The 57,671-nt window shown below is 33.1% G+C and carries 43 protein-coding genes (2 of these 43 cut by a window edge); 21 read left to right on the forward strand and 22 right to left on the reverse strand.

The annotated features are described in order from the left end of the window. The 8 genes from Q0770_RS05290 to Q0770_RS05325 form a co-directional block, all read right to left on the reverse strand. A protein-coding gene (locus tag Q0770_RS05290; protein ID WP_299114767.1) for a hypothetical protein crosses the window boundary here: on the reverse strand, positions 1–55 show its 5' portion. Its footprint begins 794 nt before the window's first position; the window shows 55 of its 849 coding nt (coding positions 1–55); its start codon is at positions 53–55; the stop codon falls past the left edge of the window. Between the two features lie 245 nt (positions 56–300). Next, entirely contained in the window at positions 301–1,743 is a 1,443-nt protein-coding gene (locus Q0770_RS05295; RefSeq protein ID WP_299114769.1) for a serine hydrolase, read from the reverse strand. Between the two features lie 144 nt (positions 1,744–1,887). Continuing rightward, positions 1,888–2,844, reverse strand: a complete 957-nt coding sequence (locus Q0770_RS05300; RefSeq protein ID WP_299114771.1) for a hypothetical protein — start codon at positions 2,842–2,844, stop codon at positions 1,888–1,890. A gap of 37 nt (positions 2,845–2,881) precedes the next feature. Beyond that, positions 2,882–3,508: a HEAT repeat domain-containing protein gene (locus Q0770_RS05305; protein ID WP_299114773.1), complete on the reverse strand. Its 627-nt coding sequence runs from the start codon at positions 3,506–3,508 to the stop codon at positions 2,882–2,884. Beyond that, positions 3,505–4,041, reverse strand: coding sequence for an RNA polymerase sigma factor (locus Q0770_RS05310; RefSeq protein ID WP_299114775.1), 537 nt, complete (start codon positions 4,039–4,041; stop codon positions 3,505–3,507). The genes Q0770_RS05305 and Q0770_RS05310 overlap by 4 nt, the downstream gene beginning before the upstream one ends. Positions 4,042–4,183: 142 nt before the next feature. Beyond that, positions 4,184–5,125: a nitronate monooxygenase family protein gene (locus Q0770_RS05315; protein WP_299114777.1), complete on the reverse strand. Its 942-nt coding sequence runs from the start codon at positions 5,123–5,125 to the stop codon at positions 4,184–4,186. 52 nt (positions 5,126–5,177) lie between these two features. Beyond that, entirely contained in the window at positions 5,178–6,371 is a 1,194-nt protein-coding gene (mnmA, locus tag Q0770_RS05320) for a tRNA 2-thiouridine(34) synthase MnmA (protein ID WP_299114779.1), read from the reverse strand. A gap of 113 nt (positions 6,372–6,484) precedes the next feature. Next, a complete protein-coding gene (locus Q0770_RS05325) occupies positions 6,485–7,195 on the reverse strand; it encodes a toxin-antitoxin system YwqK family antitoxin (protein WP_299114781.1) in 711 nt (236 codons plus the stop codon). 55 nt (positions 7,196–7,250) lie between these two features. Here Q0770_RS05325 and Q0770_RS05330 point away from each other — a divergent pair, with 55 nt between their 5' ends. Together Q0770_RS05330 and Q0770_RS05335 are read left to right on the forward strand one after the other, a co-directional pair. Then, complete coding sequence (locus tag Q0770_RS05330) at positions 7,251–8,270, forward strand: fasciclin domain-containing protein (protein ID WP_299114783.1); 1,020 nt, start codon at positions 7,251–7,253, stop codon at positions 8,268–8,270. 143 nt (positions 8,271–8,413) lie between these two features. After that, positions 8,414–8,869 carry a GNAT family N-acetyltransferase gene (locus Q0770_RS05335; RefSeq protein WP_299114785.1) on the forward strand — a complete coding sequence of 152 codons (456 nt, stop codon included), beginning with the start codon at positions 8,414–8,416 and terminating at the stop codon, positions 8,867–8,869. A gap of 54 nt (positions 8,870–8,923) precedes the next feature. Here the strand turns inward: Q0770_RS05335 and yidC are convergent, their stop codons facing one another. After that, positions 8,924–10,843: a membrane protein insertase YidC gene (gene yidC / locus Q0770_RS05340; protein ID WP_299114787.1), complete on the reverse strand. Its 1,920-nt coding sequence runs from the start codon at positions 10,841–10,843 to the stop codon at positions 8,924–8,926. A gap of 93 nt (positions 10,844–10,936) precedes the next feature. Continuing rightward, a complete protein-coding gene (locus tag Q0770_RS05345; protein WP_299114789.1) occupies positions 10,937–12,553 on the reverse strand; it encodes a CTP synthase in 1,617 nt (538 codons plus the stop codon). Positions 12,554–12,710: 157 nt separating this feature from the next. Here Q0770_RS05345 and Q0770_RS05350 point away from each other — a divergent pair, with 157 nt between their 5' ends. The 4 genes from Q0770_RS05350 (at position 12,711) to Q0770_RS05365 (ending at position 15,085) form a co-directional block, all read left to right on the forward strand. Further along, positions 12,711–13,769 (forward strand): AraC family transcriptional regulator, encoded by a 1,059-nt coding sequence (locus tag Q0770_RS05350; RefSeq protein WP_299114792.1) that lies wholly within the window; start codon positions 12,711–12,713, stop codon positions 13,767–13,769. Positions 13,770–13,842: 73 nt separating this feature from the next. Next, on the forward strand, positions 13,843–14,196 hold the full coding sequence (locus tag Q0770_RS05355; RefSeq protein WP_299114794.1) for a hypothetical protein: 354 nt from the start codon (positions 13,843–13,845) through the stop codon (positions 14,194–14,196). A 28-nt stretch (positions 14,197–14,224) separates the two neighbouring features. Next, a complete protein-coding gene (locus tag Q0770_RS05360; RefSeq protein WP_299114796.1) occupies positions 14,225–14,695 on the forward strand; it encodes a YHS domain-containing (seleno)protein in 471 nt (156 codons plus the stop codon). A gap of 36 nt (positions 14,696–14,731) precedes the next feature. Next, positions 14,732–15,085 (forward strand): hypothetical protein, encoded by a 354-nt coding sequence (locus Q0770_RS05365; protein ID WP_299114798.1) that lies wholly within the window; start codon positions 14,732–14,734, stop codon positions 15,083–15,085. A 65-nt stretch (positions 15,086–15,150) separates the two neighbouring features. Here the strand turns inward: Q0770_RS05365 and Q0770_RS05370 are convergent, their stop codons facing one another. From Q0770_RS05370 to bshC, 5 genes are all read right to left on the reverse strand, one after another. Then, a complete protein-coding gene (locus tag Q0770_RS05370) occupies positions 15,151–15,375 on the reverse strand; it encodes a DUF3820 family protein (RefSeq protein WP_299114800.1) in 225 nt (74 codons plus the stop codon). Beyond that, positions 15,376–15,921 (reverse strand): DUF922 domain-containing protein, encoded by a 546-nt coding sequence (locus Q0770_RS05375; RefSeq protein ID WP_299114802.1) that lies wholly within the window; start codon positions 15,919–15,921, stop codon positions 15,376–15,378. It abuts the gene before it with no gap. 82 nt (positions 15,922–16,003) lie between these two features. Next, positions 16,004–17,926, reverse strand: a complete 1,923-nt coding sequence (locus Q0770_RS05380) for a LysM peptidoglycan-binding domain-containing protein (protein WP_299114804.1) — start codon at positions 17,924–17,926, stop codon at positions 16,004–16,006. Between the two features lie 39 nt (positions 17,927–17,965). Beyond that, positions 17,966–19,501, reverse strand: a complete 1,536-nt coding sequence (gene guaA, locus Q0770_RS05385) for a glutamine-hydrolyzing GMP synthase (protein ID WP_299114806.1) — start codon at positions 19,499–19,501, stop codon at positions 17,966–17,968. 87 nt (positions 19,502–19,588) lie between these two features. Next, the gene (gene bshC, locus Q0770_RS05390) at positions 19,589–21,184 is read right to left on the reverse strand and encodes a bacillithiol biosynthesis cysteine-adding enzyme BshC (protein WP_299114808.1); all 1,596 of its coding nucleotides are present in this window, start codon (positions 21,182–21,184) and stop codon (positions 19,589–19,591) included. Between the two features lie 140 nt (positions 21,185–21,324). Here bshC and Q0770_RS05395 point away from each other — a divergent pair, with 140 nt between their 5' ends. From Q0770_RS05395 to Q0770_RS05410, 4 genes are all read left to right on the forward strand, one after another. Beyond that, a complete protein-coding gene (locus Q0770_RS05395) occupies positions 21,325–23,814 on the forward strand; it encodes a M14 metallopeptidase family protein (protein WP_299114811.1) in 2,490 nt (829 codons plus the stop codon). 32 nt (positions 23,815–23,846) lie between these two features. After that, positions 23,847–26,690 carry a pitrilysin family protein gene (locus tag Q0770_RS05400; protein WP_299114813.1) on the forward strand — a complete coding sequence of 948 codons (2,844 nt, stop codon included), beginning with the start codon at positions 23,847–23,849 and terminating at the stop codon, positions 26,688–26,690. Positions 26,691–26,753: 63 nt separating this feature from the next. Beyond that, positions 26,754–27,716, forward strand: coding sequence for an MBL fold metallo-hydrolase (locus Q0770_RS05405; RefSeq protein ID WP_299114815.1), 963 nt, complete (start codon positions 26,754–26,756; stop codon positions 27,714–27,716). A gap of 8 nt (positions 27,717–27,724) precedes the next feature. Beyond that, a complete protein-coding gene (locus tag Q0770_RS05410; RefSeq protein WP_299114817.1) occupies positions 27,725–28,192 on the forward strand; it encodes a DUF1572 domain-containing protein in 468 nt (155 codons plus the stop codon). 97 nt (positions 28,193–28,289) lie between these two features. Here the strand turns inward: Q0770_RS05410 and Q0770_RS05415 are convergent, their stop codons facing one another. Continuing rightward, entirely contained in the window at positions 28,290–28,709 is a 420-nt protein-coding gene (locus Q0770_RS05415) for a nucleoside-diphosphate kinase (RefSeq protein ID WP_299114819.1), read from the reverse strand. A 170-nt stretch (positions 28,710–28,879) separates the two neighbouring features. Here Q0770_RS05415 and Q0770_RS05420 point away from each other — a divergent pair, with 170 nt between their 5' ends. Genes Q0770_RS05420 through Q0770_RS05430 form a run of 3 tightly spaced genes read left to right on the forward strand, consistent with a single transcriptional unit; the run spans position 28,880 to position 31,663 of the window. After that, positions 28,880–29,896: a bifunctional oligoribonuclease/PAP phosphatase NrnA gene (locus Q0770_RS05420; RefSeq protein WP_299114821.1), complete on the forward strand. Its 1,017-nt coding sequence runs from the start codon at positions 28,880–28,882 to the stop codon at positions 29,894–29,896. Then, complete coding sequence (gldI, locus tag Q0770_RS05425) at positions 29,896–30,438, forward strand: gliding motility-associated peptidyl-prolyl isomerase GldI (protein ID WP_299114822.1); 543 nt, start codon at positions 29,896–29,898, stop codon at positions 30,436–30,438. Before Q0770_RS05420 ends, gldI begins: the two co-directional genes overlap by 1 nt. Beyond that, entirely contained in the window at positions 30,431–31,663 is a 1,233-nt protein-coding gene (locus Q0770_RS05430) for a peptidylprolyl isomerase (RefSeq protein WP_299114824.1), read from the forward strand. The genes gldI and Q0770_RS05430 overlap by 8 nt, the downstream gene beginning before the upstream one ends. A gap of 70 nt (positions 31,664–31,733) precedes the next feature. Here Q0770_RS05430 and Q0770_RS05435 read toward each other — a convergent pair whose 3' ends face one another. Beyond that, on the reverse strand, positions 31,734–33,200 hold the full coding sequence (locus Q0770_RS05435) for an aminoacyl-histidine dipeptidase (RefSeq protein WP_299114826.1): 1,467 nt from the start codon (positions 33,198–33,200) through the stop codon (positions 31,734–31,736). A 61-nt stretch (positions 33,201–33,261) separates the two neighbouring features. On the opposite strand from Q0770_RS05435, the gene Q0770_RS05440 reads away from it, so the two are divergent. The 3 genes from Q0770_RS05440 to Q0770_RS05450 all read left to right on the forward strand — a co-directional run bounded on the left by Q0770_RS05440 (position 33,262) and on the right by Q0770_RS05450 (position 38,703). Next, complete coding sequence (locus Q0770_RS05440; RefSeq protein ID WP_299114828.1) at positions 33,262–34,329, forward strand: DUF3810 domain-containing protein; 1,068 nt, start codon at positions 33,262–33,264, stop codon at positions 34,327–34,329. 79 nt (positions 34,330–34,408) lie between these two features. Then, positions 34,409–37,378 carry an amidohydrolase family protein gene (locus Q0770_RS05445; protein ID WP_299114830.1) on the forward strand — a complete coding sequence of 990 codons (2,970 nt, stop codon included), beginning with the start codon at positions 34,409–34,411 and terminating at the stop codon, positions 37,376–37,378. 20 nt (positions 37,379–37,398) lie between these two features. Next, positions 37,399–38,703, forward strand: a complete 1,305-nt coding sequence (locus Q0770_RS05450) for an amidohydrolase family protein (RefSeq protein WP_299114832.1) — start codon at positions 37,399–37,401, stop codon at positions 38,701–38,703. A gap of 37 nt (positions 38,704–38,740) precedes the next feature. Here Q0770_RS05450 and Q0770_RS05455 read toward each other — a convergent pair whose 3' ends face one another. Then, positions 38,741–39,541, reverse strand: a complete 801-nt coding sequence (locus Q0770_RS05455) for a M48 family metallopeptidase (RefSeq protein WP_299114834.1) — start codon at positions 39,539–39,541, stop codon at positions 38,741–38,743. Continuing rightward, entirely contained in the window at positions 39,538–40,101 is a 564-nt protein-coding gene (locus Q0770_RS05460; protein WP_299114836.1) for an RNA polymerase sigma factor, read from the reverse strand. Before Q0770_RS05460 ends, Q0770_RS05455 begins: the two co-directional genes overlap by 4 nt. A 90-nt stretch (positions 40,102–40,191) precedes the next feature. On the opposite strand from Q0770_RS05460, the gene Q0770_RS05465 reads away from it, so the two are divergent. Next, the gene (locus tag Q0770_RS05465) at positions 40,192–43,290 is read left to right on the forward strand and encodes a CHAT domain-containing protein (protein WP_299114838.1); all 3,099 of its coding nucleotides are present in this window, start codon (positions 40,192–40,194) and stop codon (positions 43,288–43,290) included. A 72-nt stretch (positions 43,291–43,362) separates the two neighbouring features. Next, entirely contained in the window at positions 43,363–49,998 is a 6,636-nt protein-coding gene (locus Q0770_RS05470; RefSeq protein ID WP_299114840.1) for a BspA family leucine-rich repeat surface protein, read from the forward strand. 91 nt (positions 49,999–50,089) lie between these two features. On the opposite strand, the gene Q0770_RS05475 is transcribed toward Q0770_RS05470, so the two are convergent. After that, the gene (locus Q0770_RS05475; RefSeq protein ID WP_299114842.1) at positions 50,090–50,884 is read right to left on the reverse strand and encodes a DUF6503 family protein; all 795 of its coding nucleotides are present in this window, start codon (positions 50,882–50,884) and stop codon (positions 50,090–50,092) included. Between the two features lie 66 nt (positions 50,885–50,950). On the opposite strand from Q0770_RS05475, the gene Q0770_RS05480 reads away from it, so the two are divergent. Genes Q0770_RS05480 through Q0770_RS05490 form a run of 3 tightly spaced genes read left to right on the forward strand, consistent with a single transcriptional unit; the run spans position 50,951 to position 53,337 of the window. Continuing rightward, positions 50,951–51,748: an RNA methyltransferase gene (locus Q0770_RS05480; protein ID WP_299114844.1), complete on the forward strand. Its 798-nt coding sequence runs from the start codon at positions 50,951–50,953 to the stop codon at positions 51,746–51,748. A 9-nt stretch (positions 51,749–51,757) separates the two neighbouring features. Further along, positions 51,758–52,990 carry a M48 family metallopeptidase gene (locus Q0770_RS05485; protein WP_299114846.1) on the forward strand — a complete coding sequence of 411 codons (1,233 nt, stop codon included), beginning with the start codon at positions 51,758–51,760 and terminating at the stop codon, positions 52,988–52,990. A gap of 23 nt (positions 52,991–53,013) precedes the next feature. Next, on the forward strand, positions 53,014–53,337 hold the full coding sequence (locus Q0770_RS05490; protein WP_299114848.1) for a hypothetical protein: 324 nt from the start codon (positions 53,014–53,016) through the stop codon (positions 53,335–53,337). A 16-nt stretch (positions 53,338–53,353) separates the two neighbouring features. On the opposite strand, the gene Q0770_RS05495 is transcribed toward Q0770_RS05490, so the two are convergent. Next, positions 53,354–54,061 (reverse strand): hypothetical protein, encoded by a 708-nt coding sequence (locus tag Q0770_RS05495; protein ID WP_299114850.1) that lies wholly within the window; start codon positions 54,059–54,061, stop codon positions 53,354–53,356. Next, positions 54,058–57,671 carry the 3' portion of a T9SS type A sorting domain-containing protein gene (locus tag Q0770_RS05500; protein ID WP_299114852.1) on the reverse strand. The gene runs 2,011 nt beyond the window's last position, so only the last 3,614 of its 5,625 coding nucleotides appear in the window; its start codon lies beyond the right edge, outside the window — the gene reads right to left on this strand; its stop codon occupies positions 54,058–54,060. Before Q0770_RS05500 ends, Q0770_RS05495 begins: the two co-directional genes overlap by 4 nt.

Genomic DNA, 57,671 nt, shown 5'->3' on the forward strand with positions numbered 1-57,671 from the left:
TGAATATCTCAAACAGTTTTAAAATGGTATTTAATTCAACTTTTGTTTTACTCATTTTTTTTCAGCTTGCAGGTAACGTGTAAGATATAATTCGTCTTGATGAAGTATATCGTTAGATAAGCGAAGTTAGTTTTTAAAATGCTAATAATCAATACGTAGAAATACGTATTTTTTAAGGGTAAAACAGGGTTTTTGGCAAAATGGACGTCAAATAAAAAAAGTTTCAGCCATTGCCTTGAGCGTTTTGGCAATCACTGAAACTTGGTTTTTCATTGCAATAAGAGCAATTAGATTAGCAATCTATTTCTTAAGTTTTTTACCCTCATAACTTAACACTTTAATGCTTACAACATCAGTTTCTTGAATATCAAAATTAAAGTACAAACCTGTTTCACGACTAAAGAATTTACCATCAGACTCTGGCCATAAGAAGACAGGATTAGAAACTAGACCACCACTTAACTCCAAACCATCATCTTTTATCTTGATTTCACTTTGTCCTTCTTTGCCAAAATCATATTTCCCGATGAATCGTTCTAGTTCTTGTCTTGATTGTTTTTTAAACACTCTTTTTCTGGGAGTATGACCTGGTAAGCTATACTCTTCAGCAATACTCATTACAATTTCTCTAATTATAGTATTCCCGTTTTGAGAATTTACCATAATCACAGCAGCATTAGCGGTATCTTTCCATATAGTGAGGTCTGCACGAAAACCTTCAGCAGCACCACCATGGCCAAAAATGTGGTCAAGCACATATGGTCCAAGTCCTTGATCATCGTCATTAGGCGTCAGCATTTCGTTTACAGTTTTAGCCTTTAATAAGCCATCGTTTTGAGTTAGTAATATGTGTTGAATTTCTTTTGCCCATAATATCAATTCAGATGGTGTTGTCCAAAGTCCTGCTGCTGCCATTTCTGGAAAAACCCACCATTTACCATCTACCTGAGTACCATCAAAATTATATCCTGTTGCCGCTTTACTATGAAAGGCTTCTGGAAGTGGATTTACATAGGTACTGTATTTCATCCCCAAGGTTTTCAATACATTTTGTCGCATGGTTTCAGAAAATTTTATTTGGTCAATATCGCTAACCATCTGTTGCATAATAGTATATCCACCTCCAGAATAGCTCCAGGCTTCTCCAGGTTTCCTAAAGACACGGATTGAGTCTGTATTGCCTTTTCCATCTAAGATTTCAAGTGTGCTAGGAATAGCATCACCTCTTTTATATCCCAAAAAACCACCGATATTAATCCCTGCTGTATGATTCAGTAATCTTCGAGTTGTCACTTTTTCGTTTACTGTAAACTCATTGTCAGGTAATTTCCAGCTAGACAAGTACTTGTTTATATTTTGATCTAAGTCTATTAATCCGTTTTCTGCAAGTTGAAGTGCTCTAGTAGCGGCAATTGGTTTACTAATGGATCCCGCTTGGAATAAGGTTTCGGTTGTCACTTTTCTATTTTCTGTGCTATCTGCGATTCCGTAACCTTTTGCCCATTCAATAGCGCCATTGTGAAGAACTGCTATACTCAAACCTGGAATTTTCAATTCTTGCATCCTTTCTTCAATATTGTAGATACTTCGTATGATACTATCCTTATAATGTATTTGCAAATTAGATTGAAGACCGTTTTCTATTCTCGAAATTCGTTCTTCTAAAGCTTTATTTTTACTCTTTTTTTGACCCTCGCAACTAACAAAGAAGCATAGGGTTATGATAAAACATAACAAACGCATAATTAAATTTTTTAAGTTGGTTTTTGATAAATTATAGGCTACTTCATGACATATTAAAGCCACCTATCTTTTAGTCTGTAAGAACTATATAGGACATAAATGAAATTAAAAGTCTAACTCAGTAAGCTAGACTTTTTTTAGAACTTACTCTTGTTTTCTTAGGTAGATACTTCCTGAACTTGCATCTAATTTTATTTTGGTTTTACCAGAATTTAATTGCAATTCCATACCTTTTGTATCATTAACTATTGTCTCATTTAAGACTTTAAAATCAATATCGCTTAAAATACGATTACCAATGGCATCTACATTGATGCTTGCATTTTGAGGTAATGTCATATCTATATAGCCATCATTACTAATCAATGAATATAAATTGGTTGGCAATACCTTATCAAAAACAACTTTAATGTTTCCTCCTATAGTATTGGCTATTACTGGACCACTAACATCTGTAAATGTTATAGAATTATAGGATGTAGAGACTTCTACTTCACCTTTAAAATTAGATAATTGCCATGGTGAAGATCCAGAAGTGACAAAAAATGTATTAGAATTTTTCTTAGTACAATTCTCAATGTTCCACAATAGTTTAATGGAGTTAGGTATTAATATTTCGTATTTATTATTGAAATAAAGTGAACTTGACGTCACAGTAAGTTTACCTTGACTTGAATTAACATTTTTATGACTAAAATCTCTAAGGATTAATTCTCCTGGCTTTTCGGTAATATCCAAATACAAATTATCTGCAGGATTGGTAGATTTATTTCCCAATGGTTTTAAACCTTTTTCTAATTCTGTATCTTGAAATTGTGATGACAATAAATAGTAACTCTTTGCTAAAGTACCGTCTGATGATTCTTCTAGTGAGTCTATAAACTTGTCATCTTTATCTCCAAAGTCATAAAAATAGGAGAAACGTGACTCATTAAGACTCTTTATGATAACTTCATCACCATCATAACCTTTTATGGTCATGTGTGAGTTTGAACATATTTTAAGTGTACCTTTATTAAATTTAATTCGTTTTTCTTTTTCTTGTGAATTACCAATACCTACAATTAAAAGTAGTGCTATTAGTGTTATTATATTTTTCATTTCTATTCGTTTTTCTTGTGTTGAATTTATTTCAGTATTATTGATTTAACATGGCTAATAATGCAGAAGCGTTACCTTTTACCAACGGTAAAGACTCATTATCTTCTATGATTTCTTGTAAATTAGGTGTTGCACGCTTTTCTCTTAAGACGGCAACAGATTTTATGAGTTTTAGTTGTACTAAAGGTTCTTTTTCATTTCCTAAAGCTTCAATGAGGTTACTCCTAACATTTTGATTATTTGGAAATTTTAAAAGTGCATCAATGACAGCTATTTTAGAATTTGCATCAGAATTTTCTTTTAAAATTTTAAAGAAAGCATTTAGTATTTTTTCATCTTCTTCCTTGTCTTGATACTCATCTTCTATGTCATAAATAGCTACTAGACGCTCACTATTAGTTTCACTTTTATCCAAAGCTAGCATCAGATTATCTCTAATCTCTAATTGTGCTTTTTGGTTTTGATTATATAAATAACCAACTGTTGCAAATACCATAATACTCGCCGCTATAGAAACATATTTGATAACTCTTAAGCGCTTAAGAGGATTAGAATGATGTAACTCTTTTTTTAACCGTGCTTCAAAATCTAAAGTGATATCATCAGGCATGACTTGGTCGTCAAATGCTGTTTTATGTTCCTTAATAAATTTCTCTAAACTCATACTATTAGTTTACTTTGCAATTGCTGTTTTAAAAGACGTTTCCCTCTTACATATTGATTCCGCACTGTACTTTCCTTTAAGCCTAATTGCTCAGCTATTTCTCTATGCGAATAGTCTTCAATTAAATACAATACTATAATTATTCGGTACTTGTCCTTTAATGTATTAATTGCTTTTTTTACTTCTTCGACTTTAAAAGTGATGTCTTCATAAGTATCAATATCTTCTTCAGTCTCTGGAAGCTCATACGATTCTTGTAACCAACCTAACTTCTTTTTTTGTCTTAAAAAATCTAAAGAACAGTTAATTACAATACGTTTTAACCATGGCCCAAGGTTAAGATCACTTTCTAACTTAGAAATATTTTGAAACGCTTTAATAAAGGCATCATGCACAGTATCCTGCGCGTCTTGCGTGTTTTTAATAATCCTATAGCTCACATTATAAAGCATATCCTTGTACATCAGATAGACTTGCATTTGTGCTTTTAGATTATTGTTCTGGCATGCTTTTATTAATTCCGGATGTTCCAAAAATTAGTTTTCGATGTGATTAGTTTATATAATAACTCCACTTTTTAGAAAATGTCTCAAAAAAGTTTTAATAATTATTAAAGCTATCGAATATTTGGAATATGTAGGGAAATGTTTTTGTACGGAGTAGCTCTTTCTCTTTTTAAAGTGAAGTAAGGTCTTGCTTTGCTTTATTGAATTCTGAAATCATATCTTCAACAATTTCTGCTACAGGTTTTATATCATGAATTAATCCTGCAATTTGTCCAATCTCTAATTCACCATCTTCTAAATCGCCTTCAAACATACCACGTTTGGCACGTGCTCGACCTAACAATTCTTTTAGTTCGTCGACCGTTGGTCCTGATTTGTAGAGTTCTTGGACCTCATTATAAAACTTGTTTTTAATCAAACGTACAGGTGCTAACTCTTTTAAAGTCAGTTGCGTATCGCCTTCTTTGGCATCAACGACCACTTGCTTAAAAGCTTGATGTGCTGAAGATTCTTCACTAGCTACAAAGCGACTACCCACTTGTACACCGTCAGCTCCTAAAACCATTGCAGCTAACATGGCTTTTCCTGTGGCAATTCCACCAGCAGCAATTAGTGGAATACTTAACTGCTCTTTTACCATTGGAATTAACGTCAAGGTCGTAGTCTCGTCACGTCCATTATGTCCACCAGCTTCAAAACCTTCGGCAACAATGGCATCAACGCCTGCTGCTTCGGCTTTTAGTGCAAATTTGACACTACTCACCACATGTACCACGGTAATACCGCGCTCTTGTAACCAATTGGTCCATGTTTTAGGATTTCCGGCAGAAGTAAATACAATCTTAACACCTTCTTCAACTATGATGTCCATAATCTCTTCGATGTTTGGATATAACATCGGTACATTAACACCAAATGGCTTGTCTGTTGCAACCTTACATTTTTGGATATGCTCTCGCAATACATCAGGATACATAGATCCGGCGCCGATTAAACCCAAAATTCCTGAATTACTTGCTGCAGAAGCTAAACGCCAACCGCTATTCCAAATCATTCCGGCTTGGATAATTGGATGTTTTATATTGAAAAGTGATGTAATCTTATTCGCCATTAATTCTGTACATTTAATAGCGTAAAGTTAATGAAAAAAGAAGTCTAAATATCTAGGAAATAACACCTGAGCCAATAAGCTCATCATCAGTATACCAAGCTACAAATTGGCCTTCTGTAATTGCAGATTGTTTATTCTCAAATTCAACATAAAGTCCAGAATCAACTTTATGCAATATGGCATTCTCTAAAGGTTGACGGTAACGAATACGAGCTTTGACTTGCATGATTTCGCCATCAGCTAAAGCTAAATCTTCACGTACCCAATGCAATTCTTCATTCTTAACAAATAACACCGAGCGTAATAAGCCTGGATGATTTTTGCCTTGCCCTGTATAAATGACATTTTCGTTAACATCAGTTTCAATGACAAATAATGGGTCTTTTGTACCACCAACGGCTAAACCTTTACGCTGTCCTTTTGTAAAATAGTGTGCGCCTTGATGTTTCCCAACAACTTTTCCTTGAGATACATTATATTCCATTTTATCTGAATGAAATGCTAACTCGCTAGCTTTAGAATCGAAACGAGGAATAGATTTGTGATATGCATCTAAGGTTTCAGGAATCTCTACAATAACACCTTCTTTTGGTTTGAGTTGTTGTTGCAAAAATTCTGGAAGTCTTACTTTTCCAATAAAGCAAAGACCTTGAGAGTCTTTCTTCTCGGCAGTAATCAAGTCTTGAGCTTTTGCTATATCTCGGACTTCAGGTTTTGTCAATTCGCCAATAGGAAATAATGCTTTAGCTAATTGTGCTTGAGATAGTTGACACAGAAAATAAGATTGGTCTTTATTATTATCTACACCAGCTAATAATTGATGAATCTGCTGCCCATTCTTTTCTACAGTCGCTTTACGGCAATAATGACCTGTAGCCACATAATCTGCGCCAAGCTCAAGTGCAATATCCATAAAGACATCGAACTTAATTTCTCGATTACAAAGCACATCTGGGTTTGGTGTACGTCCGTTTTCGTATTCCTTAAACATATAATCTACAATGCGCTCTTTGTACTGCACACTTAAATCTACAGTCTGAAATGGAATCCCCAACTTATCCGCCACCAACATGGCATCATTACTATCCTCTAACCATGGACATTCGTCTGAAATGGTTACAGAATCATCGTGCCAATTTTTCATAAATAGCCCAATAACCTCATAACCCTGTTCTTTTAAAAGGTATGCAGCAACACTGGAGTCAACACCTCCAGAAAGACCTACTATGACACGTTTGTTTTTCATCTTATTTTTTATTCCGAAATCTGTTCGGAAAAACTTGGGCAAAATTACAAAATAAAAAAGGTAATCTTTTGAAGATTACCATTCTTAAAGCCTATTGATATGATAGTTTTAAGCTATTGCTTTTTAAAAATTACTTTATCATTATCATGGTCCACTTTTCTAACTAATTTTCCATTTTTATAATATTCCCAAATTCCTGTTTTTAAGTTTGCTTTAAAACTGCCTTTGGCTTGAAGGTTACCATCAATATCATAATACGTTGTATTGCCATTAAGTTTGTCATCCTTATACATGGATTCTTGAAGCAATTTCCCAGATTCGGAATATATTTTTGTTATGCCATTAAGCAAATCATTTTGGTAATCTGCAACCTCAGCAACTTTACCATTTATAAACATCACAGAACGTTTACCATCTAATTGTCCTTTGTTATTATAATTCTCTTCAATCATAATCTCTTGCGAATTTTTATGAAAGAATACCCATTTGCCAATAAAATTTTTGCCATCCATTTTTCCTTGGCCAATTACTTTTCCGTTAGATGTCATAAAAGTAACTTGGGCTTCATTATTATCTTGATTAAAAACCTTAACAGCACTTAAAACACTTTTCTTTCTTTTAAGCTTGTAATACTTAAATGTGTCTATTTCTTTTCCGTGCAGAAATCTTCCTTTATAACGTAACTGATTGGTTTTTGGGTAGTTTTTTTGCCATATACCGTGCCTTTTCCCACTTTCGTCGAACTTATTGACCTCATTTTGAGCTGCTAAAGGTGTTAAAATTATTGTTAAAACAACACCGTAAGCAATTATATGTTTAATCATTTTATATTTTTGTTAAACAAGATGAACAATTTTATTAACTTTTAAACTCAAAAAAATGAAAATTATTTCAAAGTATTTAAAGTTACTCCCAGTTTTTTTATTGGTTTTAGGATTATCTGGATGTAGCGATGATGATGACAACAACACACCTGTCCCAAATACAGTGGTAGATGTTGCTATAGCAAATGGTTTTTCATCTCTTGTAGATGCCTTAATCAGAGCTGATTTAGTTTTAACCTTAAGAGGAGATGGTCCTTTTACTGTATTTGCGCCAGACAATGCTGCATTTCAAGCATTATTAGATTCTAACCCAGCATGGAACTCAATTGATGATATTGAGATAAATTTATTGACCAATGTGTTATTAAATCATGTTATTATAGATAGTGAAGTCCCTTCTTCCGCAATAACATCAGATGGTGTTTACGCAAATGTTGGTGCTACTGGTCCAGGAAATAGTAATCTAAGCATTTATGCGAGAAATAATTCTGGTACGGTTGAGGTAAATGGTGGATTTGCTTCTACAGCAGGAGCCAATGTTACTGGTGCTGATGTAGCTGCAGATAACGGTGTTATACATGTAATTAATAAAGTATTATTACCTCCAACGGTTGTAGATATGGCTTTAGCAAATCCTGAATTTGCAAGTTTAGTAGCTTCTTTAACAACTGCTGGACAACCAGATTTTGTAGCGACATTATCTACAGCTAACGGAACTGCGCCTGCACCTTTCACGGTATTTGCACCAACAAATGCTGCATTTCAAGCATTATTAGATTCTAACATGATGTGGAATTCTCCAGCAGATATAGATTCTGCTTTATTGACAGAAGTCCTAGAGCATCACGTCATAGCGGGTAACAATGTTCAGTCAGGAGATTTAAACCAAAATGGAGATACGATGCCTACAACTTTACAAGGGCAAACTATTACAATAACTTTACCTGGCACAGGTGGAAACATTGCAGATATAACTGATGGTGCTGGCAATAGTGCTGGTATTATTAGTGTAGATGTACAAACAGCAAACGGTGTTATACATGTTATAAACGCAGTTTTGATACCTGCTACTTAAAAATTAAAAGTCGAGGCTGATTACCTCATTTTTATATTGATTGATTTAGTTTTTAAAGCCTCCTATTAATAGGAGGCTTTTCTTTTATGGTTGCAATTTTATTCTTAGATTATAAACATATCATAATTAAAACTAGATCAAAAATGACCTTTAGAAAAGCAACCGAAAAAGATATAGCAAAAATAGTAGAAATGATTGCCGATGATGAGCTTGGAAAGAAAAGAGAAAATTTCAAGTTGCCTTTACCTAATGAATACATCAAAGCTTTTAAAAATATAAACTCAGATAATAATCAAGAGCTCATAGTTGTAGAATCTAAAGACTCGGAAGTTATAGGTACTCTGCAACTTTCCTTTATTCAGTATTTGACATATCGTGGCGGAGTTAGGGCCCAAATTGAAGCTGTAAGAATTAGAAAAGATAAAAGAGGTTTGGGCATTGGAAAAACTATGTTTCAATGGGCAATAAATAGTGCTAAAGAAAGAAACGCTCACTTATTACAATTAACCACAGACAAAAAAAGACCAGAAGCTATTAAGTTTTACGAAGATTTAGGGTTTATAAAATCCCATGAAGGCATGAAACTTCATTTTAAATAAAAAGAAAAGCCACAGCATAAAACTGTGGCTTTTTAATATTTAAATTATAATAGACTATTTTTTTCTATTACGCTGTTGCACTTGCTTTTGCTTTTCGGCTTGCTCCATCATATCAGCCATTTTTTTCTGAAAACGGTTCTGCTTTTTTGGTTTGCTCTTACTCACCTCAATTTTAGCCAATACTTTTTCTTCATCAATGATGTAGTTTTTAATCACTAACATAATACCAATACTAATTAAGTTAGAAATAAAGTAATACAAACTTAATCCAGATGCATAGTTATTAAAGAACACCAACATTAATAATGGTGAAAAGTAAATCATATACTTCATCATCTTGCTCATATCTGGCATACCTTCTTGTGGTGGCCCTTGCATAGCTGTTTGTTGACCAGTCGTCATCTTCATATAGAAGAAAATAGCTATAGCCGCTAATATTGGAAATAAACTCACATGATCACCATAAAACGGAATACTAAATGGTAATTCTGCAATACTATCATAAGAACTTAAATCATCTGCCCAAAGAAAACTCTTCTGACGTAAATCAAATGCTGTTGGGAAGAACATAAATAAGGCGTAGAATACTGGTATTTGCATTAAACCAGGTAAACAACCACTTAATGGGCTTGCTCCTGCTTTATTTTGCAATGCCATAGTCTCTTGCTGTGCTTTTAATTTATTGTCTTTGTACTTAGCTCTAATAGCATCTAATTCTGGCTTTAAAATCTTCATCTTTGCCTGAGACATAAATTGCTTATACTGTACAAAAGATAATAGTATCTTTACCAATACAGTCATTACAATAATAGCAATACCATAAGGCAAGAAACCACTTAAGAATCCAAATAAAGGAATAAACACAGCTTTATTAATCCATCCAAAAATTCCCCAACCAAACGGAATACTCTCTTCAAGATTTTTGTCATAACCTTTTAAAATCTTAGCATCTGTAGGCCCATAGTACATGCCCATAGACTTATTAAACTCTCCTCCACTTAAAGTCAATGGTATTTTTGAAGCGTATAATTTTGTATAAACACTATCTACTTCTTCATCTTTTACCAAGTCTTTAGAAGACATACTCACCGATTTTAATGGCGAATCGGGCACTAGAATACTACTAAAAAAGTGTTGTCTATAAGATAACCAGTACACGTCAGAAACCACCTCTTCATCATCGTTCATTTGTGCTAGCTTATCTATCTTATCACCATCATGCTGATACGTTAAGCGTGTGTATCTATTCTCGTAAGTTATACTTTGATCATGGCTATAACCTTTAAGTTTCCAATCTAGATTAATTTCCTGAGAACTATTAACAACGTTATCTAAACCTTGTGATTTAATAGCAAAATCTATCATATAATCGTTAGGTTTTAACTCGTATCTGTATTCTAAGTAACGTGTTTCTGAAACTTTAAGCTTCATAGACACCACTGTGTTCTCTCCACTTTTAGTTACTGTAGGCTGAAAGTATAGACTTTCTGTATTTAAAACGCGATTGTCTGTGGTCGAAAAATTAATATTAAAATTGGTATTCCCATCTTTAACCAAATAGATAGGTGCATCATTATGGTCTACAAAGGCTTTTAGTCTAACTTCTGAAAGATGACCACCCTTATTACTAAATTTTAATGCTAATACATCAGTTTCAACTTCTGTTACTGCATCAGTCGCTGATGGTAATGTAGACGCATATGCAAAAGCCCCTAATTTGTTTTGAAGCGCAACTTGTTGTAAAGAGTCTGTAGCTGATGCATTAGAATAATCTTCTGCAGTGGTTACTTTAGTCGTTAATTCTTCCGCTTCTACTTTTGCTTTTTGTTCTGCTGCTACCTTTTCTGTTTCAGCTTGTTTTTGAGCTTCTAATTCTTCGGGAGTTGGTTGACTTTGGTACAAATACCAAATCATAATACCAAAAAGAAGTACAAAGCCTATGATTGAGTTAATGTCTAATTTCTTTTCTTCCATATGTATTTACCGAAAACATCGGTGATCTATTGATTAGTTATTTTGGATAACCCAAAAAGCTATCCAAAGTCTTAATTATGCCAAACTGGCACATTACTTATTGTTCTTATACTTTAAAGCTGCTGCAACAAATGCTACAAAAAGTGGATGCGGATTAGCAACTGTACTCTTATATTCTGGATGGTATTGCACCCCAACAAACCAATTGTGCGAAGGAATTTCTACTATCTCTACCAAACCAGTTTCTGGATTATAACCTGTTGCTTTTAAGCCTGAAGCTTCAATCTGTGCTTTATAATCGTTATTAAATTCAAAACGGTGTCTGTGGCGCTCTTTTATTTCTGTACGCCCATAAGATTTATAAGCAAGTGTATCCGTTTCAACATTACAATCCCAAGAGCCTAAACGCATGGTTCCACCTTTGTTAACGACATCTTTTTGCGATTCCATTAAAGCAATAACTGGATGCGGTGTGCTTTCATCCATCTCCGTAGAATTGGCATTATCTAAGCCTAAAATATTTCTAGAGTATTCTATGACTGCCATTTGCATACCTAAACAAATACCTAAAAATGGTATATTATTCTCTCTAACATATTTAACTGCATCTATCTTACCTTCGATACCACGTTCTCCAAAACCAGGTGCCACAAGTACCCCATCAAGGTGACTTAACTTTTCTTGCACATTGTCTTTAAACAAATATTCTGAATGAATAGACTCAACTTTTACCTTTACTTCGTTCTCAGCACCTGCGTGGATAAAAGCTTCCAAGATGGATTTATAAGAATCTTGAAGCTCTACATATTTACCAATAAGACCAATAGTTACTTCGCCTTTTGGGTTTTTATGTCTATTCAAAAACTCATTCCAACGTCCTAAATCTGGTTGATTACTTTCTAAATCTAGTTGCTTTAAAACCACTTTATCTAAACCTTCTTCAAGCATTAAATTAGGGACATCATAAATAGTTGATGCATCAATAGATTGGATAACGGCTTCCTTCTTAACATTACAAAAACGTGCGAGCTTGGTTTTAATACTATCGCTCAATTCGTGTTCCGTACGGCATACCAAAATATCTGCTTGTACTCCACTTTCCATTAATGTTTTTACACTATGCTGTGTTGGTTTTGTTTTTAATTCACCAGCGGCTGATAAATATGGCACTAGTGTTAAATGAATAACTAAGGCATTATTTTCACCTAAATCCCATTGCAATTGACGTACTGCTTCTATGTATGGTAAAGACTCAATATCACCAACTGTTCCCCCAATTTCAGTAAGAATAATATCATAATCACCAGAATTACCAAGCAACTGTATACGATGTTTAATCTCATCTGTAATGTGCGGAATTACCTGTACGGTTTTACCTAAAAATTCACCACGGCGTTCTTTATCAATAACACTTTGGTAAATACGACCAGTCGTAACATTATTAGCTTGAGAAGTAGGTACATTTAAGAAGCGCTCATAGTGTCCTAAATCCAAATCCGTCTCTGCCCCATCGTCGGTAACATAGCATTCACCGTGTTCATAAGGGTTTAATGTTCCAGGATCTATATTAATATATGGATCAAGTTTTTGAATTGTGGTTCTGTAACCTTGAGCTTGTAGTAATTTGGCTAGAGATGCTGCTATAATGCCTTTTCCGAGAGAAGAAGACACGCCGCCAGTTACAAAAATATACTTAGGGTGAGTTATCATGTTGCGCTTTTAAACGCAGGCAAATTTACAAAATTAAATGACTTATTTGGCAATTGTTTTAGGTTTGTTTGAATGAATTAAAGTCTTGTAGGAACTTGAATTTGATAATCTAAACGACTAACTTCGTTTAGTAGCTAACAAGTTTAATTGTTACTCAATGCAAAAAGTCGAAAAGTTTTCTCCAGAAATTAATAAGGTATACTTTATAGAAAGTCATACGCTTATACATATTCTGTCAGGTAAAGGAAGTATTCAAGTAGACTTTAAAAATTATTACGATTGGCAGGAAAAAGCCATTTTTTTAGAAAAAGGACAATACATTAAATTTCTGTCAGATGATTTTGTTGTTAGAAAGATAGAGTTTTCTAATCAGGAGAAGTTTTTCGATAATGACGTTAGAGTACTCTTTAAGCATCTTATTTCATTAGGTTATATTGATTTATTAGAATGTGAAGATTGTAACACATTTCTATCAGAATCTGCGCTAACAGACAATTCTGCTGATATTATTGATGTGTCTTCAAAGCAATGGTATTGGCAAAATCCTTTTAAAGCCAATAAGGAAGAGTACCAAGTTATTTTTGATGCCAAAGAAATTATAGACCAAGAATATTCAAATCATTTAACAGGAAACGATTTAGTTAATCTTATTAATGACCGTGGTTATAATGCACAAGCTTTAATAAAAAATAAAATTGGCTTGTCTGTTAAGAATTTGATGAGCTCAAAACGTCTCCAAGAAAGTCGAAAACAAGTTGCGTTTACTGATAAAAGTATTCAAGAAGTGTCTTATGAATTAGGTTTTAAAGATGATGCATACTTTAATCGCGTTTTTAAAAATTCTACCGGGCAAACACCAAAACAGTTTAGAGAAAATTTCGATTTTAAAAACCGAGATGTATTTTCTCAGAATATTATAGAGCTACTTCAAAAATACCATACTCAAGAACGTTCTCTTGAGTTTTATGCAAATAAAATGAACCTTTCTATAAAAGCATTATCTAATAAAGTACAGGCTAAAATGAATACATCTTTAGGGCAGTTAATACGTCTAGAAATAATAAATACTGCCAAATTAATGCTGATTGAAGGCCAACCTATAAATGCAATATCTATACAACTAGGTTTCGAAGAACCTAATCACTTTACACGGTTTTTTAAACATTATTCAGGCATAACTCCAACCGACTTCAAATTAAAAAAGTACAATTCTTAGTCCTTTTTTTGTAGCATCAAAACTTTAATTCTCCTTCATCTTTGCAGTGTAAAAATCACTAAAAACAAAAAAGATGACTATTAAAGAACAAGTACAAAAAATGGACGCCATAGTTTCACAAGGCGCTATTGTAGACGCTGTGAAAGAATTTTTCGCAGATAATGCAAACACGTCAGATTATGGAAATGGCGGAACAACGGGAAAATCAGAAATGATTTCAAAAATGGAAGGTTTTGCTGGAGCTATCGCTAAAGTAAATGGCATAACTCATCATCACTCAATAGTTGATGAAAATGTATCAGCATCAGAATTTACATTCGATTTTGATATGAAAGATGGTAGTAAAATCTACTGGCACGAAATCATTCGCAGAATTTGGAATGATGAAGGTAAAGTCACCCAAGAAGAATATTTCAACGCAGAATAATTTTAATAACACTAAACACATAGAAAAAATGAAAACTTTAAAAACAATAGTAGTAGCATTAACCTTAATACTAACAGCATCATTATCAGCACAGGATAAAATGGCAAACAATTTAGACAATAGTAACATAGCACTTCAAGGCTACAGTCCAGTATCATATTTAGATTTAGGACTTGCGCAGATTGGTAACAAGAACTATAAATCAGAGTATAAAAAAGTAACGTATTACTTTACTTCTGAAAAACAAAAAGCAACTTTTGATAAAAACCCAGCTAAATACATGCCTCAATATGGAGGTTTCTGTGCCTTTGGGACTTATGCTGGTGCAAAATTTAGAGTAGACCCAAATAAATTTTTAGTAGAAGACGGAAAGTACTACCTATACTTAAATAATGTAGAGTTAGATGCAAAGCAATTGTGGCTAGCAGAAAACAATCATAGTAAACTAAAGCGTATTGCTGATAAAAATTGGGAAAAGCTTAGTAAAACTCACAATTAAACGATTGATTGTAATTAATATTAAAATTTAAAAATCATGAAATTCGTAACCAAAAGAATACACGCTTTTTTAGATTACCCAGTAGCTATCGCATTGATAATACTGCCTTTTTTACTAGGGTTAGGAGACTCTAATTCACTGGCTTTAAAGCTTTCTGTAGCTACAGGAATAGCAGCCTTTATATTGACGCTCTTAACAGATCATCATTTAGGCATATTTAAAGTGATCTCTTATAAAATGCATTTAATTGTAGATTTTATAGTTGCAATTGTATTTATCGTCGCACCTTTTATCTTTTCATTTGAAGGCATAGATGCCTATTATTATTGGATTAATGGAGTTGCAGTGCTTACTGTTGTAAGTTTACATAAATCGGAAGCTGCATTTTAAGGTCAGGAACAATAATTAAAAGCGATTTGAATTAAACCTCAAATCGCTTTTTTTATATGCAAATACTAAAACTCTCGGCGTATCGTATAAATCAATTCTTCTAATCCGTTGATTTTAATATCGTACATCTGTTGCATCATGTTACCTAATTTTCCTTTTGGGAACCCTTTTTGCTTAAACCATGTGTAATAATATTCAGGGATGTCTACGAGATATTGGTCTTTGTATTTGCCAAAGGGCATTTTGTATTTGGCAAGCTCTATTAAAGCTTCTTTATTTGCTGATAACATTTACTGTGTTTTAAAAGCTTCAAGCTTTTTAAGTTCTTGAGCTATTAAAATATTCCAAGCAGTTTGTTTTTCTCTATTTATAGAGTGATTGGTTTCTTCGTCGTATAAGTTCTGCATTTTTGATGACGCCAAACTTATAGATTTATACAAATCATTAAGCTGGTTTCGCAGGCTTGAAGATGCTTTTAATCTACTTATTTGCTTGCGAAATTTTCTCGCATGTAACTCAGTTATATCAAAATGTAGTTGTTCATGTTTTAATATGTGAGGCGAAGCGTCTTCTGGTTTGTACCAGGATTCTGATGGATAAAACAAACACTCTACAGTTGTTGTAAAATCAGTGATTCTGTCTCCTGTTTTACCAATAGAAAATCCAAATGTTATCCCAGAAGCTGTTAATGCCGCAGCATCTGTACTTTGATTTGGCGCGCCTTTAAAATCTTTCCAAACCAAAGGTTTATTTGCATTCCAAGAGAAGGTTTCTAAATCTTCATTTTGGCTAAAAGCTATTGAAGTGAATAAAAGGAGAGCAAAAAAGGTTTTCATTGATGATAATTTTCAATTAAAACGATGGTAAATAATTCTTATTGTAATTTAGAACTTAATGCTAAATCAAAATGGTAGAAATTTACTTAACCTCTACAATTTTAAGATTGTCGTACCTAACAATATAAGTCGCTTCGTTTACATAACCCCCAAATGTCTTTTTGGCATAACGGAATTTGTTCTCAATATATTCTGTTGCTGATTCATCATCAGAGTTTGGTAAACCATCATCGCTAGATGCCAAACGCAGTAATATATCTAAAGTTAGATCAAACCCACGAGTGGCATATTTACTTGGTGTTAAACCATATCTAGACTTATACATACTTACAAATCCATTAGCAGCATCCGCATCGTATTGCTTATTAATAGTAGCGTAATGAAACTTAAGATTGGATAGATGATAATTATTATCTGGGTCTTTACTTTCAAAAGCTCTGCTCTTATTTGTAGTAGTCAAGACAATTTCAATATCGTCAACTGATAAGCCATTTAAAAGACTAATGATACTTGAACCAAAAGACGTATCATCTGTTTCTAAAAAGACAATATTTTTGCCTTTTTTGAAAAGCCCCTCAAATGTCGTAGGATATATAAAATAAGCATCTTTTCCTTTATCCTTACCTTTTTTAGTTACCTCAGAAAACAATTGTTTTGCCGTAGGAAAATCTTTCTTAAGTCCATTACTTACTACCTTATGTTTTTGATCAGCGATAATGACAACTTGAGTTTTGGTACTATCTTCTTTAATATAGTTAATCATTTTTTGTGCCAATACCTTTTTATCAGGAATAGTTTGATACACATTTCCTGATACTTTAGAAGGCATTGCTAATGGTGCAAAAACAGGTACAGCATCGCTTCTTACTTCAGCTGCAAAACGGTCGAACGTTTTGGACATCATTGGCCCGATTACGGCATCGTAATCAGAAAAATCTTCACGACTTGTTATGCTTACAGTTTCTGTGGTTCTATTTTCAGTATCAAACACCTTCAAATCAGTAGAAATACCTAAATATTTTGCGGAATCTAAAGCCATTAAAACTCCAGAATGAAAGTCTAAAGCTGTGCTTAAAACCCTATCAGATTTCATCATAGCTTTTACCTCAGCAACAGAATCTAAATCAATTCTGTGTAGTTTAAATGGTAATAATACTGCTAATCGTTTTGTTGATGTATTTATAATATTATCTCTTAAATCAGTAACATTATAGTCTTCATCTGATACGGTAGTAGTTACCTCAACTTCAGAAGGCACTTTAAGCACCATACCTGCTTTTAAACCAGATTCAGCAAGTCCAGGATTAAGCGCTTCTAATTCTTCTTGAGTTAAACCCAACTTTACTTTAAGTCTGAAGAACCCTTCTTTAGGTTGAACCTCGTAATAATTATATGCTATATCGGTAGCCTTTTCTTCATTATTAGCAATATTAGGCACATTTAATTCATCGCCTGGCTGAATAACGTCTTTTATATCTGGGTTTAAATCTTCTAACTCTTGTACTGTAATTCCGAATTTGTATGCGATACGCCATTTACCTTCACTTGGCAACACGGTATACTTTCTTATAGTATTAGATAGTGTTTGCTTTGATACTACAGTCTTAAATCTTGGTATTCTAATTCTATCACCTCTCCTTAAATTTTCAGAATATAATCTTGGATTGGCTTTTTTAATGTCATCTTCACTAACATTATATTTCTTTGATAAGCCGTAAAGTGTTTCTTTTCGTTTTACTTTATGCTTTTTATAATCAATAACTTCTTTAGACTCTTCAACTATTGGGTCATTCTTTACTTTAGAGTTTGGAATAATTAAAGTTGTATTTGGTGCAAAACTAGTCTTAGCATCTGGATTTAATGCCAAAATATCGAAAGGTGTTACCAAATATGCTTTGGCGATACTCTCAATAGTTTCACCAGTTTTTACTTTATGAGTCTTATAATTTTGTGCATTAAGACCAATTGTAAAAACTGATAGTAAGATGATTAAAAATTGCTTCATAACTATTTAAAAAAATTAGAACTTAAAATAGTTCATTTTCTATTCCCATTCTATAGTTGCAGGTGGTTTTGAACTGATATCGTACACAACTCTATTAACACCTTTCACTTTATTTATTATCTCATTTGAGGTTTTCTGTAAAAACTCATAAGGTAAATTTACCCAATCTGCAGTCATACCATCTGTGCTTTCTACAGCTCTAAGCGCTACACATTTTTCGTAAGTACGTTCATCTCCCATAACACCTACACTATTAACTGGCAGTAACATTGCGCCTGCTTGCCAAACCTTGTCATACAAATTCCAAGAACGTAGATTATTAATAAAAACCGCATCGACTTCTTGTAATATACGAACTTTCTCTGGCGTTAGATCTCCAAGAATCCTAATGGCCAATCCAGGTCCTGGAAATGGATGACGTCCTAACAATTCTTTGTCCATATTCATAGACGCACCAACACGTCTTACTTCGTCTTTAAACAATGCTTTTAATGGCTCAACTACTTTAAGTTTCATAAAATCTGGCAATCCGCCAACATTATGATGACTCTTAATTGTTGCACTTGGTCCACCAGTTGCCGATACACTTTCTATAACATCTGGATAAATTGTCCCTTGTGCTAACCATTTTACATCTTTAATCAAGTGTGCCTCATCATCAAAAACCTCAATAAACATAGCACCTATGGTCTTACGTTTTTCCTCTGGATCACTCTTTCCTGCTAAGGCTTCCAAAAAGCGTGCCGAAGCATCTACACCTTTAACGTTAAGCCCCATACCTTCGTACTGCTTGAGTACATCGGTAAATTCGTTTTTACGTAACAAACCGTTGTTTACAAATATGCAATACAGATTTTCTCCTATGGCTTTATGTAATAACATTGCTGCTACTGAGGAATCTACACCACCTGACAAACCTAGAACGACTTTATCGTTTCCTAATTGTGCTTTAAGCGCATCAACCGTTTCGCCGACAAAGGCATTTGGTGTCCAATCCTGATTAAGTTTCGCAATTTTTACAAGAAAATTTTCGAGTAACTGCTTTCCATCTATAGTATGGTAAACCTCGGGATGAAACTGAATAGCATAAGTATCCTCACCTTCAATTTTATATGCGGCGTTCTCTACATCTGCTGTGCTTGCCAGTAAAGTTCCTCCACTCGGCAATTTTTTGATGGTATCACTATGACTCATCCAAACTTGACTGCCTTCTGATATGTTTTCAAAAAAAGCTTCGCCTTGTTTTACAAAACCAAGATTTGCACGACCATATTCTCTTGTATTAGATTCTGCGACTTCTCCTCCAGAAAAATGTGCTAAATATTGAGCACCGTAACAAACGGCAAGCATCGGTTTTTTTCCTCGGATATTAGATAAATCTGGGTGAAGCACATCTTCACCTCTCACAGAGTTTGGACTACCGGATAAAACTACAGCTTTAAAACTGTCTGAATCTGATGGAATTTTGTTGAATGGATGTATCTCGCAATAGATGTTTAATTCTCTAACGCGACGCGCAATAAGCTGTGTGTATTGCGACCCGAAATCTAAAATTAGGACTTTGTTGTGTTGCATGCACAAAAATAGAAATAGATTTTAGATTGGAAATTACGATTCGTGATTTTTTGAAGAATTTTTAACCCTTTTTATTAACAGTAAATATTATATGGTTAAAATCGTAAAATCACCTTTTAATGGCTCTAAAGATTTTAATAACTCAGGAATTAAAGCTTCTCCAAATTCTAAATATAATTCTGAAAAATTTGTGTTTCGCTCTTGTAAGCTATTATTAGGAAATAACTGCTCCTGTAATTCTGTAGCTCGAGCTATTTGATCTGCAAGTTTTTTCTTTTGGGCTTTTAGTAATCGCTTTTCAAGATGCTTAAGCCCTTTAAATTGCTTTTTTTCTTGCGCTTCTACAGCACCTAAAAAAGATTTGTCAGTCTCATTTGCGAGCTGATGCAACCCTTGAAATTGATGTTCTAAATGTTTAATCTGTTCAGAAAAGTCAATATTAATATTCGATATTTTCCGAACACGCTTATTAATAAAACTATTGCGCTTCAGGAATAAATCGGTATCCGTAATATCTAAACTTTTTTGTTTTCCAGCTTGTTTTACAGTTTTAATTAATACCGAATTGCGCAATAACAATATTGGGAAGGTGATATTTTGAACTTCAAAATTAGACTTTAATTGAAACCAATATGCCATTTCGCCACCTCCTCCAATGTAGCATAGGTTTGGTAAAATCACTTCCTGATATAGTGGACGCATAATTACATTTGGCGAAAAACACTCAGGTACCTCATCGAGGTGTTTTAGCAACTCATTCTTGCTCCATGATATATCTGTATTATTTACTTTAAATACATCGTCTTCAAAAACAATTCGTTCACGAAGGTTTTTATCTAAATAAAATAGATTTATTTCTCTTGGATTAACCTGAATGTTAAATTCAAGTTCTTTAATTTTTTTGTTAGTTTCTGAAACAGCGCTAAAAGCAGTTTGCTCTAAGAGCTCTTTTTTCATTTGCGGAATAAAGAGTTTTTTTAATTCTTTATCATCAGCATCTAAAACCACTAAACCATATTCTGTAAAAAGAGCATTCGCTAAATAACGTGTTGCATCAGACAGATTATCATGATTGATGTATGCTTCTTTAAACCACATTTTAAGAGTATCTGCATGCTTCCCAGGACCAAATTCAGCAGAAATAATATCTAATACATCATCTAGACCTCTTGTATTAAAACGACCTACTGCTCCGCCATCTGCTCTATTCCACTGGATTTTTTTACCTCTAAAGTTGAAATAATTAATCTCATCAAAATCATGATCTTCAGACGCCATCCAATAAATAGGCACAAAATCAAAATCTGGATAAGTTTCTTTAAGTTGCTTAGTAAGATTTATCGTAGAAATAATTTTATGCAGAAAATATAATGGCCCCGTAAATAAATTTAATTGATGACCAGTAGTTACGGTAAACGAATTCTCTGATTGCAAACTTTCAATATTCTGAAGTGTTAATTCTGAAGCATCCGTATTTTGATATTGCTTTTTTAATACATCAACTAAAACAGTTCTCGACTCTGGTCTAACAAACGAAGTTTTTTCTTCAATTTGTTGCTTAAAATTTTCAAGCTTAGGAAAACGATGATACAATGGTTTCAAATCAGGGTTTTCATCCAAATAATCACATATAAATGAAGAGAAATAATTTGTGTCTCTAAACGAAATACAGTCGGTTGGCATGTAATGGTTGTTATTATGGCATAAATATACTGCAAGAGTAAAAGACAACTGCTAATTTTTAGTTAATATGATTAGGAAAACGATAAATCTCCTTAACAGTCTTTATTTTTACTAGCTTTGAAGCTAAACTAAACAAAACTATGCAAAGACTTCTATTATTAGCATTATTCATTTTTGGAATAAGCTTTGGTTCTTTTTCTCAGAATATTCCATCTCCAGATGAGTTTTTAGGTTACCCAATAGGCACTCAATTTAGTAGACATCATCAAGTACTTGATTATTTTAAAACCGTCGCTAAATCTGCACCAAATCAAGTTAAAATTGAAAAATATGGCGAAACTTATGAGCGTCGTACATTAAGTTTGGCCTTTATTTCTAGTGAAGAAAACATCAAAAACCTAAATGAGATTAGAGAAAACAATCTTAAAAACGCAGGTTTAGTTAATGGTCAAGCTAATAATCCCGAAGTTGCCATTGTATGGCTAAGTTATAATGTTCATGGTAATGAAGCCTCAAGTTCTGAAGCTTCGATGCTAACACTCTACAAATTACTTACCGAAAAACAAGAATGGTTAAAAAATACGGTCGTCATTATCGACCCATGTATCAATCCTGATGGTCGTGATCGTTATGTCAATTGGTTTAATGAAACGGCAAGCCAACCATACGACATAGACCAACAAGCTAGTGAACATAATGAGCCATGGCCAGGTGGAAGACCAAACCACTACTTATTTGATTTAAACAGAGATTGGGCATGGGCAAGCCAAGTAGAATCAGCTTCAAGACTAAAAGCATATAACAAATGGATGCCACATATTCATGTAGATTTTCATGAGCAAGGTATTAACGAGCCTTACTATTTTGCACCAGCTGCAGAACCATTCCATGAAATCATTTCGGATTTTCAACGTGATTTCCAAACCGAAATTGGGAAAAACCACGCCAAATATTTCGATGAAGAAGGTTGGTTATTTTTTACAAGAGAACGTTTTGATTTATTCTATCCTAGTTATGGTGACACCTACCCAACTTATATGGGAGCGATTGGCATGACCTACGAGCAAGGTGGTCATGGACGTGCTGGTTTAGGTATTTTAAACGATGAAGGACATGTTTTAACTTTAGTAGAACGCTTAACACATCATACCACAACAGGTTTATCTACAGTTGAAATAGCCTCAAAAAATGCGAAACGATTAAATGTTGAATTTTCAAAATTCTTTGATAATTCAGGATTGAAATATAAGAGTTATGTGCTAGATGGTAATCAAGATAATATGGGTAGTCTTGCTAACCTTTTATTAAAGCATGACATTATGTATGAAAAATTATCGACAAATAAAGTTAATGGTTACAATTATAAAACCGGTAAACTAGGAAGTTTTAATTTTAGTGATGATGCTATTGTAGTACACTCAGATCAACCAAAAGGAAAAATGGTAAAAGTGTTGTTTGAACCAAATGCAAAACTTACCGACTCATTAACTTATGATATTACTGCATGGAGTATGCCATATGCCTATGGTTTAGATGCCATAGCGAGTACATCAAAAGTTTCCAGTGAAGAAATTAAACTTGTAAAGAATAGGAAACCTTATCAAAATTCACCTAAGGCTTATGGTTACGTTAGTGATTGGAACTCAATGAAAGATGCAAAATTTTTAGCATCGTTATTACAAGCTAATTTTAGAGTGCGTTTTACAGAAAAGCCATTTTCTTCAAACGGAAAAGACTTTGGTAGAGGTTCTTTAATTATTACTAAAGGTGATAATACAAAATTGAAGAATATGCTTGAGACCCTAAATGCAATTGCAAAAAAACATGATAAGCAGCTCTCAACAATTAATACTGGATTCTCTAGAAGAACACCAGATATTGGGTCGCCTGACATTAAGTTAATCAATAAACAGAAGATTGCTATGCTTTCTGGTGATGGTACATCCTCTTTGAGTTATGGTGCTTTATGGCATTTCTTTGAGCAACAATTGCATTATCCTATAACATCAATAAACACCGATAATTTAAGCAGAACAAACCTTGACAAATACAATATCTTGATTATGCCAAGTGGTTATTACAATCGCATCTTAAATGAAGATATGATGAAAACTCTAAAAGATTGGGTGCGTTCTGGTGGTAAAGTTATTGCTATTGATGCTGCATTAAGAAGTTTTGCTGGTAAAGAAGGATTTAGTTTAAAGTACAAGCAAAATGATAACGACGAAGAATCAGATAATCTTATTCCTTATGATGAGCGCGAACGTCAATATGTTAACAATATGATTACTGGCGCCATCTTTAAAAGTAATGTAGATACCTCTCACCCTATGGCTTTTGGTTACGATGATGATTATTTTACTTTAAAAATCGGTAGTTCCGCCTATGATTTATTAGATGGCGGCTACAATGTGAGCCATATTAGTAATACAAATGTATTTTCTGGTTTTGCTGGAAAAAATGCACTAAACAATCTAGAAAACACGTTAGTATTTGGAGAAGAACGCATGGGTAGCGGAAGCTTTATTTATATGGCTGATAATCCTATGTTTCGTAGCTTCTGGGAAAACGGAAAACTGTTTTTAGTTAATTCCATTTTCTTCGTTAATAATAACGCATTCGAATTATAAAAAACTATAATATTCACATAAATTACCAACTTATGAAATTATTCAGATTTGTAAGTATCGCTTTCATTTTAGCGCTTAGCTTAATTAGCTGTAAAAATGAAACGATAGAAAAAACTAATGAATTAAAAGTCGATTACGAAAAATTCACCTTGGATAATGGGCTCGAAGTCTTATTTCATATCGACCGCTCTGACCCAGTAGTGGCAGTTTCATTAACTGCGCATGTAGGATCAGCAAGAGAGATTGAAGGTAGAACTGGTTTTGCGCACTTATTTGAGCACTTATTATTCTTAGAATCTGAAAACCTTGGTAAAGGTGGGCTTGATAAAATGAGTGCACGTATTGGTGGTTCTGGAGCTAATGGTTCTACTAACAGAGACCGTACAAATTATTTACAAACAGTTCCTAAGGATGCTTTAGAAAAAATGATTTGGGCAGAAGCAGATAAGCTGGGTTACTTTATTAATACAGTTACTGATCCCGTTTTAGCAAAAGAAAAGCAAGTCGTAAAGAATGAAAAACGTCAATCTGTAGATAACAGACCTTACGGTCATACACAATATGTTATTGATAAAAATTTATATCCTAAAGGGCATCCTTACAGCTGGCAAGTTATTGGCTCTTTAGAAGATTTACAAAATGCTACTTTACAAGATGTCAAAGACTTTTTTAACCGTTGGTATGTACCTAATAATGTGATACTTACTATTGCTGGTGATTTTGATAAATCCCAAGCAAAAAAATGGATAAAGAAATATTTTGATGAAATTCCCAGAGGTGAAGATATTCCAGCATTAGCCAAGCAATCTGCAGTTTTAGAAGCTTCTAAACATTTGTATTACGAAGATAATTTTGCACGTGCACCTCGATTAACAATGGTTTGGCCTGGGGTTCCTGATTATCATGAAGATTCTTATGCACTAAGTGTATTGACGCAATATTTAACCAACGGAAAAAAAGCACCGCTTGATAAAGTCCTAGTTCAAGATAAACAGTTGACAAGTTTTGTTGGTATGGGCGAATACAATTCTGAAATTTCAGGGCAAATACAATTAAGTGTCACTGCTTTTAATCAAGTAGAATTAGATGATGTAGCAAAAGCTATCAACAAGGGATTTGCAGATTTTGAAACTAATGGCATCTCAGAAGATGATTTAAACCGCATTAAAGCTGGTCAAGAAACTAATTTCTACTCTGGCTTATCTAGCGTTTTAGGAAAAGGTGCTCAATTGACGCAATACGAAATGTTTGCAGGTGATGCCGGTTTTATTACCAAAGATGTTGAAAACATTTTAGCCGTAACACCTGAAGATGTCATGCGTGTTTATAATACCTACATTAAAGATAAAAACTATATCGCTACGAGCTTTGTTCCTAAAGGACAAGCTAGCTTTGCTCTTGAGAATTCTGAATTAGCAGAAGTAGTCGAAGAACAAATTGTTGAAGGTGCTGAAGAATCTTTTGATGCATCCATTGCTGCAACCTATGAAAAAACTGCTTCTAGCTTTGACAGAAGTATTGAACCTCCATATGGCGAAAGCCCTAATGTAAATGTTCCTGAAGTATGGAAAGAAAATCTTAGTTCTGGCATTAAAGTCTCAGGAATTGAAAATGACGAAGTGCCATTAGTACAATTTCAATTAAAAATTAAAGGTGGAATGCTTTTAGAAAACATAGATAAAATAGGTGTTTCTAATATCATGGCAGACCTAATGTCACGTGGCACAAAAAACAAAACACCAGAGCAGTTAGAAAATGAAATTGAAAGTCTTGGAGCACGTATTAACACATTTGCTACTGACGATGCGGTATTTATTACTGGAAGCTGTTTGTCTAAAAACTATGAAGCAACCATGGCTTTAGTTTCTGAAATATTACTTGAGCCTCGTTGGGATGCAAAAGAATTTGATTTAATTAAACAGAGTGTAAAATCTAGCATTCAACGTCAAAAGGCAAATCCAAATGCTATTGCGGCTAATGAATATGCTAAACTATTGTATGGACAAGACCACATATTAGCACAGAATAGTCAAGGCACAGAAAAATCTGTAGATGCAATTACTATTGAAGATTTACAGGGTTATTACAACAGTAATCTAACACCAAAATTAGCATCGTTAAATATTGTTGGAGATATCTCTCAAGATAAAGTCATTGCCAATTTAGAAACTATTAATACCAAATGGGAAGCAAAAGATGTAACCATACCAAAATTAGCAGAGGTTAAAGCTCCTGAAAAAGCAGCAGTATATTTTTATGATGTACCAAATGCCAAACAATCGCAAATTCGCTTTGGTTACCCTGCACCAAAAGCAACAGATGACGATTACTATGCTGCAACGGTTATGAATTACCGTTTAGGTGGTGGTGGTTTCGCATCACAACTAACGCAACAATTACGTGAAGGTAAAGGTTATACTTACGGCATCCGCTCAAGATTTAGTGGAGACGAAAATACGGGAAGCTTTACTATTTCTAGCGGTGTACGAAGTAACGTTACTTACGAATCTGCTGCTTTAATCAAAGACATTTTAGACAATTATGCTAAAGACTTTGATAGTACTGACTTAGAAGTTACTAAAGGTTTCACTATTAAAAGTAATGCCAGAGCTTTTGAAACACTAAGCGCAAAATTACGTATGCTCTCAAACATTAGTGATTTAGGTTTCACAGATGATTATGCCAAGCAACGTGAAGCTATTGTAAAAGCACTTACCGTTGAAGACATGAAATCACTTGCAGGCAAATATCTACGTCCAGACCAAATGATTTATTTAGTCGTTGGTGATGCTGCTACGCAATTAGATAAGTTAGAGCAATTAGGTTTTGGCAAGCCTGTGTTACTAAATCCTACCTACGAGGCTTTGGATCAGTAGCTAACTACAATTTATAAAAGGTGTTTATATTTTCTATATTTAGCTTATATAAACACCTTTCTTATGTTTAACAAAATCGCTTTCTTATTATTATTTCTACTCCTTACTACTTGTAATAAAAAAAGAGATAGTAATGAAAAATTGCCTAGGACTAAAACTGTATCAAAAACGTCATTAGTAATTCTTGGCACTTCTCAAGACGCAGGTTATCCTCAGATTGGATGTACAAAGTCTTGTTGTGTAGATAAATGGGATGATGTAAATTCAACTCTAGTTACTAGTATCGGTATCATAGAGCCTAAAGAAAAGAAAACCTATCTTTTTGAAGCAACTCCAGATATTAAATTTCAAATTAAAAAGCTATCATCATATATAGATAATAATAGTATACAATTACCAAATGGCATCTTCTTAACTCATGCTCATATAGGACATTACACTGGTTTAATGCAACTAGGTCGAGAAGCAATAAACGCTAAAAACATTCAAGTTTTTTCAATGCCAAAAATGTTTGATTATTTGAGTTCTAATGGGCCTTGGAATCAATTAGTTGAATTAGGAAATATAGATTTAAAAGCAATTAGTAATAATACTGAAGTCTCTATAAATTCTAACTTAAAAATTACACCATTTATCGTACCACACAGAGGAGAATATACAGAGACTGTTGGTTATAAGATTAAAGGCCCAAATAAGACTGCTTTGTTTATTCCTGATATTGATAAATGGGAGAAGTGGCAGATTTCTATTGAAGACGAAATTAAAAAAGTTGACTATGCATTCCTGGACGCAACTTTCTATAAAAATGGTGAAGTAGGAAATAGAGATATGTCTGAGATACCACATCCTTTCGTTGAAGAAAGTTTTAAACGTCTTGAAAACATGAAATCAAATGATAAGTCTAAAGTATATTTTATACATTTTAACCATACAAATCCTCTTTTACAAAAAAATTCAAAGGCTCAAAAAGAAGTTATTAATTTAGGTTTTAATTTTGCCAAAGAAGGTTTAGTTTTTGAATTATAACATAAATCATGTCTCACATCCAACACCTATCAAAACACCTGAATGATGTCTTTTTTGGTGGTAATTGGACTGCGTCTAATGTAAAAGACACTATTACACCAATTACCCTAAAAGAAGCTTATCATAAAATCAGGGATTGTAACACCATTGCAGTTTTAGTATTTCATATTAATTATTATGTAGAAGGCATACTACCTATTTTTGAAGGCGGTGGACTAGAAATCCGAGATAAATACAGTTTTGATGCACCAGAGTTTAATACTGAAAAATCATGGGATGATTTCAAAACTAAAGTTTTAAAAAATGCTGAACTATTAGTTGATAAGGTCAGTAAACTAAGTGATGATAATATCTTTGAGCCATTTATAGATGAGAAATATGGAAATTACTATCGTAACTTAAACGGATTAATTGAACATACTCACTACCATTTGGGACAGATTGCTATTTTAAAGAAGCTCGCTAGTGAATCGTAATTATGAGATTCTGAAACAAGTTAAGAATGACAGTGTAAAACTAAAAAGCCGACGCAAATGCATCGGCTTTTTTTATGTTATCACTTCTTTAAAAGTCTTAGAACATTTCTCTACCTGAGAAATGAAAAGCACCTTCGATAGCAGCGTTATCATCACTATCACTTCCATGTACAGCGTTTTCTCCAATAGAAGCTGCATATAATTTACGGATAGTACCTTCTGCAGCATCCGCAGGATTTGTAGCACCGATTAAAGCTCTAAAATCTTCAACAGCATTGTCTTTTTCTAAGATAGCCGCAACAATAGGACCACGTGTCATATACTCTATTAATTCACCAAAGAAAGGTCTTTCGTTGTGTACTGCATAAAATGCTTCAGCATCTTGCTTAGTCATGTGCGTTAGTTTCATTGCTACGATTCTAAAACCTGAAGCATTGATTTTTTCTAATATTGCGCCAATGTGTCCTTTTTCAACAGCATCTGGCTTTAACATTGTAAATGTTCTGTTAGTTGCCATATTTTTCTTTTTTAATTATCACCAAAACTCTTGGTGAATTTGCGTGCAAAAATACGCTATTTTATAGAATAAGCAAGCATCAAATTGGTTTAGAATTCCAACACAAAACTTCGCTAAATTATACACAAAGCATTTCAAGGATTTGTTATTAAATTGTATATTCGTCCGTTATGAAAACAGAAGATATCAAAGCAGTAAAAGCCTTACTTAGCGAGACAAAAAAAATAGTAATCATTCCGCACAGAAACCCAGACGGCGATGCTATTGGCTCTACTCTAGCTTTAATGCACTACTTAAAACAATACAATCATGAAGTAAGAGTTATTGCGCCAAATGATTATCCAAATTTTTTAAAATGGATGCCTGGTGAGTCTTCAGTTTTAAAATTTGAAACGGAACGTGAAGCTTCGGAAAAATTAATTAATGAAGCAGATATCATGTTTACTCTAGACTTTAATGCTTTACACCGAACAGGTAAAGATATGGCTGAAGTCTTAGAAGCTTCGCAATCATTAAAAATTATGATTGACCACCATCAAGCACCAGACGATTATGCAACATACATGTATTCTGATGCTAAAATGTCTTCAACTGGTGAAATGGTATATAATTTTATTGAAATGCTTGATGATACCGATAAAATCACGGCAGATATTGCTACATGTATTTATGTTGGCATTATGACAGATACAGGTTCTTTTAGGTTTAGATCTACCACAAGTCGGACCCATCAAGTGATTTCTAACCTTATTGAAAAAGGTGCTGATAACACAGAAATTCACAATCAAGTTTACGACACCAATAGCTATAATAGGTTACAACTTTTAGGTAGAGCGCTTCATAATTTAAAGGTTATTCCCGAATATAACACAGCATATATAACGCTTTCTCAAGCAGAGTTGGATGAATTCAACTATAAAAAAGGAGATACAGAAGCTGTTGTTAATTATGCGCTATCAATTCATAAAACAATTTTAGCAGCCATATTTATTGAAAACACCCAAGAAAGTATTATTAAAATCTCATTACGGAGTAAAGGCAATCTTTCGGTAAACGAAATGTCTCGGGCACACTTTAATGGCGGTGGACACACAAACGCTGCGGGTGGTCGTAGTGAGCTTTCTCTTGAAGCTACAGTTGAAAAATTTATTGCTATATTGCCTGAATATAAAAGCCAACTTGTATAATGAAAAACCTACTTTTTATTCTTATTCTGGCTAATCTATTTTTGGGCTGCAAATCTCCACAAGCAAGACCGCCGGAAGTTGTCAATTCTGGTTCTTTTATTAAAGAATCTGTTGAACGCAACAAAGAACTTAATAAGATAGAGCGTGAAAAAATTCAGAAAGTCATATCTAGTTTTTCTGATAAAGCTTTTATGCCTTCCGAAAATGGTTTTTGGTACCACTACAATTCTAAAGTAGAAAACGATAGTATCACACCCAAGTTTGGTGATCGCATTGCCTATACTTTTAATATTTCTGACCTTGATGGTCATGAAATTTATTCTAAAAAAGAGATAGGCACACAATACTATACTATGGATAAAGAAGAACTATTCTCAGGTCTTAGAGAAGGCTTGAAACTAATGAAAGCTTCTGAAAATGTCACTTTTATATTTCCATCACAAAAAGCATATGGCTATTATGGTGATGATAATAGAATAGGTACTAATGTGCCACTAATTTGCAACGTAACTTTAAAAACAATAACCCAAAACAATGATTAAGAAAATTTATATCCTATTACCAGCACTAATAATGTTATCTATAACAAGCTGCAAAAAACCTAAATATAATGTTGAAGACGGACTTTACGCAGAAATTATAACTTCTAAAGGTACAATGGTTGCTAAACTACACTATGACAAAGTACCTGTAACTGTAGCCAATTTTGTTGCATTATCAGAAGGCAATCATCCTTTAGCTGAAGAACAGTACAAAGGAAAACCATTTTATGACGGTGTAACTTTTCATCGCGTTATGGACAACTTTATGATTCAAGGTGGAGACCCAACAGGTACAGGGAGAGGAACTCCTGGTTATAAATTTGCTGCTGACTTTAGCCCAGATTTAAAACATGACAAGCCAGGCATCTTATCTATGGCTAATGGTGGAGGCATTAATACAAACGGAAGTCAATTTTTTATTACTGAAAGACCATATCCAAGAGGTGATTTCTACGATGCGCAAGGAAACTTAAAACCTTGTGATCAACGTGGAGTTAGTTGTCATTCTGTATTTGGAGAACTTGTTATAGGACTGGAAGTACAGGACTCTATATCCAATGTCGAAGTCATTGACCCAAGAGCTAGAAACAATAAGCCTGTTGTAGATGTATTAATAAATAAAGTTAATATCATAAGAATTGGTAGAGATGCAAAAAAGTTTGATGCGCCTAAGGTATTTGAAGAAAACATGCCTAAAGTAGAAGAAAACTTCAAAGAATTGAGAAAAGAAGCTACTAAAAAAGCTGAAGAAGCTAAACGTATCGCGGAAGAAAAGAAAGCAAAAGTAGCTTCAGAATTTAAACCAACTCTAGATGATTATAACTCTAAAGCTAAAACATTAGCGTCTGGTCTAAAAGTACATTACCTTACTAAAGGCAATGGCGCAAAACCAAAAACTGGTCAAACAGCTATGATTAATTACCAAGGCTATTTTACTGATGGAAAACTACTAGACAGTAATGTAAAAGAAGTTGAAGAAAAATTTGGTATGCTTAATTCACAAAAGGTACAACGTAACATGTATACACCTACACCAATGAAAGTTAGCCCAGATGCAAACTTATTTGGAGGTTTTAAAGAAGCCCTAGCAACAATGCGAGTTGGTGATAAAGCTTTCTTTTATTTCCCATCTCATTTAGCTTATGGCGAAAGTGGTCGTCCTCCAGTAGTACAACCAAATACAGACTTGGCATTTATTATTGAAATGGTAGATATTCAGAAATAGTCTGAAATAACACAAACAAAAAAGCAGCTACTCAAGACGAATAGCTGCTTTTTTTTATAGTCTATTTATTTTATTTCTTCTCAGGAATATTCTTCAAAATCTCTAAAACAAACTTCCAGTATTTCTGAGTAGAAGAAATCTGTGCACGTTCGTCTGGTGAGTGTGCCCCTTTAATGTTTGGTCCAAAACTTATCATATCCATGTCTGGATAATTTTGTCCAAGAATTCCACATTCTAATCCTGCATGACAAGCTGCTACATGAGGCTTTTCGCCATTATTAAGTCGCTCGTAGATTGGGACCATTACCTTTAGAATATCAGAATCCATATTTGGTGCCCAACCTGGATAATCTCCAGAAAACTCAACTTCACAACCTGTTAATTCAAAGGTAGACCGCAATGTATTTGCCAAATCTAGCTTGGAACTCTCAACAGAACTTCGTGTTAGACAACCTATTTTAATATGACCTTCTTTAACAATAACTCGCGCAATATTATTGGAAGTTTCAACTAAATCTTTAATATCTGGGCTCATTCTATAAACGCCATTTAGAGCAGCGTAAATAGCACGTGTTAAACCTTCTTGAACACCCAAATCCATAATCTTGTCTGGAGTTTCTGTTTTAGAAACAATAATTTCTAAATCTGGCTCCATAGTTTTGTATTCCTTCTTAATCGTTTCAGAAAGTTGTTTTATTTCAAAATTAAAAGCATCTTCATGCATAGCATCGATAGCAACAATGGCTTTACTTTCGCGAGGAATTGCATTGCGTAAACTACCACCATCAATTTCAGAAATACGTAAACCAAAGTTTTCAAAACCATCAAACAATAGACGGTTCATTAATTTATTGGCATTGCCTAAGCCTTCATGGATTTGCATACCTGAGTGCCCGCCTTGTAAGCCTTTTACGGTTATTGTGTAACCTATCTTAAATTCTGGCGTATCTTCTTCATTATATTCACGGGTAGCAGTCACATCTATTCCTCCTGCACAACCAACACCAATTTCATCATCTTCTTCGGTATCTAAATTCAGTAGTATATCACCTTTAAGTAAACCACCTTTAAGTCCCATAGCACCTGTCATACCGGTTTCTTCATCAATAGTAAATAAGGCTTCTAAAGCAGGATGAGCTATAGTATCGCTTTCTAAAATTGCCATTATTGTAGCTACTCCTAACCCATTATCTGCACCAAGTGTTGTGCCTTTAGCCTTTACCCAATCGCCATCTACAAACATGTCGATACCTTGAACGTCAAAATCAAAAACAGTATCATTATTTTTTTGATGCACCATATCTAAGTGACTTTGCATCACAATAGCCTTGCGATTTTCCATACCTTTTGTGGCTGGCTTACGGATAATAACATTACCTACTTCATCTTCAATTGTTTCTAATCCCAAGTTTTTACCAAAGTCTTTCATGAATTGTATGACGCGTTCTTCTTTTTTTGAAGGTCTTGGTACTTCATTTAAGTCTGCAAATTTATTCCATAATGCTTTTGGCTCTAAAGCTCTTATTTCTGAACTCATATTTCTCTTTTTTAAGTCGGTCAAAGGTAACCAAACAAAAACTATTTTCTATTTTTGAGATATGCGTATTACAAAAAAAAGGGCATTACTTATTTTTTTAGTGTTTCAGATTATTCTCATTAATATTCTGAAGTATTATCCAGAATTTGTTGAACAATTCTATAGTAATGGACTGTATATATTCCTATCTAAATTAATGCGCTATTCTTTTGGTTGGATACCATTCTCCGTTGGTGATACTCTCTACACTTTAGCTGGAGTTTATTTGACGAGATGGTTTATCATTAATTTTAAAAACATATATAAAGACACAATTAATTGGCTTTTAGATGTAATTTCTGTTCTTTCAATCGCATATTTTGCTTTTCATATACTTTGGGGATACAACTATTACAGGCAACCACTTCATAAAGCTTTTGGTATTAAAGCTGAGTATTCAACTGAACAATTAATTGCTTTTACAGAACGATTAATAGAAAAATCTAATACCATTCACAAACAACTTAGCGATGATGATTCTCTAAAAATTGAATTGCCTTATACTAAACGGGAAGTTTTTAATAAAGTACAATCTGGATACCTTACGCTTTCAAAAACATATCCGCATCTGGCTTATAAACCTCAAAGTTTAAAAAAATCAATATACAGTACAGCATTAACCTATATGGGATTCTCTGGTTATTTAAATCCGTTTACAAACGAAGCTCAAGTTGACGGATTGATTCCTGTATACAAGTTCCCTACAACTTCTTGCCACGAAGTTGCCCATCAATTGGGCTATGCAGCTGAGAACGAAGCTAATTTTATCGGAATGCTAGCATCGGTAAATAATAATGACATTTATTTTAAGTACTCTGGTTATACGTTTGCACTCCGTTATTGCCTCTCAGAAATATATAAACGTGACCCAAACAGCTATAAGACTATTTTAAAAACTGTCAATAAAGGTATTCTTAAAAACTACAAAGAAGTTCAAGATTTCTGGAAATCATATCAAAATCCTTTAGAACCTGCCTTTGAAAAAACCTTTGATACATTTCTTAAAGCTAACAATCAATCTTCAGGCATCAAAAGTTACAGCTACATCGTAGGATTACTTGTAAACTACTACAATAACAATCCATTGTAAAAACGTTAAAAACTCTTAATAAGATTTAAGATTTATGTATAAGTCTTATCTTAGAAATCTAATTTAACCAACTATTTTTATGATTAAAGCTTATTTACGGCTGCTCATGCTCATGTGCAGTTTCTCGTTATTTGCACAAGATTATTTTCCTAGTAATTCTGGAGTAAAATCAAACAATTCCAATTACATGGCATTTACAAATGCAAAAATTCATGTTTCACCGACAGAAGTTATTCCAAACGGCACACTTCTCATAAAAGATGGCAAAGTTGTTAGTGTCGGTAAATCTGTTAGTCTTCCAAAAAACACTACTAAAGTCGATTTATCTGGAAAATCAATTTACCCTTCATTTATTGACTTGCATACTACTTTTGGTGTGGCAAAACCAAAACGTGGTGGTAACGGACCATCATATGGTCCAAGTCGAAGTGGTTTTTATTGGAATGACCATATTATGCCAGAACAAGATGTAATGGCAAGTTTTAAGTACGATGCAAAATCGGCTTCAGAACTCCACAAACTAGGTTTTGGTGTTGTCAACACACATTACCCTGACGGAATCTCTCGTGGAACAGGTGCTTTAATAGCTCTAAATAATGATGCAGATAACTCACTTCGTGTAGTTGATGGAGAAACTACTCAGAATTTCTCATTTAGAAAAAGTGTCAAATCACGTCAGTCATACCCCTCTTCAATCATGGGAAGTATGGCCCTTTTACGTCAGATGTATAATGATGCCAAATGGTACGCTGATGGAAATGTAAACACCAAAGATTTGTCGCTCGAAGCTTTAAACGGAAATAAAAATTTGTTACAAATTTTTGAAGCTGGAAATCGTGCAAATTTAATGCGTGCAGATAAGGTTGGTGATGCGTATAATGTACAATATGTTATTGTAGGCGGTGGGGATGAATATGAGCGTTTAGATGAAGTTAAGGCCACAAATGCAACTATCATACTTCCTATTAACTTTAAATTGGCTTACGATGTGGAGAATCAATTCTTAGCTTCGATATTAACTTTAAGTGACATGCGCGCATGGAATCAAGAACCTCATAACCCAAGATTGCTAGCTGAAAATGGTGTGAAATTCACTTTAACTACTCACGGTTTAAAATCTAAAAAATCGTTTAAAAGCAATTTAATGAAAGCCATTAAAAATGGACTCTCAAAACAGAAAGCATTAGAGGCTTTAACGACAATTCCTGCTCAATTATTAGGAAAATCAGATATGCTTGGATCATTAAAGTCTGGTAGTTATGCTAACTTTTTAATTACATCTGGTGATGTTTTTGATAGCAAAACTAAACTTTACGAAAACTGGGTACAAGGCATGCAACATATTATTGCAGATATGAATGTAAAAGATATCGATGGTGACTATAGTTTCAAATTAGCAGGTAATGATTATAAACTAAATATCAGCGGAAGTACAAGTAAAGCAAAAGCAAAATTAGAGTCTGGAGATAAAAGCTTAGGTACTAAGGCAAATTACTCAGGTGATTGGATAAATCTTACAGTTAAAACTCCAGATAGTACAAAGAATGAGTTTATGCGTATAGCAGCAAACACAGTTGACACTAATAACTTAAGTGGTAAAGCAATTATGCCAAACGGTACTGAATATTCATTTTTTGCTAAAAAAACTTCAAAAGAAGAAATAGCAAAAACTAAAAAAACTAAAAAGGAAACCTCAAAAGAAATGCCTTATATGAGTCCTATAACTTATCCGAATTTGGCTTACGGTTTTACCGAAAAACCAAAAGCAGAAGCTTTATTATTTAAAAATGCAACCGTTTGGACTAACGAAAACGAAGGTGTTCTTCAAAATACTGATGTTCTAATTAAAAATGGAAAAATTGCAAGAATAGGCAAAGACATTTCTGACCGAAATGCTAAAACTATTGATGCCACTGGAAAACATATCACTCCAGGAATTATTGATGAGCATTCTCATATTGCTGCAGCCTCAATTAACGAAGGTGGACATAACTCTTCTGCCGAAGTAACGATTGAAGATGTTATTGATGATGAAGATGTCGATGTATACCGCAATCTTGCTGGTGGTGTAACTTCAATTCAGATTTTACACGGGTCGGCAAATCCTATCGGTGGACGTTCTGCTGTTATTAAATTAAAATGGGGCGAAACAGCAGATGATTATGTTTATGAAAATTCTCCAAAGTTTATAAAATTCGCTTTAGGTGAAAACGTAAAACAATCACGTGCAAGACGTAATGAGCGTTTCCCACAATCTCGAATGGGTGTCGAGCAAGTATTTATTGATTATTTCAGTAGAGCCAAAGCTTACGATGAAGCTAAAAAAAGTGGCAAATCGTATCGTAAGGACACAGAAATGGAAGTTTTAGCCGAAATCTTAAATGGTGAGCGTTTTATTTCTTGTCACTCTTATGTACAAAGCGAAATTAATATGCTCATGAAAGTAGCAGAGCAATTCAACTTTAGAATTAATACATTTACCCATATTCTAGAAGGTTACAAAGTCGCAGATAAAATGGCCGAGCATGGTGTTGGTGGTTCGACATTTAGTGACTGGTGGGCTTATAAATATGAAGTTAATGATGCTATTCCTTATAACGCAGCCATAATGCACAATGCAGGTGTTACTGTTGCTATTAATAGTGATGATGCCGAAATGTCTCGTCGTTTAAATCAAGAAGCTGCAAAATCTATTAAATATGGTGGTGTGAGCGAAGAAGAAGCTCTAAAATTTGTAACTCTAAATCCAGCGAAGCTTTTACATTTAGATAATCGTGTTGGAAGTTTAAAAGTGGGGAAAGATGCAGATGTTGTATTATGGAGTGACCATCCTCTTTCAATTTATGCAAAAGCCGAGAAAACAATTATTGAAGGTGTAACGTATTTTGATTTAGAAAAAGATAAGCAAATGAGAAAAGCAATTCAGAAAGAGAAAAGTGAACTCATAAATTTGATGCTTCAAGATAAAAACAAAGGTTTAAAAACGCAACCTATTAAGAAGAAAGAAAAAGTATTATTACACTGTGATTCTATGGATTCTGGTTATTAATCAAACTAAAACTTATCAAAATGAAAAATTATATATATATCATAGCTTTTTTACTCTCCGTGAGTATTAGCTACGCGCAACAAACGCCAGCATCAAAGCAAACTAAAGCTATTGCTATTGTTGGGGCCACTGCTCATATAGGTAATGGTGAGGTTATAGAAAATAGTATTATTACATTTTCTAACGGAAAAATAACCAACATTGGAGATGCAACAAGAATGAAAATGAATACTTCTGACATGGAAGTTATTCAAGCTTCAGGAAAACACATATATCCTGGTTTTATTGTTGCCAACGGCACATTAGGATTAGTAGAAGTTGACGCTGTAAAAGCCTCTAATGATTTATCCGAACTTGGTACATTTAATCCGCATATTAGAAGTATAATTGCTTACAATGCCGAATCTAAGATTGTAGAATCGATGAGACCAAACGGTGTGCTTTTAGGGCAAGTTGTTCCTCGTGGCGGACGCATTACTGGTACATCGTCTATTGTACATTATGATGCATGGAATTGGGAAGATGCAGCAGTAAAAACAGACGATGGTATTCATATCAATTGGCCAAGTAACTTTAGTCCTGGACGTTGGTGGCTTGGAGAAGACCCTGGATTTAAAGTAGATAAAGGTTATGATAAACAAGTCAAAGAGCTCGAAATGTATTTTAATGAAGCTAAAACACATAATGCAGGTGCTAAAAAAGAACGCAATTTACCGTTTGAAGCTATGGCTGGATTGTTTGATGGTTCTAAGCATTTGTATATTAATGTTAGTGGAGAAAAGAACATTAGAGATGCTGTAAACTTTGCAAAATCTCAAGGCATAAATAATATTACTATTATCGGTGGCTATCAAGCTTCTAATATTGCTAACTTTCTTAAAAACAATAATGTATCTATCTTCTTAGACCGTGTTCACTCAAGACCATTACTAGAAGATGAAGATTATGATTACAATTATGCACACGCTAAGGCTCTTGTAGACGCAGGTGTTTTAGTCGCTCTAGAACCAAGCGGCCAAATGGAGCGTATGAACTCACGTAACTTACCCTTCTACGCAGGAACAACTGTCGCTCATGGTTTAACTAAAGAACAAGCCTTACAACTAATTACACAAAACCCTGCTAAAATTATGGGTATTGATAACATGTATGGTACTTTAGAAACTGGCAAAAGCGCTACACTATTTATTAGTGAAGGTGATGCTTTAGATATGAGAACTAATATTGTTACTCATGCTTTTATAGATGGTCGTAACTTAAGCTTGGAGTCTCACCAAACAAAACTTTGGAAACGGTATTCTGAAAAATATAAGAATCAAGATTAAAACAAAAAAGGAGCCATATTGGTTCCTTTTTTTATGCTTAATTATTTGACTTCAAACTTTCAGATAATTCTGAGGCTTTAGCAAAATAAAGGCTGTTTGAATGTTCTAAAATAATATCCAGTTGCTCTAATGCAGAATCAATCTTTTCTTGCTTAATAAAAAGTAAAGCTTTGTACCAATTGGCCGAAAAATTATTACTGCTATTTTCAAGAGTATTAAATGTATTCTCAGACTCTTGATATAAACCTAATTCCGTTTGGGCTAAACCAATGTATATATACAATAGATTATTAGTGTTTTGTTCTGTTAAAAGAGGTTTCAATATACGTAAGGCTTCTCCGTAATTTCCGCTCTTGAACTTAAGTTCACCGTCACCTAATTTTAATTGAATAGAATCTAAAGTATTACGAGTAGTAAATGAAGGTAAGTCACTTAAACCAACATTATCATAGTATAAATCTATGTTTGAATCAGAATCATTAAATAAAAACTGTAAGCTTAACAAAACAACTATGGATGCAGCAGCTGCATAATACCATAAACCTGTTCTCTTTTTTGACATATGAGTAAAATCATTTCCAATTTCAGATAGTGTTTTGTTTAATGATTTTAAGTCATCTTCTTCTAAAGCATTTTTATACTTGTCAAGTTCTTTTGAATCGTCATCTAAAATTTTCCAATTTTTTGAGTTCAGGGTTGAAATAAGTTGTTTCTCCAACAAAAATTCATTATAAAACTCAATATCAGCATTAAGTCTCTCTTCAAATACTCTTTTCTCATCATCAGAAAGTAAATTATTTAAGTACTTTTCAATAAGAATATTGTCTTCTATGCTCATGATTTACTTAACAAATTATACCTAATATCCTTTCTAATCAATTCTTTTAACTTCATTTTACATTTATATACTGCTTGTCTAGCCACTGCTTCAGAATTGTAATTAAATTGCTTAACAATTAATGCATAGGAAAGCTTGGAAAAGTAGAAATCTAGTAACTCTTTACATTTAGTAGACATCTCAGAAAGTTTTTCTGTAAATAACTCCCATCGCTTTTGTACCATTATAGATTCAGCAATTTGACTGTTTTCATTTCTATGTTCTTCTAGATAATGATTTGTCACCCTATTTTTAGAATTATTTAACTCTTTACGCCATAAGTTTTTACAAACTGTAAATAAATAAGCCTCAAAACTAGACTTAATTTCAAATTTATCTACCTTATATCTTACGGCTATTTGCATCAAAGCCTTCTGAAAAACATCCTGGGCATCTTCAATTCTTCCATTATTTTTTACTACAAAAGATTTTACTTTCGGAAAATTAACCTTATACAATTCTGTAATAACTTTATTATCGCTATTTAGAAGAGCTTCTAAATATACTTTATTCTTATTCACGTAATTTGTAGGATATTTTAAACAAATTTAAAATTTTATTTTTCGTTTGGGTGATAATTCACCAATTTTAGAACATATATAAAAACAATCATGAAGTCCACAGTCTACTTTTTTTTTCTTGCATTAGTTTTCAATCAATTAAATTATGCTCAACAAAATATAAAAATCGAAATCAATGAAGCTGAAACTGATGTTTTATTTGGAAGATACACAGAGGCGATATCTAAATATAAAAACCTAACTAATAAAATTGAAGATAATAATTTAAAAGACCTAAGCGCCGAAGTATTCAATAACATAGCTAATATACATCATAAACTTGGTGATTTTGCTACAGCAAAAAATTATGCAGAAAAAGCTCTAAAGCTAAGTCAAGACAAACTGTTTAGAAATAAACTTCAAGAAGCTATTGCAATTGATAACCTTGGAAAGGTAGCATCATATAATCCAGAACTACATAGTGCCTTAGAACTTCACAAAAAATCTCTAAGACTAAAAAAATCTATAAAAAATATTGATAATTTAGAAATTGTTATTTCCCACATCCATATAGCAAAGGCCTACCAAATGCAAGCTAGTTATGATGTTGCTCAGGAAAATTTGAATTTAGCTTTAAAGTATATAACCAAAATAACACCCAAAAGTCAAATACTTAAATCTAAGATTTATGAAATTTTTGGTCAATGCAATTATGACCAAGGCTTTAAAAATGAAGCTTTAAATTACTATTTAAAAAGTCTCGTGTTTGCTCTAAAAGTAAGGTCTGATGATAATACTACTCTTGATGAAATTTATAATCAAATAGGTATCACATATATTGATAAAGGTAATAATCATGAAGCTCTAAAATACTTACAAAAAGCGCTTAGTCTTAATTCGAAAAAAAATGGCGAAAACTTTGGGCAAATAATGATTCATTTCAATATTGGTTCGGCCTACACAGCATTAGGTATTAAAGAAAAAGCCTTATTCCATACTAAAAAAACCTTTAATATGGGTAAAAGTCGTTTTGGAGAAGATTTCGAACTAATGCATTTCCCATTTAGTCAATTAGGTAAATTATATGGCGGAAAAGAAGGTGCTGAAATGGTTGAAAAAGCTATCAATTTATTAAAAAAAAATCCTACAGATCGAAATTTATTGATAACCGCTTTTTATGAGATGTATTTAGCTGAAATCTATAGTAAGCAAAAAGACTATGTGATTGCAGAACATCATTTGAAAAAAGCATTAGAAATAAGAAAAACGAGCCCTGATGAAGATAGTTATAGAGTTTTAATAACTATGAATGGTTTGGCACGTAATTATATAAATCTTGGAGATTTTGATAGTGCCTATAACCAAATTAAAAACTCTATATCAGAAAACCTTTTAGAGGAAAATATAAACATTTTAAACGCTGATAAATTTGACGTTTCTAAAGTTAAGGACCCACATACTTTAATAGAAGCAATATTGATTAAAATCGAAATTGAATTAGCAAAGTATAAGTTAAATAACAATTTAGAAACGCTAAGGACTTGTTATAACGACTCTAAGCGTTTAGATGGTATCATCAAAAAAACTAGAAACTCATTACGTGATTATGGCGATAAGTTCTATTTCACTGGTATCGTAAAAAAAGCTTACGAAACCCATGTTCAATTATGCATACTAATGCAAAATAGAGATGACAAAGGTAATTACATTGAAGAAGCCTATTTATTCTCTGAGAAAAGCAAATCAAATATTTTAAGAGAATTGGTAAGTAATCCGAAAATTAAACAGAAAGTTGATATTGACAATCAATTATTGATGAAAGAACAAGATTTAAATAATGATATAGTCGAAATTAGAACCAATTTGGTCAAAGAAACATCAAAGATTGAAATTGATACTATGAAAACTTTTGGATTGCAGGAAAATTTAATAAGTCTTATGCTTAAAAAAGATTCATTAGAACAGGTTATAGAAACTGAATATCCTAAATACTATCAATTAAAATATGACAATACAGTTGTAGATGTTGCAAAAATTCAGTCATTCTTAAATGAAAATACTACACTAGTAGATTTCTTAATTTCAGGTAATAAAATTTATGCATTTATTATCAATAAAAACTCTTATCATATAGAACAATTACTTATAGAGGATTTATCAAAAAAAATTGAAATTATAAACAAAAGTATTATTATCAAAGATCAATCACTTTTTCAAACTACTTCAAGTCAGCTTTATGAAGAATTGTTTAAACCTTTAAGGGATAAAATCGAAGGTGCAAATGTTATAATAATACCTGACGAAGTATTATGGCATTTACAATTCGATTTATTAATTAATAACGTGGATGAATCAAACAAAAAAACACCAAATTACTTGCTTTATGATTATGCATTTAGCTATGCAAACTCAGCCTCTTTTCTAGAAGAGACTTTAACATCAAACTCAACAAAGTCAGGTAAAAAAGATTGTTTAGCATTTTCTTATAGTAATAAAGACAGCGAAAATATTGACAATGAAGATGGAGATTCAGAGCGTTTAAGGAACTCAAACATAGATTTACCAGGAACACGTCAAGAAGTTAAAGCGTTATCGAGCATTATTGATGGGACATATTACTATGATGAGAATGCTAGCGAACATAACTTCAAAACCAATGTAGCAGATTATAAGATTACTCATTTAGCACTTCATGCAGAAATAGACTCTCTCGAAAGAGACAACTTAAAAATTCTATTTTCTGAAATCAATAATAAGCCAAATATCGATGATAATATACTATACAGTCATGAACTCTATAATATGAAAATTCCTTCAGACCTAGTCGTCTTAAGTGCCTGCAATACAGGAACAGGTGAAGTGAATAAAGGAGAAGGTATCATGAGCATTGGTAATGCTTTTCAATACGCGGGTGCCAAGAGTTTATTGTTGAGTAGATGGGAAGTTTCTGATGAAACCACACCATTAATAATTGAAGAGTTTTATAAAAACCTTAAAGCTGGTTTTAGTAAAAGTGAAGCACTAAGACAAGCTAAAATAACTCATCTTGAAAATTCAAGTATTTTACAATCTCAACCTTTTTATTGGGGTAGTTTTTATGTGCTTGGCAGTGATGCTACTATTAAATTTAGTAATAATTTTAACTACTTATGGCTTTTATTAATTGGCCTAGTATTACTACTTATTTATTACTTCTATAAAAAAAGGTAAAAAATTAGGGTGACATTTTTTGATTTTGAGAACAACAACATAAAACACGTTGTTTAATCTAAATCATTTCATATGAAAAATAGTCTACACTATTGCCTTATTTTCGGCTTTTACCTCTTTTCTTTAAGCTTTGTAAGCGGTCAAAATATTAATCAATTAGCTAAAGAACATATTGTGCAAAATAAAGCACAATACAATCTTACAGATGACGATATTAAAGAATTCAGAATCACCAAAAACTATGTAAGTAGTCTCAGTGGTGTCCGCCATGTTCATGGCATACAACAGCATAATGGTATTGACATAGATCAAGCCAATTTTAGTATGCATTTAAAAGACGGCAAAATATTCAAATACACTAACAACTTTGAGCCTAACTTAAATTCTAAAATCACAGGCAGGTCTAACGTTTCATCTAATAGCAGCTTAAATACTTTAAAAAGAATTTTACCTGAGCTCGGAATTACCAATTATGGCACCATATCAATTGATGATAAAAAACTTGAAAATATTCACATATTTAATGGTGAAGGTGGTTCTCTGGAAGATGCCACTGCCCAATTGCAGTATTATAAAGATATTGATCAAAAAAGAATTCTTGCATGGCATTTCACAATTAGACAAGTTAATCATGGAGATTCTTGGAATGTTATTGTAGATGCCTCTACAAATAAAATAATAAACAAATGGGACTTAAAATTAAAATGCAGTGAAGTAAATCACAGCCATAACCACAATGAATTATCAACTTATGGTCCTGTTTTTGAAAATAATGACTCGGTAGAAGAAGTAACAAACTACCTGATGCCCCTAGACCAAAGTTATGAGGTCTTTGCGCATCCAATACAGAACCCTACAGAGGCAAATTTCCAACGTACAATTGAAGTAAATCCATATAATACAACGGCTTCACCTGATGGTTGGCACCACATAGTTGGTGATGGTGATTACTTTACCACTAAAGGAAATAATATAGATGCCTATTCAGATGGTAACGCCAGTTTTAGACCCGTTGAAAATGATTTAAATTTTGTCGATTATCCATTTTATAATACATACACTGTTACAGCTGACCGTGCGGCGGTAACTAATGCATTTTATTGGGCAAACTTATCCCATGATATTTTTTATGTGTATGGCTTTGATGAAGCTGCTGGTAATTTTCAACAGCATAATTACACACCATTAGGTGCTGGAGGTGATGCCATTACAGTATTAACTCATTCGGGGTCTTGCGCCTCATTCTATGAACCAGTATCGTCAGATGGTTTAAGCCCTACAATAAAAATTTCTACATGTAATAGGTTTGGATCCAATATGGATGGTGCTTATGACAATTGGGTAATGGTGCATGAATATGCTCATGGAGTGGTTAATAGAATAATTGGTAATAATCATACTGTCCAAAACCCAGAACATATGGACGAAGGTTGGGCCGATTGGTTTGGTATGATGTTAACAATGAATCATGAAGAAGGTCAGTTGCCTAACAGAATTAGACCATTAGGTGTCTGGCATGAAGGAAACCATCCAGCATATGCCTTAAGAACCTATGATGCCAACAGAGCACCTAACGACTTGAGTTATTACAACTATGCAAATCTCGATGGACTTGTAACAACTGGACCCAATGAACAAGGAGAAAGTATTGACAGGTATGAAATTGCCAAAGTTTGGGGTGCCATACTATGGGACTTAACATGGACATTAATTGATGACTATGGGTTTGATTCTGACATCTATTATGGTAATGGAGGTAATAACATGGCTTTAAAGCTTGTTATGGAAGCCATGCATTACACTGGTAATACTCCAGGTTTTCAAACAGGTCTTGACGGCCTATTAGAAGCGGATCAAGACTTATTTAATGGCGCATTGGAGTGCTATATAAAAACTGCATTTACTAACAGAGGATTTGGTGATGGAGCGCTCACAGATATTTTTGAACCTTATATAGACTTTTATCATTCATTTAATGAATACCCGTGTGAAGAATCCGATGTCAGCATATACATTACAAATACTGATTATCCAACTTGTGATGAAGTCGATTACGAAAGTGAAGATTCATGGTTCTATGTCACCGCAAATGTACTTGTTCCTGAAACTTATAACTCAGAGAATTTAGCTTCAGATTTAAATGCCGGTAATATCTCGTTAGAGCTGTTTACAGCTGGTAATGTCTCAGTCTCTCTAAGAACAATTTCAGCAGATAATAATGTAGCAACTTTAGAAAATAACGTAATAGAGCTAAGTTTCCCAATTAATATAAATACATTTTTAGGTATTGAACCTAATTGGGTAAGAAATTATGATTTTCAAATAAATGCAAACCTCAATGGTACTGTAACCAATCACAGAGTATCAGGTATTGACTTAACATTATGTGGTTCATACACCTGTGAAATGAATGAGATTATTATTGACACAGACAATTTTCCGTCATGTGTAGCACCAGATACACCATTCCCATTAAACATTGGTGGATCATTCCAATTAGTCGGAAGATATAAAGCAGTAAGCATAAAATTAGTAATCACTCATGAAAATGGAGGATTTCAAGAACTCATCATAGATGATTTTGACGAAACTAGTTATGTTGCATTAACAGGTTATCCTGAAGGATTTATAGGGCTTTATGATTTTGACTTAAACGCATCAGATTTTATAAGTGGATTACAGGGAGATTATACTGTACAGGCCTTTTTCTATACGAGAGTAAAAACTACTTATTGTGAAGAACCTGTTACAAGTCAAGAACTCACAATATCATTTGATTGTAACCCAAATAATTTGTGTGAAAATCAATTGTTTGCTGATTCTGGTAGTATTCCAATCTGTCCTAATTTAACCCAAACAGATTTTGCATTTGATATTTGTGGAACCTACTGTACGGAGGATTTTTTAAGTAATATTCAGCTAGACATTATTAATCATGATAATCAGATAAGCATATTTAATACTGATAATTATCAATCTAATGCTACAGGTGAATTCTGTTTTACAATCAACGATGAAAATTTTGTAAACGGATTTTCTGGCAATTATGACTTTGAAATTACTGCAACTTACCAAAATGGTTTAGGTGAAACGTATAATGTTGAAACAGTAGTAAGCGGTATTAATTTTGATGAGTGTAATTCACAATCAATTTGTGATATTAATATAACACCTGAAGAGGCATCTGAGGGCTTTGAAACCAACTTTGGTGTTTGGACACAACCAGAAACCAATACCATTAATTGGGTGAGAGCCAATAACGTAACTCCAAACCCAAACTATCCAACACCTAATGGAGGATCAGATGGAACAACATGGTTTGCCTTATTAAATCAAGAAAATACAGGACCTCTTAACACAACTGCTCTTGTTTCTCCTTGCATAGATTTAAGAGATATGGCCACAGCACAGATTGATTTCGATACATTTTTTTGGGGCCCTATTTTTGATCAGCAAAGCAACTTAATATTAGAAATAAGCCTTAATAATGGGTTAAGTTGGGAAAGTGATGCATTAGCAACAGTGCCTAGTTTACAGAATCTCGATTGGGGTGAAAGAGTTGTAAACTTAACGCCTTTTGTGGATAATGAAATAAGGTTAAGATTTGTTGCTACTTCTAATAATGGTCTGATTAGGCTTGGATTAGATAATATAAATCTAGAGTATACCATAGAGCAAAATAATTGTCCAGATGGCGAATTACAAATTACTTCGGTTTCAGGAGATTGTGAGACTATCGTTAACGGCAAAGCTATTAGTGTATGTGGCACCTATTGCGAGGATGAGCCATTAATGAATATGGAATTAGATATTATTGATACTGATACTGGTGAAATTATAAATACATTACCAGGAAACTCTTCTATTATAGATGGCAACTTCTGTTTCAATATCGTCGATACGGACTTTATAAACGGTCTTCAAGGTAACTATAACTTTACCGTTACAGCTTTTTTTCAAGATTCGAATGGAAACAATTACGAGGTTAGTGAAACGACTCAAGGCGTCTCTTTTGATGATTGTGAACCGCCTTTTTCTTGTAAACCTCTCACCGTAAAATTATCAAGAGATCTTCCTCCTTGTCAAAAAATAATAGACCCAAATGGCACATCAATATGTATTAGCTATATCATTCCTCAAGGTGCTGCTACATCTACATTAATTCTCTCTTTTAATCAAATCGATGGACCTGATAATTTCAATTTAATTGAATTTAATCCACCTACACCAAATCAAGACGCTAATGGCAATCCAATGGGAGACTTTTGTTTCACAATAACTGAAGATTTATTTCAAACGCCAATTGAAGGCATGTACTCAGTTAATGCCACAATAATAGCGGAAGATTCAGCTGGAAATTCATGTCCTGATGAATTAGACAAACCACAAACTATTGACTTTAGTGACTGCCAGATTGATTGCCCTGATTGCAATAAGGAAATTTTGGCAAATATATCTTTCACAGAAACTAAGACTTGTGGTGTATATGAATTTAAAGTACCAGAATTAAACAATTGTTACAAGGTTGTTTATTACATTAATAACGAAGAAGAAGACGTCTTAGAAGAAGGTATAACACCGCATACTTTTAATCAAAACGGTACTTACACGATTGATGTAGTAGTGGTTGATTTAGAAACTGGAAAGAATTGTGCAAAGAAAGGATATGAAATAAGAATCGAATGTCCGACTAATGTTTGTCCGGATTGTAATAAGGATATATTTAATAATATAACCATCAATGAAACAAAAGACTGCGGTGTTTATGAGATTTTTGTTCCACAATTATATGATTGTTATAAAGTAGCTTATACAATCGATAATGGTCAATTCACAACTTTATCAGAAGGTATTAATACTATAACTTTCAACGAAAACGGTATGTATACTATTAGTTATGGCGTAATTGACTTAGATACGGATAAAATCTGTGCGAAAGACGACAAAGAAATTAAAATTGGCTGTATTAGTACACAACCAGATGAAATGTTTATTACCACTTGGAAAATTGATGACTACGACCCAACTATTACAATACCAACTTTTGCTGGAGAAACATATAATTACGATGTAGACTGGGAAGGTGATGGAGTTTTTGATGACTTTGGTGTTACTGGAGATATCACACACGACTATGGAGAAGGTGGTGCTTACGAAGTACATATAAGAGGAAACTTCCCAAGAATATATTTTGTATATGATAGACAAAATCTAAACCCATATAAGATTGTATATGTTAATCAATGGGGTAATCAAGTATGGTCATCTATGGGCTCAGCTTTTGCAAATTGCATTAACTTAAGAGTTATAGCTCCTGATACTCCTGATTTATCTGAAGTAACAGATATGAGTAATATGTTTTTAGGTGCAAGATCATTAAATGAGTCACTCAATAACTGGAATGTAAGTAATGTAGTAAATATGCAAGGATTATTTTCTGGGGCAATTAGTTTTAATCAACCTCTTAATAACTGGGATGTAAGTAGAGTGACTAATATGAGTAATATGTTTGCTCTAGCATCAAATTTCAACCAGTCATTGAATAATTGGGACGTAAGAAATGTTCAAACAATGTTTAGAATGTTTAATAGAACAACAAACTTTAATCAATTTATTGGTAATTGGGAATTTTCAAACGGAATAATTCTAAAAGAAATGTTCTTTGATGCTGTAAGTTTTAATCAACCATTAAATAGCTGGGATGTTAGTGGTGTTGCAGATATAACTGGTCTTTTCTTTGGAGCACATAGCTTTAATCAACCATTAAACCAATGGAATACTAGTAATATTACAAACTTTTATAGAATGTTCTATGATGCTCACGATTTTGACCAATCGCTTAATAATTGGGATGTAAGTAACGCGTCTAATATGAGCGGTATGTTTAGTAGTACAATTAATTTTAATCAGCCACTTAATAATTGGGATGTTAGTAACGTATCTAACATAAGTGGTATGTTTGGCAGTACAGTTAACTTTAATCAGCCACTTAATAATTGGGATGTTAGTAATGTGTCTAACATGAGCGGTATGTTTAGTAGTACAGTTAACTTTAATCAACCACTTAATAATTGGGATGTTAGTAATGTGTCTAATATGAGTAGTATGTTTAGTGGTGCAGATAGTTTCAACCAACCTCTCAATAATTGGGATGTTAGTAATGTATCGGATATGCGACATATGTTTTTTAATTCCGAAAGCTTTAATCAATCTCTTGGTTCTTGGGATATAAGCAACGTATCTGACATGCTAGGTATGCTTTCTTTCTCAGGTTTGTCCACAACAAACTACGATAGTATTTTAATTGGCTGGGCATCACAAAATCTACAGACTAATGTAGAACTTCATGCATTAAATATTAATTATTGTAGTGGTGCAGCAGCAAGACAAAACATTATAAATAATTTTAACTGGTCAATTTACGATGCTAGCGTTGACCCTAGTTGTAGGGTACAAAATTCTATTAAGAAAAACAATGTTACTGTTTATCCAAACCCTGCAGAAAATGAAATTTCGCTTTCTGTAGAGAAAACCAAAATAAAAACTATTGAGATTAGTAATATTTATGGTAATACAATAAGACGTGTTAAAGGTCTTGATGCATCTAAATATACCTTGAATGTACAAGACTACGCAAGAGGATTTTATTTTATTAAAATCACAACTAGTGATGGCAAAGTCCAAGTAAAAAATGTTATACTCAAGTAATTTTTAAAAATAAAAAGGGAACCAAATTGGTTCCCTTTTTTGTTCTAATCTGTGTGAGATACTGAAACAAGTTCAGTATGACAAATAGTGTTTATTCAATAATCTTAGCACCTTCTGGCATACCAAACATAGCATCTTTTGGTGCTGCTTCAGAAATAACAACGTCAGCAAACTCAACCGTATTTCTTAATTCTGTTGGTTTTCCTTCTTCAACTGTGTACCACGAAATACTTTTTGGTAATGCCAAGCCGCTTAAGGTTTGCCAATTATCATAACGGATATAACGGAAACTTTTGCTCTTCTCTTCTTTACCAAAAGTCACCGTATAAGCTAACCATTGCATTTGTCCAGAATCTGCATCATAATATACAATGTACTGGTCATTCGGTGAGACGCCAACACCAGCATCATAAGAAATTAAAACACCTGGATATGTCTTGCCTTCAAAAGTTAAAGGCTCTGATTCTTCATAGATAATACCATCATCGCCAACAATAAATGGCATGGCATAGAAGTACATCATTAAACCTTTATAAAACTTAGCGTTTCCTTTATATTCGTTTCCATCTTTTTCGTTAACCCATAAGGTTCTGCCATCAAAACCTGCAGCATGCGTTGGTGTATCAATTAATTCGGCACGAGTTTTAAGATTTGTTGTCGTTACCTCAGCGCCTTTAGGCTTATTCATGGTAAAAGACAGGGTTTTCATTTTATTCCAGTTGTCAATGCCTCCATGAGCATCGAATACTTTAGTTATACTCTCTGGATAAACACTAGTAGTAATATCCTCTTGCTTAATGTCTTCTACTTCTGTAGTAGATTTTGTTTCGTTTTTACAGGCTACAATAAAAGTTGCGACTGTAAATAATAATAGTATTTTTTTCATGATATGGTTTTTGTTGATGGTTTTGACGTTATATTTCCTGTAAAATTACATTACTTTTGTTATTGTATGCACAAATCTATAACTAGTCCACAAAATCCATTTATAAAACAGCTCATACAGCTTAAAGACAAGTCTCGCGAGCGCAAGAAAACAAATCGTTTTTTACTAGAAGGAAAACGTGAGCTATCTCTTGCTATAAAGGGCGGGTATGATATTGAAACGCTCTTATACTTTCCAGATTTGTTTTCTGAAAGTGAAGCAGAAGCCATGGAGCGCTATACTATTGAAATTATTGAAATTTCAAAAGACGTATTTCAAAAATTGGCACATCGAGGAACTACGGAAGGTATTATAGCTGTAGGAAAGACAAAATCGCATACGCTTGAAGCACTAAAACTTACATCAAAGAACCCTTTGATATTAGTTGCCGAAGCGCCTGAAAAACCAGGTAATGTTGGTGCATTATTACGTACTGCAGATGCCGCAAATGTAGATGCTGTGATTATTGCAAACCCAAAGTCCGATATTTATAATCCAAACATCATTCGCTCGAGTGTTGGTTGTGTATTCACAACTGAAATTGCTGTTGCAAGTAGTGAAGATGTAATAAACTATTTACAGAAATACAATTTTAATATTTTTAGTGCAATTCTTCAAGAATCAAAACCCTATCACACTCAAGACTATACATTTCCGACAGCTATTGTCGTTGGTACTGAAGCTACTGGACTTACTCAAGAATGGCGCGATGCTGCAACTCAAAATATAAGTATACCAATGCAAGGCGTTATAGACTCTATGAATGTTTCTGTAGCCGCAGGTATTTTAATCTTTGAAGCTAAAAGACAACGTGATTTTAAATAATTTAATTAAATGAATTCAGAAACTCTCTTTTATATTATCATAGGTATTATTGTTATTAATTTTATAAAAGATAAAATCCTTGATGCCTTAAACGCAAAACATTTTAATGATACAATTCCGTCTGAGTTAGCTGATGTTTTTGATGAAGATGCCTATAAAAAATCTCAAGCTTATAAAGCTGTAAATTATAGGTTTGGAATTTGGTCGTCTTTATTTTCTCTAGTTTTAACTCTTAGTTTTTTATTGCTAGATGGTTTTGAATATGTAGATACTATTGCTAGAGGTTATTCAGAAAACCCAATTATTATTTCGCTGATATTCTTTGGTATAATTATGCTTGCAAGTGATATCATTTCTACACCTTTTTCTTATTACAAAACCTTTGTTATTGAAGAGCGTTTTGGTTTTAATAAAAGCACTAAAAAACTCTTCATTATAGACAAAATCAAAGGCCTATTTATGATGGCAATACTAGGCGGTGGATTATTAGCTTTAATTGTTTGGTTTTATCAAGCAACAGGGAAATATTTTTGGTTATATGCATGGGCATTAATTACTGGGTTTACAGTATTTATGAATATGTTTTATGCGCGTTTAATAGTCCCACTATTTAATAAGCAAACACCTTTAGAGGATGGCGAATTACGAAACAAAATTTCTGACTATGCAAATTCTGTAGGCTTTAGCTTAAAAAAGATTTTTGTCATTGACGGCTCTAAACGAAGTACTAAAGCCAATGCTTATTTTTCTGGATTTGGAAGTGAAAAACGCGTCACACTTTTTGATACCTTGATTAATGATTTAGAAGAAGAAGAAATCGTTTCTGTATTAGCACATGAGGTAGGACATTATAAACGTAAACACATTATTTTTAACCTTTTTGCTTCAATACTATTAACAGGATTGACGCTATTTATTTTATCAATCTTTATTTCTAACCCATTACTATCTAATGCTATTGGTGTTAAAATTCCTAGTTTTCATGCAGGTCTTATTGCATTTGGATTGCTGTACTCACCTATTTCGGAAGTTACGGGACTTATTATGAATTACTTTTCACGTAAGTTTGAATACCAAGCAGATGACTATGCCAAAAACACATACAAAGCCGAGCCACTAATTAGTTCGTTAAAAAAACTATCTAAAAACAGCTTGAGTAATCTTACTCCTCATAAAGCCTATGTTTTTATACATTATTCACACCCTACATTATTACAACGTATTCAGAATATGAGAAAATAGTATATTTAAAAAACCAAAATCTTATGTGGGAAGAAAAGCTAAAATACTTTGATAAACTTGTTGACCAATGTGACCGCTTTGAACGCAAAGGCAAAAACATGATTTACACTTCGGCAAATGGCTATATGTTTGCATTATTAAACAAAGCTGGAGAGATAGGTTTTAGATTACCTAAACCAGTAGCTGCAAAGTTTATGGAAGACCATAACACTGGCCCTTATTATTCTTATGGCGCAAAAATGAAAGACTATGTGTTAGTCCCAGAATCACTCTACAACAATGAAAAGTTACTCGTAGATTTCTTAAATCAGAGTTATGACTTTGTAATGAGTTTGCCTAAAAAATAAAAAAATCGTTGACTAACTAATTCAGGATACTAAATTGAAACACGCTTGATTCTGATGTGTTTCCTGCTGCATCTTTTGTTACAACTTTCCAATAGTAAATATTTCCTGGTGTAACAGTTATTTGCAATTGATTTACAGTTATGTTTGTTGTATCTACAACTGGAGGATTACTAGTTCCTATGTACACATCATAACCAACAATATCATTATCTACATCACTTCCGCTCCATAGCAATGTTACTGAGTTAGTTGAAGGTAGCGTCTCTGCCATAGTAGGCGAAATAATTTCTGCTTGAAAAGGCGGATAGGTTTGTATCGCTTCACCTGCATTATAAAAATTCCAAATTTCACTTTCTAAAATTTCATTATTATAAACATAATTTACAAACCATCTGTAAGCAATCGCTCTTTCTATAGTTACAGGATATATAAAATCTTCTGTTTCGTATTCTGTGATACTATTAGTAGATAAGTTTTCTATAGAAAGTATATAGCTTTGCGCATTATTATTAGGTTCCCATTCAAAAAGAACAGTACTTTCGGTAGGTGTAATATTTGTACCCTCAGTGCATAAAGAACTTTCAAACGGAAATATTAATTGAACTCCCTCAACTTCATCAGGGGTTTCATCATTTGGTATAAGCGTATTTATATTATCATCAGTAGTATCTACACATCCTTGAATGAGTAGTACAAAACAAATAAACTTAATTAGTCTTTTCATTGTTTGATAATTTTATAAGTTGAAATTCGTGTTTTGGATGTTACAGAAATTATATATATACCTGAATCAAAGCTTGATGTATTTATCCTTATGTTTTGTGTTTCACCTGTATGTTTTTCATTTAAAATCAACTTTCCAATAATAGAATGCACATTTACAGATATCTCTTCTTCATTAACATTGTCTATGTTTATAACATCATTGAAAGGATTTGGAGAAATCACAAAATCTTTTGTATTAAATATAATCTCACTAAAAATACCCTGACATTCTAAGTCTGTGCTTACTTTTAGTGTATTTGCACCTTCTTTTAAATCTAGTGTTATTGAAGAATTGTGTGTTGTAAAAGTTTCATCATTAAACACAAAATTATAACTAGTACTACCAGACATTTCTACTACAATTCTATTTCCTGAAGCTACTCTACTTGCAAAAACTTCTAGTGGATTCGGTTCAGTTATAACTATTGTATAACATGTTTGATAAGCTGGCCACTCTTCAATAGTGATACACATTTCATAAGTGCCGGCCAATAGATTAAGTATATCAATATCATTAATAAAGTTATACTCTTGAAAAAAATCTTCTCCTGTAAGAGTAACCATATAAGAATAAGTCTCTTGAGACACTATGGTGATTTGACCATCATTACTGTTTAAGCAGGTTTCACTAAGTATTGAAATTGCAAAATTATCATTTGCTAACCCAGGAAAAGGGCAACCAAATAAATCTACAGGAACACCAAATTCTGTGCCTGGGCACAAGTCTTCCGTATTAGGCACACCATCGTTATCTGCATCTTCACAAATGGTCTGATAAGTAGCGGTGTCATCTTTATCCCAGTTATCGTATGTGCCATTTACATTTGAAATTACAGCTACTGGGTCATCGACCAAAATACATCCTAAATCCGGATTATTTATAGCATTAAATATTTGTAAATTTTCATTATTACCATTTTGAAGATTTAACTGGTCTCCCACTAAAATGTTTGATTGGCAAAAGAGTATTTCTAAATTTACATTTTGAGTAAAACTTAAACTACTGATAAGATTAGATGAACAGTTGAGTTCTTCTAGATTTGTTAGTATATCAACATTTAAAGCATTAAGACTATTATTAGCAACATCTAAATTGACTAAATCTGAATTAGTATCTAAGTTCAAGGTTGTTAATCCATTATCAGAAATATCCAAGGAAGTTAAACCAGTGAGTGATGTTAAATCTATATCTGTAATGTTGTTATTTGAGGCATCTAAATTTGTCAAAACTAAATTATTGCTAAGATCTACTGAAGAGACATTATTAATTTCAAAATTTAAATTAACTAAGCTCACAAAATCCTCAATACCAGTTAGGTCTGAAATTTCTCTAGATGAGATATTTAAAAAAGTGACACTTTCAATATTTGTTGTAGGTACATAATCGTCCAATGGCTCTGTATCATAACCTAAATCAATTAAAGCTTGTTCAAGATTATCGTCAGGCACAAAGGTTTCTCCAAAGAAACATTCTGTCGAAAATTGAGTTGTAGCATCTACTAGCCAAGTTACCCCAGCAGGCACAGTACCATTATCTGTTTCAATACATGTTAAATCTGGATTGTTTTGCGTATTGAGATTGACTAATATGGCATTTTGTCCGTTTTTAATATTTAAAACTTCAAGTGAATTAGATTGACAGCTCAAATTTGTTACATTTTGATTTAATTGAAAATCGAGCTCAACAATAGCATTACCGTCACAAATAAAATCACTTAAACTTAGTATTTCACTTGGCAAAAAAGAAGTAAATACATTATTAGAAATATCCAAAACTGCCAGATTGGTATTTTGAGTTAAATCAATACTAGCAATTGAATTACTCGAACAATTTAGAGTTGTAAGTGCTAAATTATTTGTTGTATTAATAGTACTTAGCTGATTATTAGAAGCATTTAGAGTTATTAAGTTTATGTTTGAACTGAGATCAATACTATCTATAGCATTGCTTGAACAATTTAAATCTTCTAAAGCTTCGAAATCTTCAATTCCCGTTAAATCTGCAATATTATTTCCGCTAACATCCAGGGTTAGTAGCGTTTCGATATTTGCTGTTGGCACGTAATCATTTAAAGGCCCTGAATCTAACCCTAAATCAATTAAAGCTTGCTCAAAATTATCATCTGGGACGAAAGTTTCACCAAAATTACAATCCGTATTATAGCTCGTTGTTGCATCTTTTAACCAACCTATTGGGATATTATTAGCATCATCTACTTGAATACAATCCAAATTTGGGTTATTGGTAGCATTAAAATTAGTGATGTCTGAATTTATACCATTTTGAAGATTTATAAATTCTAACTGATTATTTGATAGATTAATTGTTATATTTTCTGGGCAATCCTGAGGCTGAGATGGTTGAAATGGACAAGCCGAAATGGACATGGTGGTTAAATCCAAATCACCTTCAATCTGGTTATTATTGGCATTGAGTGTTTTAAGTGTACCTAAGTTATTAGATAGAACTATAGTTGTAATAAGGTTTGAGTTAAAGTCTGCCTCAATAAGATTGACATTACTACTTAAATTTAAACTACTCAACTCATTATTACTACAAGACAAAAATTTTAAAGCCGTGTTTGTAGTTAGATCTAATTGTGCTATATCATTAACATTACAATTAAGTTCTTCTAATGATGTATTCAAGATTAAAACAAGTGATGATAGGTTGTTTTGAGAAGCAAGGATTGCAAGTACGTTTGTGTTCGTAGATAAATCTATGTTAGTAATCTGATTACTTGTGAAATCTAAAAATTCTAATGAATTTAATCCATTAATTTCTAATTGACTTAATTCGTTAGATCTACAATTTAAACTTACCAGATCTTGGTAATTGACTAATTGAAGATTCGATAAATTATTATTAGCACAGCTAAGCTTTGTTAGTGTATTATTTAAAACTGTTGATGTCGTTAAATTATCGATTCTATTACTATCGCAATTAACATCTTCAAGAACTGGTAGAGCGCTTATATCTAGATTTGATAATAAATTATTTGAGGTATTTAAAATTCTTAAAAGGGCATTATTACTTAAATCAAGATTAATTAATTTGTTATCTGAACAATCTAACACTTCTAGGCTTGTATTTTGAGAGATATCAATATTGGCGAAGTTATTACCTGCACAATACAGCTCAGTTAGTGATAACGCACCACTTATGCCAAATATACCGTTTAAATCATCTATGTTATTTGAACTACAATTGAGACGTTCTAAAAATAATAAGTCATTTACATCTAAATCATTTAAGAAATTTCCGCTACAATCTAATTCTACGAGCGATTTAAAATCTTGAATTCCTGTTAAATTAGAAATTCCTGAATCGCTCACATCTAAGTTTTGAAGTTGCTCAATATTAGCAGTTAATACTTGTCCGTCTACAATTGCATCAAAACCTAAATCAATCAATGCTTCTTCAAAAAAGATATCAGGAATTAATGTAAAACGATTATTGTCACAATCATTATTATAGTTTGCTGTAGCATCAATCTGCCATGCCAATGGTATGTTACCTATAATTGTATCATCTACATTAATACAAAACAAGTTTGGGTTGTTAGTTG

The organism is uncultured Winogradskyella sp. (assembly GCF_947501905.1).
Lineage (GTDB): Bacteria > Bacteroidota > Bacteroidia > Flavobacteriales > Flavobacteriaceae > Winogradskyella.

Bases quoted from the DNA above. Each gene is read 5' to 3' on its own strand.
- bshC (WP_299114808.1), bottom strand. From the start codon at position 21,184: ATGCCAACCGACTGTATTTCGTTTAGAGACACAAATTATTTCTCTTCA.
- Q0770_RS05315 (WP_299114777.1), bottom strand. From the start codon at position 5,125: ATGGCGAATAAGATTACATCACTTTTCAATATAAAACATCCAATTATC.
- Q0770_RS05360 (WP_299114796.1), top strand. From the start codon at position 14,225: ATGAAAACTTTAAAAACAATAGTAGTAGCATTAACCTTAATACTAACA.
- yidC (WP_299114787.1), bottom strand. From the start codon at position 10,843: ATGGAAGAAAAGAAATTAGACATTAACTCAATCATAGGCTTTGTACTT.
- Q0770_RS05350 (WP_299114792.1), top strand. From the start codon at position 12,711: ATGCAAAAAGTCGAAAAGTTTTCTCCAGAAATTAATAAGGTATACTTT.
- Q0770_RS05420 (WP_299114821.1), top strand. From the start codon at position 28,880: ATGAAAACAGAAGATATCAAAGCAGTAAAAGCCTTACTTAGCGAGACA.
- Q0770_RS05455 (WP_299114834.1), bottom strand. From the start codon at position 39,541: ATGAGCATAGAAGACAATATTCTTATTGAAAAGTACTTAAATAATTTA.
- mnmA (WP_299114779.1), bottom strand. From the start codon at position 6,371: ATGAAAAACAAACGTGTCATAGTAGGTCTTTCTGGAGGTGTTGACTCC.
- Q0770_RS05450 (WP_299114832.1), top strand. From the start codon at position 37,399: ATGAAAAATTATATATATATCATAGCTTTTTTACTCTCCGTGAGTATT.
- Q0770_RS05415 (WP_299114819.1), bottom strand. From the start codon at position 28,709: ATGGCAACTAACAGAACATTTACAATGTTAAAGCCAGATGCTGTTGAA.
- Q0770_RS05490 (WP_299114848.1), top strand. From the start codon at position 53,014: ATGTGGGAAGAAAAGCTAAAATACTTTGATAAACTTGTTGACCAATGT.
- Q0770_RS05345 (WP_299114789.1), bottom strand. From the start codon at position 12,553: ATGATAACTCACCCTAAGTATATTTTTGTAACTGGCGGCGTGTCTTCT.
- Q0770_RS05430 (WP_299114824.1), top strand. From the start codon at position 30,431: ATGATTAAGAAAATTTATATCCTATTACCAGCACTAATAATGTTATCT.
- Q0770_RS05325 (WP_299114781.1), bottom strand. From the start codon at position 7,195: ATGATTAAACATATAATTGCTTACGGTGTTGTTTTAACAATAATTTTA.
- Q0770_RS05465 (WP_299114838.1), top strand. From the start codon at position 40,192: ATGAAGTCCACAGTCTACTTTTTTTTTCTTGCATTAGTTTTCAATCAA.
- Q0770_RS05410 (WP_299114817.1), top strand. From the start codon at position 27,725: ATGTCTCACATCCAACACCTATCAAAACACCTGAATGATGTCTTTTTT.
- Q0770_RS05485 (WP_299114846.1), top strand. From the start codon at position 51,758: ATGAATTCAGAAACTCTCTTTTATATTATCATAGGTATTATTGTTATT.
- Q0770_RS05365 (WP_299114798.1), top strand. From the start codon at position 14,732: ATGAAATTCGTAACCAAAAGAATACACGCTTTTTTAGATTACCCAGTA.
- Q0770_RS05435 (WP_299114826.1), bottom strand. From the start codon at position 33,200: ATGAGTTCAGAAATAAGAGCTTTAGAGCCAAAAGCATTATGGAATAAA.
- Q0770_RS05400 (WP_299114813.1), top strand. From the start codon at position 23,847: ATGAAATTATTCAGATTTGTAAGTATCGCTTTCATTTTAGCGCTTAGC.
- Q0770_RS05330 (WP_299114783.1), top strand. From the start codon at position 7,251: ATGAAAATTATTTCAAAGTATTTAAAGTTACTCCCAGTTTTTTTATTG.
- Q0770_RS05475 (WP_299114842.1), bottom strand. From the start codon at position 50,884: ATGAAAAAAATACTATTATTATTTACAGTCGCAACTTTTATTGTAGCC.
- gldI (WP_299114822.1), top strand. From the start codon at position 29,896: ATGAAAAACCTACTTTTTATTCTTATTCTGGCTAATCTATTTTTGGGC.
- Q0770_RS05335 (WP_299114785.1), top strand. From the start codon at position 8,414: ATGACCTTTAGAAAAGCAACCGAAAAAGATATAGCAAAAATAGTAGAA.
- Q0770_RS05300 (WP_299114771.1), bottom strand. From the start codon at position 2,844: ATGAAAAATATAATAACACTAATAGCACTACTTTTAATTGTAGGTATT.
- Q0770_RS05470 (WP_299114840.1), top strand. From the start codon at position 43,363: ATGAAAAATAGTCTACACTATTGCCTTATTTTCGGCTTTTACCTCTTT.
- Q0770_RS05375 (WP_299114802.1), bottom strand. From the start codon at position 15,921: ATGAAAACCTTTTTTGCTCTCCTTTTATTCACTTCAATAGCTTTTAGC.
- Q0770_RS05355 (WP_299114794.1), top strand. From the start codon at position 13,843: ATGACTATTAAAGAACAAGTACAAAAAATGGACGCCATAGTTTCACAA.
- Q0770_RS05440 (WP_299114828.1), top strand. From the start codon at position 33,262: ATGCGTATTACAAAAAAAAGGGCATTACTTATTTTTTTAGTGTTTCAG.
- Q0770_RS05445 (WP_299114830.1), top strand. From the start codon at position 34,409: ATGATTAAAGCTTATTTACGGCTGCTCATGCTCATGTGCAGTTTCTCG.
- Q0770_RS05405 (WP_299114815.1), top strand. From the start codon at position 26,754: ATGTTTAACAAAATCGCTTTCTTATTATTATTTCTACTCCTTACTACT.
- Q0770_RS05380 (WP_299114804.1), bottom strand. From the start codon at position 17,926: ATGAAGCAATTTTTAATCATCTTACTATCAGTTTTTACAATTGGTCTT.
- Q0770_RS05480 (WP_299114844.1), top strand. From the start codon at position 50,951: ATGCACAAATCTATAACTAGTCCACAAAATCCATTTATAAAACAGCTC.
- Q0770_RS05370 (WP_299114800.1), bottom strand. From the start codon at position 15,375: ATGTTATCAGCAAATAAAGAAGCTTTAATAGAGCTTGCCAAATACAAA.
- Q0770_RS05395 (WP_299114811.1), top strand. From the start codon at position 21,325: ATGCAAAGACTTCTATTATTAGCATTATTCATTTTTGGAATAAGCTTT.
- guaA (WP_299114806.1), bottom strand. From the start codon at position 19,501: ATGCAACACAACAAAGTCCTAATTTTAGATTTCGGGTCGCAATACACA.
- Q0770_RS05495 (WP_299114850.1), bottom strand. From the start codon at position 54,061: ATGAAAAGACTAATTAAGTTTATTTGTTTTGTACTACTCATTCAAGGA.
- Q0770_RS05305 (WP_299114773.1), bottom strand. From the start codon at position 3,508: ATGAGTTTAGAGAAATTTATTAAGGAACATAAAACAGCATTTGACGAC.
- Q0770_RS05295 (WP_299114769.1), bottom strand. From the start codon at position 1,743: ATGCGTTTGTTATGTTTTATCATAACCCTATGCTTCTTTGTTAGTTGC.